The following is a 57,671-nucleotide window of genomic DNA, read 5'->3' as shown; positions in this document are numbered from 1 at the left end:
TATGAACAACATCAGAAACACAAACATGGGATGGAAAAAAGTTGCCTTATTCTAAGGTAAATGATAAAAAAGTATAATGAAATTATTTGCAATATAAGGAGAGAAAATTGCGGTTTATTCAAGATGGGCCACTTATTCCTGATGAATTATTACTTGCCCGTGATCAAGGGCGCGTGGTTTTCTTTTGTGGCGCAGGGATATCTCTTGCTAAAGCTAAGCTTCCTAGTTTTTTTCAATTGGCACAGAAAGTTATTGATTTACTCGGAACGACTAATGATAGCCAAGCTCGTCAACTTTATGATTTTTTGGATAAAGGGTTAAAAGATAAGGAAGGAAATGAAGTTGAATTACCTTCTTATGCATCAACCCTTATTTCAACAGATCGGATATTTAGCTTATTAGAACAAGAGTTCGAAACGAATTTAATTGAAAAAACTGTAGCTCAAGTACTGAAACCATCGGACATAGTTGACACATCTGCACATAAATTATTGTTAGACCTTGCCACTACATCCGAAGGTCGAGTGCAATTAATTACAACTAACTTTGATCGCTTATTCAATGATTGTTCCTTGACAGAGATTCCGTGTTTTCTACCTCCAAATTTACCAGATTTATCCAAAAATGAATTAATTGATGGACTGGTATATCTTCATGGAAGATCTAATTCCGATTACATTGGTGCAGAAGGCAATGGTTTTGTTTTATCAGGTTCAGAGTTTGGAAGAGCCTATCTTTCTGATGGTTGGGCCACGAACTTTATTCGAGAGATTTTTTCTAAATATATAGTTGTATTTATTGGCTATTCTGCAAGTGATCCCCCAATGCAATATTTGCTCGAAGGACTTAATAAAAACCTGATAAAAGCAAAAAATGTATATGCATTTCAATCTGGAACCATAGAAGAAGCAAGAAAACTATGGGAACATAAGGGTGTTCAAGCAATTGCTTACAGTCCTGAAGATAAACATACCGCTCTTTGGGAGACATTAGATGCTTGGGCGAAAAGAGCGAAGAACGTAGAGCAATGGTATAGCGAAACTATAAAGATGGCTCGACGTGGCCCAACCAATCTCTTCCCCCACGAACGTGGACAAGTTGCTCATATTGTATCTACTTCAAAAGGTATGGAGAAGTTTGCACTTGTCGATAATCCACCTTCCGCAGAATGGTTATGTGTTTTTGATCCTCGTATACGACTTGCTACACACTCTAACAGCTGGCCTTTGAGATGTAATACTTCCCCTGAACCTCTCACTTTATACGGTTTAGACTTTGATAAAACACCTGATATTTATCAAAAGAATAATGACGATATAGATAGAGAAATAGCTAAAAAGGTATGGGATGCGTTTCAACCACATCATGATGATGTTAAAGAGTTAAGCGAGAAACATTTTGCTTCATTCAGAACAACATCTGAATATGGAAACTCAAAGTTATCTAGTAGACAATGGTATCTTGGTGCCTGGCTTGCAAAAGTAGCTCATCAGCCGACAGCCATATGGTGGGCAACGAAACAAAATTATCTTGAACCAGCTATCCAACATTACATTTTACAGAAACTTAAAGAGAATAAAATAGATAGTGAAATTCGCAAAATCTGGCAATATCTGATCGAGTCTTGGCAATATGAGTATAAAAATAAAGATTTTGATCGCCATTGGTATGGCCTATCACACGAAATTAATACGTATGGTTGGAATGAGGTGATGTTCCGTCAATATGTAAAACTGACACGTCCATATTTAGCTGTATCTAGCAAAATAGATAGCCTCCTTCCTCCAATTAATACGATAACTGAGCTTCGTGAATTTCTGGAATTAGATGTACGGTATATAGAAAAACACCATTTTGATGCAATTAATATTCCAAATTCTTTACTAATTAAAGTGATTCCAGAACTGAGAAAAAATATTGAATACGCTTATTCGTTAGAATCAGAGAAAAGGACACCTCACTCAGTGCGTTTGTTATCACCAATTAGAGAGGATAGCAGTATAGAACTAGGTTTAAGTATAAGAGATGTCAGACTGGAAGGATACGTATTGCGATACGTACATTTGTATGAAAGGTTAATTCAACTAGACCTGTATGAAGCAAGAAACGAATTCTTGAGTTGGCCCAGAAATAATCCTATATTTTCACAACTTCGTATATGGATTGCATGTAAGCCTGAGATCGTCCCCTCTTCCGATTTTTACCCACTTATCAATGCATTAAGCGATGATGAATTTTGGAATGAACATAATCAAAGAGACCTAATGCTAACACTTGCAGATAGATGGGATGAATTAAGAGAGAATGAGTGCATTGAAATTGTTAAGCGCCTATCAAGTTCTGCATGGACAAATAAAGATCAAATTGATAAATACCAAGCTTATAATAGACTAAATCGAATATTCTGGCTTGAAAATAAAGGTTGTAATTTTTATATTGATATAAAAGAGCGAGTTAGAGAACTTCAAAATATATATCCTGAATGGAAGATTGGGCTAGCAGATAATGCCATTACCTCTATGGAGCCCAAAGGCGGATATATAAGTATTGAATCTAACTGCAATGAATTATTGTATATTCCTATAAGGGATATTATTCCGCAAGCCTTAGAATTTAATTCTGTTGAACAGATCGTTTCAGAGAGGAACGACCCTTTTAAAGGATTATCAAAGCAATATCCATTAAGGGCTTTTTCTGCACTAAGACATTGGGCTAAAGAGAAAAAAGAGTATCCTAAAGAAATATGGAAAAAGTTCCTGTCGTCTGAATCGCGAAAAGATGATAAAACAAAGTTCATTTGTTTTATTGCAAGACAAATGATGTCTTATTCTAACGAAGATTTAGTCTCAATTATTGATCCTGCTTTATGTTGGATTTCGTCTATAAACGAAAAATTAGCTTCTATAGATATTGATATCTATGATGTATTATTAAAGCATCTTATTGATACTATAGGGATAATGCCAACTCCTATTACTACCATCGAAATTAAAAGAGAACGGCGCGATTGGATTCCAGAAGCTGATAACTCTCCCATATCATCAATCGCACATATATTGTTTAAAGACTCTCGTCTAAAAAATTTCCATTTAGAAGACAAATTATCTCAACAATGGCTTTCTAATATTGAACGTTTGAATGCTTTATCAGGTGATTCCAAGAAATATGCTTTAGTATATTTAGCCAAACAACTAATTTGGTTACATCACCATATTCCAGCATGGACTAATAATAATTTGTTACATGTTATCGAAAATGGTGAGCCAGACGAGAAGGAAGCATTTTGGAATGGCTATTTCTGGGGAGGAACCCTCCCCGAAAGCTCTCAGTTGTATGATATTTTGAAACCATTTTTACTAGGCTTTTTACGTAATAGCGTGTCTTTTCACCCTGAGTTTCAAACAAATTCAATAGCAAATTTTTTATTATTTGGTTGGGCTAGTGAATTGTATGAGAAATCAAAGCAATTTATTTCCGATTCTGAACTTAGAGATGCTCTTGTTTATGGTGATGAGAAGTTACGCCATAAAATCCTATGGTTGCTATGGAGGCTTTCTTCAAAAGATGAACCTGATAATAAATTCTTTTTACAATGGCGAGTTTTAATAATTCAATTTTTTACCCATGTTTGGCCTCGTCAAAAGGCAATAAAATCACCAAAAACAACAGAAAATATTTCCCGTCTTTTATTTTCTCAAGAAACTATGTTTCCAGAGTTAGTAGATATTGTTATGCCTTTCTTAACATGCACGAACAATGGTGAATCCTTGATGTATTATATTAAAAACGAAGAAATAGTTAAAAAATTCCCTAAAGAAACAATAGCGGTTTTATCCAATACTTTACCTGAGGATGTAAAGAAATGGCCTTATGATTTTGAGAAATGGCTTGAAAAAATGGAAAAAGCTGATGCCAGCTTAGGTTCTGATAGCAAATTCGTTGAGCTTAAATATAAGTGGGAGTTTCGTTAGACACTAATAAACAGTTTTTCTGAATCTATAGCTTTGCATATGGCGTTAACTGAAAGGAATGAGCCTGAACTTTAACCGGTATTAGTTCACTCCTTTCAATTTTCCCTTTTCTCCCCAACAAACCTGCAAACAACACGTTATTCATTACTTACCTATGTCAATATTATTCCTCTATTACATGTGGAGTTTCAAACCTAATGCTTTAACGACTTTTAAAATAGTGCCAAACTCCGGGTTTCTCACACCGGATAACGCCCGGTATAAACTTTTACGAGACAGACCAGTATCCTTTGCTATCTGAGTCATAGCACGTGCACGTGCTATTGTGCCTAATGCACGCACAATAAAGGCAACGCTTCTTTCAATACAGGCATTCAAATACATAGCCATGCCAGCTTCAGTTTTCAGGTATTCTGCTGAATCCCAACGGGTAAACTATTCATTCATCATGTTGTTCTTTCCAACTGCAAACTAATTATAAAATCAGTTTAATGCCTTAATTTTATGTGCTTTTATTACCGCCATAAAGACCTCAAACCTGAGTTTTTTGATAATTCAACTAAATGAAGTTTTTTTCTTATTTTGGATATTTTTGCAAATGAGAGATATTCTATCTTAGGATTTTTTATTAAGGTAAAACGAATGAGCTCGATTTACTCAGAGGAATATCAGCATGTTATCCGATTATTACGCGAAACACGCTTGGAAAAAGGCATTACACAGGAAAAACTGGCACAAGAATTTGGCCGCCCTCAATCATTCATAGCCAAAGTTGAAAATGGTGAAAGAAAACTAGATGTCGTGGAATTTGTGCGCATGGCCCATTTGTTGTCACTAAACCCAGCCCAGATCCTAGACAAAATAAAGCTGAAAAAACCAAGCCTTAACAGTAAGCTAAAATGAATATCAAGTTTACTCTTTATATTCTTCAATCAACTTGTTAACCAGCTCCGTAACAGTTGTTTTCTCCGTTTAACACATTCAGCTTTGTTAATGGGCCGCTATGACAACGTTGCTCATGAGTTAAAGCCTCTTCAATCCAATCTCAATTATATTCAACAAGCAAATACAGTTCAGTGCATACCATAAATAAAAACACCAAAAAACGCTTTAGTTTTATTGGTGTTTTTAGTTTAAGCTTCAACCGATATCTATAAACTCTGAGAACTTATTCCCACTCAATAGTCGCAGGTGGTTTACCGCTGACATCATAGACAACTCTCGATATCCCACTGACTTCATTGATGATCCGGTTAGAAACCCGGCCCAGGAAATCATATGGCAAATGCGCCCAATGTGCGGTCATAAAATCAATCGTTTCTACTGCCCGTAACGAAACAACCCAGTCATATTTACGGCCATCTCCCATCACGCCCACGGAGCGAACTGGCAAGAATACTGTAAACGCCTGGCTGACTTTATTGTACAAATCAGCCTTGTGCAGCTCTTCAATGAAAATAGCATCTGCACAACGCAGCAAATCGCAGTACTCTTTCTTCACTTCACCCAATACACGAACACCCAAACCTGGGCCTGGGAATGGATGGCGGTTCAACATGTCGTAAGGCAATCCCAATTCCAAACCTATCTTACGTACTTCATCTTTGAACAACTCTTTCAGCGGTTCCACCAGACCCAATTTCATCTCTTCCGGCAAGCCACCGACGTTATGATGAGATTTGATAACGTGTGCTTTGCCTGTCGCAGATGCCGCTGATTCGATGACGTCTGGATAAATCGTGCCTTGTGCCAGCCATTTAACCTGAGCCTGCTTACTTGCCTCTTCATCAAAGACTTCAACAAATACACGACCAATCGTTTTGCGTTTCTCTTCCGGATCATTGATGCCAGCCAGTGCAGTAAGGAAACGATCTTCCGCAGGAACATGAACAATGTTCAACCCAAATTTTCCGGCAAACATTTCCATCACCTGATCAGCTTCATTCAAACGCAACAAACCGTTATCAACAAATACACAGGTCAGGCGGTTACCAATTGCGCGATGCAATAACAATGCGGTGACAGATGAATCAACACCACCGGACAGTCCCAAAATAACGTGATCCTCACCAACCTGTTCACGCAGGCGTTCAACGGTATCTTCGATAATAGAAGCAGGTGTCCACAGTGCTTTACATTGGCATACATCCAGAACAAAACGTTCCAATATACGCTGCCCCTGATGGGTATGGGTGACTTCCGGGTGGAATTGCACACCATAAAAACGTTTTTCTTCATTTGCTATGATGGCAAATGGACAGGTATCAGTGCCGGCGATAGTGATAAAATCCTCAGGAATTGCAGTGACTTTATCACCATGACTCATCCATACATCTAATAATGGTTTACCTTGCGCATTTAATGAATCCTGAATCCCACGGAACAATGCACTTTCCGCTTTAATCTCAACCTGAGCATAACCAAATTCACGCTCAGTAGAATCTTCTACCTTACCACCGAACTGTACCGACATTGTTTGCATGCCATAGCAAACACCCAGAACCGGAACGCCAGCGTTAAAAACATATTCAGGTGCACGTGGACTTCCTTGTGCTGTGGTACTTTCCGGGCCACCGGAAAGAATAATGCCGCTTGGGTTGAATTCGCGGATTTGCTCTTCTGTGACATCCCATGCCCAAAGTTCACAATAAACCCCGATTTCACGGATACGGCGAGCAATCAATTGAGTATATTGCGAACCAAAATCAAGGATAAGAATGCGGTGTTGATGGATATTAGTTGTCATGTGCGGTGAATTCCAAAAAAACAAGTAACAAATAAAGATAAGTAGCCCTTATACGGGCCACAATAAATATGGATTACAAACCTAACCGGTAGTTTGGAGACTCTTTGATAATGGTGACATCGTGAACGTGGCTTTCCTGAATACCAGCATTACTAATGCGAACAAATTCTGCTTTGGTTCTCAATTCATCAATAGTTGCACAGCCAGTCAGCCCCATACAGGAACGCAAGCCTCCCATTTGCTGATGAACAATGTTTTTCAGCAAACCTTTATAGGCAACACGGCCTTCAATGCCTTCCGGTACCAGCTTGTCGGCAGCATTATCAGTTTGGAAATATCGATCAGAAGAGCCTTTAGACATCGCTCCTAATGATCCCATGCCACGATAAGATTTAAATGAACGTCCTTGGTACAGCTCAATTTCTCCCGGTGACTCTTCTGTCCCTGCCAGCATGGAGCCCACCATGACACACGACGCTCCCGCAGCGATGGCTTTGGCAATATCGCCAGAGAAACGAATACCACCATCAGCAATAACTGGAATACCGGTGCCTTCCAACGCTTCAACGGCATCAGAGATAGCGGTAATTTGTGGCACCCCTACACCGGTAACAATACGGGTAGTACAGATAGAACCGGGACCAATACCGACTTTAACCGCATTGACGCCAGCCGCTACCAGCGCTTTTGCGCCTTCCCCAGTCGCCACGTTACCACCAATAATTTGTAGATTTGGGTACTTAGCACGGGTTTCACGAATACGTTGCAGTACCCCTTCAGAATGACCATGCGATGAATCAATAAGCAGAACATCAATACCAGCAGCAACTAATGCATCAATACGCGCTTCATTGCCGGCACCAGCACCAACCGCAGCACCAACACGTAAACGACCATGTTCATCCTTACAGGCGTTCGGTTTACGTTCTGCTTTCTGGAAATCTTTAACCGTGATCATGCCGAGCAGATGAAAGTTTTCATCAACTACCAGCGCTTTCTCAACACGTTTTTCATGCATTTTCTGCAACACAATTTCACGGGCTTCACCTTCTTTTACTGTCACCAGACGCTCTTTAGGCGTCATTACCGCAGTAACAGGCTGATCCAAATCAGTAACGAAACGTACATCACGGCCAGTAATAATACCAACCAACTCATTTCCTTCAGTGACAACCGGGTAACCCGCAAAACCATTACGTTCTGTCAATTCTTTAACTTCACGCAGCGTTGTTTCAGATACCACAGTGACTGGATCTGTCACAACACCACTCTCATGTTTTTTAACTCGGCTAACTTCTTCTGCCTGACGCTCAATAGACATATTTTTATGGATAAAACCCATGCCACCTTCCTGAGCCAATGCAATAGCCAAACCGGATTCAGTAACGGTATCCATAGCGGCAGACAACATAGGAACTTTTAGGCGAATGGTAGAGGTCAGTTGAGTAGACAGGTCAACAGTGTTAGGTAAAACGGTAGAATGAGCAGGAATTAACAGAACATCATCAAAGGTTAAAGCTTCTTTTTTAACTCGTAACATAAGCAATATCTCACCAGGCTGCGAAAAACTTAAGGAATAAAATATTGCCGTGGCATTATACAGAACGTAATCGGTTGCCTCCAGCATTTTATTAAAAAATTTCTTGCTTACTTCATAACGCACGTTAGTATCAATATATTAAGTTCTTGTTTTGAAATTTGATCTTTCTCACATGTCACTACCTTTTAACACTGGAATTTTTTCTGTCAGTCGTCTTAATCAGACGGTTCGACAACTGCTCGAAATGGAAATGGGCAGAATTTGGCTAAGCGCTGAAATATCCAATTTTTCTCAGCCCTCCTCCGGGCATTGGTATTTCACGCTGAAAGATGAGCGTGCCCAAGTGCGGGCGGCAATGTTTCGCAGTAGTAATCAACGGGTGACATTCAAGCCACAAAATGGTCAGCAAGTTTTGGTTCGCGCGGCAATCACACTTTATGAACCAAGAGGGGACTATCAGCTTATTGTTGAAAGTATGCAACCCGCCGGTGATGGGCTGTTACAGCAACAGTTTGAACTATTGAAACAAAAACTCGATGCCGAAGGATTATTTGACCAAAGCCACAAAAAACCGCTGCCATCTCCTGCTCAACAGCTTGGTGTAATTACTTCAACCAGTGGCGCTGCCCTGCATGATGTTTTGAATATTTTAAAGCGCCGTGATCCATCATTGCCCATCATCATTTATCCGACAGCGGTTCAGGGCACAGAAGCACCATTACAGATTATTCGAGCTATTGAATTAGCGAATGAGCGGCAGGAGTGTGATGTATTGATTGTTGGGCGTGGTGGTGGCTCGCTGGAAGATTTATGGAGTTTCAACGACGAACGAGTCGCCAGAGCCATTTTCCACAGTGATATTCCGATAGTCAGTGCAGTCGGTCATGAAACAGATGTCACCATTGCTGACTTTGTAGCAGATTTGCGCGCCCCGACACCATCAGCGGCCGCTGAGTTAGTCAGCCGTAATCAACTCGAATTGCTACGTCAAATTCAGTCGCAACAACAACGACTGGAAATGGCAATGGATTACTTCTTTGCCCAGAAACAGCGTATTTTCAGTCTGTTATCTCATCGTTTACAGCAACAACATCCTCATTTACGTCTGGCTCGTCAACAAAACTTGCTGGTCAGTTTACGCCAGCGACTCACTGACAGCTTGCAACGGCACTTAAAGCAAAACAGCTTGGCTTATGAGAAATTACAGCAACGGCTCTGGTACGCTGAACCTAGCCAGCAGATCCACCAATATAGCCAACAGATTCAGCAACAAGATTTTCGGTTAAGACAAGTGATTGAAAGGCAAATCAGCCGTTCCAGAGAAAAATTTGCCATTTCCTGTTCGCGGATGGAAGCCGTTAGCCCTCTGGCAACACTGGCCCGTGGTTACAGCATCAGTCAAACATCGGATGGAAAATTACTGAAACAAACCAAACAGGTACATGTTGGTGATGTCCTGAATACCCGTTTACAAGATGGCTGGATTGAAAGTGAAGTGTTGAAAATCAAGAAAGAACGGAAAAAACGATCTGCAAATCTGAAATAGTGGCACTCCTTTGCCACTTATTTTTCCTATATACCCTATAGATTTCAAGATGCATCGCGACGGCAAGGGAGCGAATCCCCGGGAGCATAGATAACTATGTGACCGGGGTGAGTGAGTACAGCCAACAAAGAGGCAACTTGAAAGATAACAGGTATAATCAGAAACGGATTTCTGCGCCGACAATATAGGTCCGGCCCCGAGCAGTTTGCATAGCCGAAGTAGATTTATCCATTAATGCAGCCGTATTACTCATACGATTAAGTGCTTCAGAGTAGTTTCTGTTTGTCAGATTCTGTACTGAAAATTTAAACAGCACATTTTTATTTATTTTATAATCACCGTAAAAATCGACCACAATGGGAATTTTTCTCTCCTTTTCCATCACCGTTCGCCCATCACTGTCCTGATTATAAGGATCTGAATCTAGCTTATAGGAATTACCGGTATATTTAATTATTGTTCCAATCCGTAGTTTTTCGCCCAATAGACGACCTCCTGTATCCAAAGTCAAAAAACTTTCAGGTAATTCTGATGTAGGATCTGCACCAAAAATCGATGTAGAAATAGAAGTCGGTTGGCTTGTTTTTTGTCGGCTATAAGCCAATTTACTATAAAATACACCGGCATCATAATCAGCAGAGACTTCATAGCCGCGCATTATCACCGGGGTTATGCTATTGCTATAAATATACATACCGAAATTTGCATCAACATGCTTCCAATCTTCTTCTGATAATTTAGAATACTGGCATATCCTGCCATCTTTGCACAGAGTATATGAATCACTACTGATGTAATTCTTTATCTTAGTATGATACCAAGCTGCTTTCAGACGGAAAGTATCTCCTTTTACAATCATGTCTGGACGGTAACTATTAAAACCAATTTGATAAGTATCCGATTTTTCTCCTTTCAAAAATGGATTTATCGATGCGCCACCTTCATTGCCATAGAAAACTTCCTGCGCATTCGGTGCTCTCATAGAGTGGGTATAACTCACGAAAGGCTGAAATTCAGGAATAATTTCCGCTGACAGCAAAATACTTGGATTAAATCCACGCTCTTTCAAATTTAGTTTACTTTCACCTTGAGGGAAACAATTAACGCGTAACTCACAGGCTGGTTTATGGCCCTTTACACTATAATCCATATAATTAAGATTAATATTAACTTGGTAAATATCACGATTAATTTTTAACCCGCTATAAATACTGGCAATATCTTGTTTACCACTTGGGGCAAAACTATTATTTTCTTTTGCTTCACTATCTGTCTTTTCATATTTTTTCTTTTTTTCTTCATCTTCTATATCAGAGTAAACGCTATCAGTTGTCTTACTATATTCAGTTTTCATCAATTTACCACCGAATATCAACTCAAAATCGGTATCGCCGTAATTAAAACGGCTGATGTTATTAAGATTAATAGCGTTTGATTTATTTTTAGTTTTGCTGTTTGTCAATGCATTAAGTGCAGAATTATAGATTTGATCACTTCCGCTGGTACTAACCAACAATTTCATATCAACCAACTCACTGAATGGCTTATAGTTGTATTTCAGATAAAAATCCTCACTATCAATATGACGCTGAGTAAATTTATTGTGATACAAACGGCCACTCAGCTCCATATCATGAAATTCATTTGGCTTAATATTTAACTTCATTAATTGAGAATTGGGTTTCTGTTTAAAAGATTTATCGGTACCAAATTCATCACTTGATATTCCGTCAGCATTTTTATAATTAGCATCAATTGAATGCCCACTGACAGCCAGCATAGCGCCAATTGATCCTTCAGAACTAAAAGCCTGTGTTTTACCAGCGACGGCAATCATGCCATTATGACCAATGCCATTATCGCCATAGAGCATTTTTGTCCGTATTCCCAATGTATTGCCACTGAATATCACATCATCAACACCAATTGTGCGGAAATTAGCACTACCCGCTAATGCGTTGACACTATCAGAACCATCAGATTGTCCTCGACTAATATCCACACCAACAATAAAATTAGGATCAATTAATGAGCCAAACTGGCTCTGAAGACTATTACTATGTGTTATGCTGGTGGGTGATGTACCATAAAAGCTCTGGCTAACACCATCAACCATCATATTCACCCGACCAAATCCACTTAATCCACGAATATTAACCGTCACCGTTCCCTGCCCCGGATCAATTTGCGTATAAGTTCCTGGCATGCTGCGCAATATACTATCCGTTGATTGAAGTTTAGTATCTTCACCTTTAGAACTGTAAGAACCGGGCTTTTCCATTGCTCGTATTTCAGCATCATCCTGTGAACCTGAAACTTTCAATCTGCTGAATTTTAAAACTTTTTCTTGCTTTTCCTCACCATAAGCAAACCCTTGCAACCCAATTAAAACCACACCGGCCCCTGCTATCTTTGTCATTATTTTCATTTCAATTATCCCAAATGCATACAAATCAATATTTGCTCACATACCCGTCTTTAGAAAATAAAATGTTTAGCACTGATAAATTATTATCAGTGCTAAAAATAACAAATTTATATTATTTATAATTTATTTCAGTTATCTTTTAATTGTGGAAAATATTTATTGGCATTATCCAGCATCAAAATAAAACTGTAATCCAGTGCAGTATCTTTTAATCGATTAAATCGACCTGATTTACCACCATGGCCGGCACTCATATTGGTTTCTAATAATAAAATAGAGTCACCTTTCTTCATATCCCGTAATTTTGCTACCCATTTAGTCGGTTCCCAATATTGTACTTGGGAATCATAAAATCCACTCGTAACCAATAAGTTTGGATAACGTTGATGTTTTATATTGTCATACGGGCTATATGATTTAATTCGGAAATAATCTTCTTTATTTTCGGGATTACCCCACTCTTCATATTCACCTACTGTCAGCGGAATAGAAGGATCGAGCATGGTTGTCACGGCATCAACAAAGGGAACTTGGGCAACCACCCCGCGATATAATTCCGGTGCCTGATTAATTACAGCGCCCATCAGCAAACCACCGGCACTACCTCCCATTGCATAAACCCGTTTGCTGTCACCATATTTCTGAGCAATCAGTGCCTTGGTCACATCGATAAAGTCATTAAAACTATTCATTTTATTTTCGACTTTACCTTGTAGATACCATTTTTTACCCAGTTCACCGCCACCACGCACATGTACCAAGGCGTAAACAAAGCCTCGATCTAATAAACTCAATCGCGGTGAGCTAAATGCAGGATCCATGCTCATACCATAAGCCCCATATCCATAAATCAATATCGGGTTATGGCCTTTTTTAAACAGTGATTTACGATATACCAGAGATACCGGAATTTCTACACCATCACGAGCCTTCACCCAAATACGCTGGCTCTCATAATGATGTTTATCGAAACCTTTTACTTCCTGCTGCTTAAGTAATTCCCGCTCACCTGTTTTCATATTCCACTGGAATGTTGAGCTGGGTGTCGTCATGGATGAATAACCATAACGTACAAAATCAGTATCGGGTTCAGGGTTGTAATCAATCCATGCCATGTAACTTGGATCATCAAACTTAATCTGTTTTTCTTGCTGTGTTTGCCAATTAATCTGACGAATTGTCGGTAACCCTTTTGTTCGCTCCTGTACGACCAACCAGTCATTAAACAAATCAAAAGCTTCAAGATCACTATCCTGCTGCGGAGCAATGACTATTTTCCACGGCGTGTTGATTGCATCAGTCTGATAAAGACCATAAGTTTCATTCTCATGATTTGACCGGATGTAGAAATGATCGCGGAAATGGTCAATATAATACTCCCGGCCTTCCTGACGAGGCGAAAATATTTGAAGTTCAGCTTGTGGCTTATTTGCATCAATCAGCAAATATTCAGAAGTCGACGTACTGGTTATCGACAACATAATATAATCACGGGAAGTACTTTTAGACATGCTTAAATAAAAACGCTCATCTTCTTCCTGATATATTTTCTGATCTTCGCTGGTATTGCTACCATATTGGTGACGAAATACCTGATATGGCAATAAAGTTTGCGAATGTCTGCGCACATAAAACAACGTATTGTTGTCATTAGCCCAAACCATGTTGCCAGAAGTATTTTTTATTACATCATTATTCCACTGTTTGTCAGCGATATCTTTAAAAGAGATCTGATAATTACGGCGTCCCTGCGTATCTTCAGCAATCGCAATACGTTTATTATCCAGAGAAACAGCAAAATTACTCAATTGGTAATATTCGTGCCCTTTAGCCCTTTCATTACCATCGACCAATACCTGCCAATCTGATGAGCCATCAACGGGTTTACGCTGATAAATCGGAAAATCTTTGCCAGTTTCATAGATTGTCCGATAAATATACCCATTATAACTATAGGGTACCGATTGATCATCCTGCTTCATCCTGCCAACCATTTCTTCGTATAACGTATCCCGTAGCTGTTCACCGGGTTTTAACATCTGTTCGGCATATTTATTTTCGGCGGCCAGATAATCAATGATCTTTTGATCTTTGCGATTATCATCCCGCATCCAGTAATAATCATCTATACGAGTATCATCGTGGGTAATTATATTGTGTGGTTGTTTCATTGCCTTTGGTGGCATAATTTCTTCCTCTGCGGCGGCAGGATTCAACCAGCCGCTCAATAAAAATATCAATAACAGCCCTTTAGTTTTCAGGGCAAACCGCGCTTGCTGCCTTAACATATCTGCTGTCCTTAAGTCGATCAAAAGTATTAATTAGCTAAACTAAAATCAATCGGAAGTTCTATCGTAATTTCATTACCGTTTAAAACGGTATCGGGGGGAGCTGGCAACGGCTGCGCCCTTGCCAGAACTTGCTTTGCTTCCCTGTCTAAAGAATGGGTTCCAGAACGACGAACTAAATCGCGGTTAGTAACATAGCCCTGTTTATCAATAGTGAATCTGACTGTAGGCCGACCGGTGCGATTTCTCCTCTGTGCATCTTCTGGATAGCGTTTATAGCGGTTCAAATGCCCGATAACCTCAGCCCGCCATAGCGCATCTGCATCCGCAACCGCCTTTGAATCACTGTCATAAGCAGCAGCAACCCGCGAAGTAACATTCGTAGATGTAGCCGTACTGCTCACCATAGCGGCACTACTTTGAGATTTTTCACTCTCTTGTTCTTCTACCTGCTGACGTTTCACTGGCGGTGTTTTTTTAATCTCTTCGTGGTGCTTTTTCTGTTTTTTAGGTTTATGCACCAGAATCTGCGCCTGTTCATCTTTAATAAGCTCAGGCGTCTTAATCTCATTAATCTCGCTTTCCTGCTGCCGACTGGCAACAGAAAGTTGTTGTTCAATACCAATAGGTTGCTTTTGTACCTGATGTGTCGCTTCTGTCAACAATGAAAGCTCCATCATCACTGCCGGCGGTGGCATCAGTTCATCAATAGCAATTTCTTCTGGCTGGTAGATAATCCAGCCAACCAAAATGAAGTGAGCAGCAATAGCAGAAATGAGCCCTTTTTTAAAATGACTCGTTTGAAAGGCCAGGTGTGTCAGCATCAACATGAATGATAGCGCATAGTTTTAATTATCATTTAGTAATGATAATTAATTTCATATGCTAATGAAAATTATTTTTATCTGTATCGTTAACTTGAGCACATCCCTGTGCCAAAGCCCCTTATATACAGGGAAAAGATCGCCATTTGTTTAAAATATCTACGGTTTTTTTACGGGTGTATACCAAACATAATCAGCATATTGGCTATCCAGTACATTGCTTTTCTCAGCCAGAATCACCACAACAAGGTCCTCTTGGGGCGATAAGTCTTTAACATGCAGAGGAACACCCATTACTTTCGTTGCATGATATCCACCCGCAATCAGTGTGGCAGGAACTGGCGCTTTAAGTAACTGCTCCGCCATTCTGCGATCCCGCATTTGCTGAATAGTGGTCATGGCAGATAACTGTTGTTCCGTTATTTCACCACCGTGAACATCTTTAATCACCGCTTTAATCTGCGCTTTGACATTTTCAGCAACAGAAATATTCCCCTGGAGAACTGGCGGATTACTGTAAGCGGCTTTAATTTCACTGCGATCCAAGTTTGCAGACAACAACGGATAAGGCTGATATATAAGCTCCATGACCAATCCACCATACAACCCCCACCGCCATCCATCTTGCCATGCAAGAAGCTCTTTTATGCGGCTTTCACGTACGATAGGCTTAGTTTGCAACCAACTCTTAACTTTATTCACTTTTTGCTGCTGATCAGGATTAATCATCTCTAACAGAACCGAACCCTGTTCTCTTTTGAGCGGGAGTTGCTGAACCAACCAAAGCTCTATCTGATGATGATATGGATTATCATGTTTTTCACCCACAACAACCCGCTGATGTGATGCCAGCCGATTGATCAATTCATCAGGGGTCAAAGCGTGACCTGTTTTAAGATCGATAATAGCCCCTTGTTGAGTCAGTTCCGGTGAAAGCGCTTGGGGAGCCGGTTTTTGTTGTCCAGATACACATCCAGATAAGATCAGTAAACCACAGATAATCAGAAAAGATTTTATTGCCATGAAGAATTTCATAATATCCGCTATCTATATTAATGTTTCGCGCATCATATAGATAATAAGAATCGTTTACAACAAACAGCCCCTGCCTACAGGAAACAGGGGCGATTGGTATTACAGCGGATGAGTTTGCGCTTCAACTGCCGCCAGAGCGACCATATTAACGATGCGGCGTACAGAAGAAATTGGTGTCAGAATATGTACCGGTTTGGAAACCCCCATCAGAACTGGGCCAACGGTCACTCCTTCAGAACTGGTGACACGTAGCAAGTTATAACTGATACGGGCAGATTCCATATTCGGCATAATTAACAGATTAGCCGCCCCTTTCAATGGGCTATCTGGCATGATGTCACGGCGAATACTTTCAACCAATGCGGCATCACCATGCATTTCACCATCAATTTCAAGTGAAGGTGACATTTTATTCACCAATTCCAACGTCTGGCGCATCTTCTGTGCTGAGGGGCAATCTGTGGAGCCAAAACTTGAATGAGAAAGCAGCGCAACTTTTGGTTCAATACCGAAGCGGCGGATAGTCTCTGCGGCCATAAGGGTAATCTCTGCCAATTGTTCAGGCGTTGGATCATTATTGACATAAGTATCCGCAATAAAAGTATTACCACTTGGCAACATCAGTGCATTCATTGCACCAGCAGTATGAACCCCATCACGGAAACCAAAGACATTTCTCACAACATCGTAATGTTCACTGTAACTGCCAACGGTACCACAAATCAGGCCATCAGCTTCACCACGCAGTACCATAATCGCCCCAATCAGGGTGGGATTACCGATAACTGCCCGTCGAGCTTGTTCAGCAGAAACACCTCGACGTTTCATAATGTGATGATATTCCTGCCAGTATTTTTTGAAACGCGGATCATTCTCATTATTGACTACTTCAAAATCTTTACCCGCTTCAATATGCAATCCCAGTTTCTGGATACGCATTTCGATAACACTGGGGCGACCAATTAGAATCGGATAAGCCAGCCCAAGGGAGATCAACTCCTGAGTCGCATGCAATACACGGACTTCTTCCCCTTCGGCCAAAACGATACGCTTTTTCGCTTTTTTAGCCTGAGAAAAAATAGGTTTCATAAACAAGTTTGTTTTATAGACAAACTCATTCAACTTCTCGATATACGCGCCAAAGTCTTTAATCGGGCGGGTTGCTACGCCGGAATCCATTGCTGCTTTGGCAACTGCCGGGGCAATTTTCACAATCAGACGCGGATCAAATGGTTTAGGAATAATATACTCCGGGCCAAAAAACAGATCCTGATCATCATAAGCCGAAGCCACCTCTTCACTCTGTTCCGCCAGCGCCAAATCAGCAATCGCATGAACACAGGCGAGCTTCATCTCTTCGTTAATGGTTGTTGCACCAACATCCAGCGCGCCACGGAAAATAAACGGGAAACAGAGCACATTATTAACCTGATTCGGATAATCAGAACGACCAGTACAAATGATTGCATCAGGGCGAACTTGTTTTGCCAATGGCGGCAAAATTTCTGGTTCAGGGTTTGCCAATGCCATGATGAGTGGATCTTTAGCCATCGTTTTCACCATGTCTTGAGTCAACACGCCAGGGCCGGAACATCCGAGGAAAATATCTGCTCCAGGGATAACATCACCTAATGTGCGGCTGCCATTGTCTTCAATCGCATAGGCAGCTTTAGTCTCTTCCATATCTTTATCGCGACCACGATAAATCACCCCTTTAGAATCGCATACCACAATATTTTTGCGTTGCAACCCAAGCGCAACCAGCAAGTTCATACAGGCAATTGAGGCAGCACCGGCACCAGAAACAACTAAGCGAACCGCTGAAATCTCTTTTTTCATAATCCGCAAGCCATTCAAAACAGCAGCCGTACAAATTATCGCTGTGCCATGCTGGTCATCATGGAATACCGGAATGTTCATTTTTTCCCGCAGTTTTTTCTCAATATAGAAACATTCCGGTGCTTTGATATCTTCGAGGTTAATCCCTCCAAACGTCGGCTCCAGTGCCGCAATGATATCAATCAATTTGTCAGGATCGGACTCATCGACTTCAATATCAAATACATCAATACCTGAGAACTTTTTAAACAGTACACCTTTTCCTTCCATCACTGGCTTACCTGCCAGTGCACCAATATTCCCCAATCCTAAGACCGCACTACCATTAGATATCACTGCCACAAGATTGCCACGCGCAGTATATTTGTAAGCCGCTAATGGATCTTTTGCAATTTCCAGACAAGGCGCAGCAACACCTGGTGAATAAGCTAAGGCCAAATCTCGCTGAGTTGTCAGAGGTTTAGTGGGAGTAACCGTGATTTTCCCTGGTTGTGGAAACTGGTGAAAATCCAATGCACTCTGTTTTAATTTTTCATCCATCGTCGGATCCTTTTATATACAATCTGGAGTAAGAGCAGAAGCAGTATAATAGGTACTGTGTGTCAAATCATAACATTGACAGCATCTTATCAATAAAGTAGCACTTTTTTGCTCATAAAAAATACTAACCAATTTCTCCACTAATACCACTACTTAATATAGGAAAATAAAGAAAGAAACATTATCATTCATACAATATCATTAAAGTTATAGTAACTATATTAACTATAACATAGAAAAACTCTCAATATAAATTCAATTAAAATAAATTTTATAAAAGAAAACAAATCTAATAATAACTAATTTAACATATTGATTTTTAACATCATTAAAAGAAGAGAAGTTATGTGTTTTTTGTGAAAATTACTCATCTTCTTTTTTTACTTATCAAACTAATTTGCGCTATTTATATTTTTATATCAGGATGTGCTTTCTGGACTTACAGAGCTATCAATTCTGTAAATCAATCGGTTTTGATAAAATTTTTTCATAGCAATTTAATTTAGGGCAGACTCATTCATTACTGCCTTTTAATCAAATTCAAAGTCTGCATTTCGTGGCTTTACTTATTTAAGGGAGAAGGAAAATGTATAACCATTCAGTGATGATAGTTGATGACCACCCTCTCATTCGCCATGGCTTGAAACAGATTGTAGAGCTCGATCGAGCGCTTACCGTGACAGCAGAAGCTGACAATGGTGAAGAAGCAATAAATATTGCATGCAAGCTGAAACCTGATGTCATTATGATAGATCTCAATATGAATGGTCTTTCAGGCGTGGACACGATTAAATCTATCCGTAGAAAAGGGATCAATTCCTATGTACTGGTATTATCCGTTTCAGATGATCGAAATGATGTTTACGCAGCCATTGACGCAGGAGCTAATGGCTACTTACTTAAAGATAGCGACTTAGATTCGTTATTAAGCAGCATTCGCCATGCTGCTCGTGGACAAACTGTATTTAGTGAAAAAATATACCAACATCTGGCTAACCGTCATAAACATGTTGATCCTTTATCTGAATTGACCAAACGTGAGTTAGATGTATTAAAAGAAGTGTCTAGTGGCATGACCAATAAGGAAGTTGCTGATGTCCTATTTATTTCTGAAGAGACAGTGAAGGTACACATCAGAAACTTGTTAAAAAAACTGAATGTACGTTCCCGCCTGGCTGCAACAATCATGTATTTGCAACATAGGAAAAATGGAGTAGCCTAATACTTCTTCCGAGCCGTTCCTTGGGCTTATTACCGAGGGTCGGCTCTTATCGTTGTTATATAGCAAATACCCCTTATGAGAACAAGCCAATAAAATTGAGTCTCCTGCTTTAGTATCTCCGATAATAAAAATCAGGATATCATCTGGATAAAACAGGCATTTTCCAGCATTATGTTTAGGTATTTAAATTTTTTTTTAAGGATCTGTTAAATGATGTTGGATAAATCTTCTCGACCCGCTTTTACTCTCTATGGGATCAAGAATTGTGACACAATAAAAAAAGCCCGTCGTTGGCTGGAAGAACAGGAAATTACTTACCTGTTTCATGATTATCGTGTTGATGGACTCAATGCCGCACTTTTGCAGTCATTTATTGACAAACTTGGTTGGGAATCATTGATTAATACCCGCGGTACAACTTGGCGTAAACTGACCGATCAACAACGAGCGACAATTAATAATGCTGACACAGCAAAAACGTTGATGTTGGAACAACCCGCTATTATCAAACGCCCACTATTAATTTCTGCAAAAGGTGATTGCCTATTAGGTTATAAGGTGGATGAATATCAGCAATTTTTTGCTGAGGCACTCTGAAATGACTTGCCCTGTCATTGAACTTGCACAACAACTTATCAGGCAACCCTCTATCAGCCCGGACGATAAAGGTTGCCAAGATATTATGATCGCTCATTTGCAAGCAATTGGCTTCACCATTGAACGGATGCCCTTTGGCGATACAAACAATTTTTGGGCCTATCGCGGCATAGGCCCGACGTTAGCCTTTGCCGGACACACTGATGTCGTCCCCGCAGGCGATGAATCTCAGTGGGAATATCCCCCATTTGAGCCAACTATCCGTAATGGTATGTTATATGGCCGGGGTGCGGCAGATATGAAAGGCTCATTAGCCGCCATGATTGTCGCGGCTGAACGTTTCGTTGCCACCCATCCTAACCATAATGGACGTCTGGCCTTTCTTATTACTTCAGACGAGGAAGCGAAAGCCACCCACGGCACCGTTAAAGTGGTTGAAGCCTTGATGTCCCGTAATGAACGATTGGATTATTGCCTGATCGGTGAACCTTCTAGCCAGCATCGTCTTGGCGATATGGTGAAAAATGGCCGTCGAGGTTCCCTTACTGCAAATCTCACTGTTCACGGTATTCAAGGCCACGTTGCCTATCCGCATTTAGCTGATAACCCAATCCACCGTGCCCTTCCTGCTTTACAGACACTGGTCAATACACATTGGGATAACGGGAATGAATTTTTCCCGGCAACCAGTATGCAAATTGCCAATATCCACGCGGGAACAGGCAGCCATAATGTGATCCCTGGGAATGTGCAAGTTCAATTCAATTTCCGTTTCAGTACAGAGCTGACTGACAGCCAAATCCGTGAACGGGTTGAAACTATCCTCAAAAATCACAATCTGAATTACACGATTGAGTGGATACTAGCAGGTCAGCCTTTCCTGACAGCCAAAGGTGAGTTAGTCAATGCAGTTATACAGGCAATAGACCAATATTGTGGCTATCAACCTGAATTATCTACCAGCGGTGGTACATCCGATGGACGATTTATCGCTCAGATGGGCGCTCAAGTTGTCGAACTGGGGCCACTAAACTCAACAATTCATAAAGTTAATGAGTCCGTCAGCGCCGCCGACCTGCAACAACTTAGCCGGATTTATCAACGTGTTATGGAGCAGTTAATCCAGTGATCACAGCAAATATGTTAACCGGCCTGGCTGCTGGTCACTTGATTTCTCTCTTTGGCAATCACCGATTACAACCAGAAGCCGTCAATGCTTTTCTTTCCATGCAACAAGCTGCTGAAAAGGCCGGAATTAATCTGCAACCTGCCAGCACGTTTCGTGATTTTCAACGTCAGCAAGCTATCTGGAATGGAAAATTCCGTGGTGAACGCCCTGTGTTGGATGAAAACAGCCAACCCATGGATATCACCCAGTTATCAGAAGGAGAACGCTGTAAAGCAATTCTTCGGTGGTCCGCCCTGCCCGGCGCCAGCCGTCATCATTGGGGAACAGATTTGGATATCTATGATCCAACGATGCTACCGGATAACCAGAAGTTATTACTCGAACCTTGGGAATATGAAAATGGGGGTTATTTCGAACCATTAACTCATTGGTTGACCGAGAATATGGCTCATTTCGGTTTTTACCGTCCTTTTATCAGTCACAATATCGGAGTCGCTTATGAACCGTGGCATATCAGCTACCAACCATTAGCCAAGCAATTAGAAAAATTGCTGACTCAGCAAATGTTACTGGATGTATGGCAGCAGCATGACATCGCAGGCATTGACTGGTTATCTGCTAACTTACCTTATATATTTGAAAATTACCTCCATGTTGCGCAGGAGACAACCTAATGCAATGGTTAGCTGATTACTGGTGGATTATTTTAGTTTTATTGGTTGGCGTTCTTCTCAATGCAATTAAAGAGTTACGCCGCCTTGATGTTAAAAAATTTTTGGACAATAAACCGGAACTGCCTCCTCATCGGGATCTTAATAGCAAGTGGGATGATGATGAGGATGATTGGCCACAGAAAAAGCCGTAGTCCACCCTTGCCAGTCTTTGGCAAGTTTCCGATCAAGACTTGACAACGCCTGTGCGGTTTCTTGCCGCCAGAGTCGCATTAATGCCTTATATCCACTCAACTTCAATACGGTGATGCATTGCTCAACACTCATTTCCTGCTGGAGATGATTTCTCAGCGCAATCAACGGCAAATCACTGTTCAGCAACAATCGTTGCAAGGCCGGTAATGAAGCAGAAAATGGCCGGTGAGCAAATGCAAAACCTGACAGCTCCTGCCAATCATACTGATTGAGATGATGGTCAGTTTGGTAATCAACAGGCAAGCTAAACCCAATCTGGGATTCTAGCCAACGTGCATCACGGGCGAACTGTTGCTGAGCTTGAATCCTCAGAACAATTCCCTGTTCACTCAATGGAAGAATCGCCATTGCCGTATAACAACCACTGCTGGCTTCCAAATGAGTTCCCATTCGCACTAATTGGAAGCCACATTTCTGCCACAATGCCCAGAGCTGCGCGGTATAACCAAAGCTAACAGAAATAAAATCCACGCCCTGTTTTTCTGCCCTTTCCCGTTGATACGCGATCATTCCCTGAGCAATACCTTGCCTGCGATTATTAGCCTGTACAGCAACCCGGCTGATCCGTTGAGATTTCAAAACCGCCGCCTGTGGTAAACCGCTATGGGCAGCTAACGATTGAGCAACCAAATTTCCTCTTGGACGACGCCTGCCTGCCCATATTTCATGGGCTAACTCAAGCGACAACCCGCCTTCTTCAACCATCCACAAAGCCCCCATCAAGACATTATTTCCAACAGCCGCAACAAATTGCATGCCTTTGGCATCAAGTAAACGCCGTAAATCCAAAGGTGAAGTTTTGTAATGAGCGCTGGTCAATATGCCATAAAACTGCCTCAACAATTCAGGTTGTTTAATCCATTGTTGCTGATAATAAACGTGATGACTGATAGCCTTATCAGAATTGTTGACAGGAATTGCATCCTCAAACAGTAAAGCGTTTTCCAACCAATTTTCCAGCGGATCATTTTCAGCCCAACGCACAGGGGCCGTCAGGCTCAGAATATGACTATTAGGGATTCCAACACAAAATTTAAGTAAAAATCCGCGCCCTGTACCTTCATATCCCTGCACAGTTGTGGTCAACAATATTCGGGGAAAATAGTTGATCAACTCAGATAATTGGGGCATTGGAATAGCAGCGGCTTCATCGATAAGCAACCAATCAATATCTGACACGCTATTTTGTCTACAATATTTCAGCAAATTATCTACGGCCCAGAATTTTCCCTTTTCCCCCGCATAACACCTGATAACCTCGGTTGTCGCTTTTGCCGGTGCAGTTAACCAGCAATTTCCTTGCCATTGCTGCATTAACATACCGGCAAGTGTCGATTTCCCTCGCCCTCTTGGCGCAGTAATGACCCATACCCCCTGATTTGCCCGCAAAAGTCGCGTCAAAATGGCATGCTGGCTGGCAGTTGGGCTGCCATCAGGCAGTTGCCACGCACGATACTGTGAAAATTCAGGTACGTATAAGGGATCATTTTGCCGCCATAGCAAAACTTGGGGATCGCTAATAATCTGCTGCTGAATATGCTGAACAAAATGCGGTGTTGGAATAGCATCTAACTGCTCGTTCCAACGTGCGCTGTCCTTATCTGGTTGATAATGCCATTGGTTCCAAGATGGAACCATCATCACCAACCAACTTCCTGCTTTCAATGTGCCTGCCAATATCGCCAGTGCTTCCGCATTAAAACCTTCGGTAGCATCAAATATTCCATGCAGATATTCCTGACCTAATAAACTGGCCGCCTTTTCGGGCAACACGGCGTTCTGTTTACGATAAGAGATGCATAACCAATCACCAGTAAATTTCTGCTGTAACTCATGAGCCTGTAAATAGCACCAATGATCATCGCCACTCAACACCAGCAAACGACGTAACCCTTGCCGCTGCATTTCCGTCTGTATCACACTCAGTTCCGGCAACATAACGGCTATGATTTACCAATCAACAATGACAAAATCCCCGCAGCAATCAGCGGCCCCACAGGAACACCTTTAAACAGGGCAACACCCAAGACCGTCCCCACCAGCAAACCAGCAACTGTCGATGGTTGATTAGACATCAGTGAAACACCCCGGCTACCCAACCATGACACTAAAACACCTATCACTATCGCAAGTAACGATTTCCAATTCATAAACGAGTTAAGGACAGCTTGTACCGTAATTTTTCCACTGGCGATAGGCGCCATGACGCCCACGGTCAAAATAAGTACACCGATAGTCAACCCATATTTTTCCACCCACGGGAAAAAATGATTCAGTGGCGTTATACGGATAACCAGCAAGAGCAGCATTGCAAGCGTGACAGTCATGTTGTGGCTGATGATACCCAGTGCTGCCAACACTAGCAGCACCAGTAAAGTAGGATCGAGATGGCTCATAGATTTGATTTCAATACCCTACAACAGCCTAATCCTATTAGGCTAGGGCAATTTTTCCTTATGTTACAGAAATGACGGGTATTTTCGTATCAATTCAAACTATTAACAAGCTAACGTCGCACCACCATCAACCACAATATCCTGTAGCGTTATATGGCTTGCCAAATCAGAAGACAAGAAAAGTACGGTATGTGAAATTTCATTAACATTTGCAATCTTACCGAGGGGAATACCTAATTTATATTGCTCAGGATACCCGTTAATTGTATTTTTTTCATCATCATCGGTTTTCCACATGGAACGCTGCATAGGGGTATCCGTCGAACCAGGCGATACAACATTACAACGGACACCAAACGGCGCGAGTTCTAACCCAACACAATGCGTTAAACTTGTCAGTGCTGATTTTGATGCACAATAAGCCGCCATGTGCATACGGGGAACACGTGCTGCATTAGAGCTGACGCTGATAATCGTGCCACTGCGCTGACGTTTAAAATGGGGAATCACTGTACGAAATAGATAAAAAGCCCCAGAAGCATTAACATTAATACAACGATGCCAGTCACTCATATTTAGCTCATCAATATTTCCCAATTGCAATATACCGGCAGCATTAACCAAAATATCTAATTTGGCTGAAATAGACAGTTGTTGGGAACAAATCATTTCGACCTTTTCTGGATCACTGATATCGAGTTGTATACATTTATAAGGCAAATTATCTTGCTCAAATACGCGATCGAAACCTATTACGTTAGCGCCAAGCGCGGTAAAATCACGGGCAATTTGTTCGCCAATGCCACGTGCCGCCCCAGTTACCCAGATGGTTTTATGGCTAAAATCCATTTGTAAATTTTGTTTATTTTTCATTTCATTTCTTCTTTAATAGCGATTTATTATGCACTTGTTATAAATTCGATTTATCGAAATTTACTGATGAAATTATTTCTTTAGTACTCACAACCATTCCTGATTTTTCAGCAACATATTTTAAAGCCATGAAGTGATCTTCTAGCGTAAAATCAGCTATCGCATCACCCACTAAAAAAGGCTTTATATCTCTCATGAATGCGTCAACCGCAGTAATCATGCAACCAATATGTCCATACACTCCGCAAATAATTAATTGATCCCGCCCTAATTCTTTTATATTTTTTTCTAACGAAGAACGTTGAAATGCACTATAACGCCACTTAACTATCACAATATCATCGTTATCAGGGGCCAAAGCATGGCTGATATTCTGTAAATGAGGTGATCTATTCAAGCCTGCTCCCCATATATCATTAAGTAATGCGCGCTCTTCATCACTTTGTACTTTAGGTTGTGCTGTATATATAATGGGAATCTCTTTTTCTTTACAAAATACTTTCAATAAATGAATATTTTCAATTAATTTATTAACTAAAGGGCTATTATTACCGAAAAATTGCAGGAAATAGTCCTGCATGTCATGAATAAGCAAAATTGCCCTATGGGGTTCGAATAACCAGGATGCTTTATTGCCTGGAAAATCTTTCGGCTGAGGTAGCATATAATTTTTCAATGATGGAATGGTCATTTCAACACCTTCATGTCATTAATTAATTTTCTAATTTATCTCGAATGAGTTGTCTTAATAATCGTTTATTAATCTTTCCAACCGGTGTAACAGGCATAACATCAATAATCTCGACACGATCAGGCAATTTATATTCAGCGATTCCTAGCCCCCTTAAATATTTCCGCAATTGCAATGCGTTTATATTCGGATCAGCCACCACAACAAAAGCACAGCTTTTTTCTCCCATCAAAGGATCAGGCATCGAAACTAAAGCGCTATGGATAACACCTTCATGTTTGAGTAGCAAAGATTCAATTTCTTCCGAAGCAATTTTTTCACCCCCGCGATTAATTTGATCTTTCTCACGTCCGACAATACACACATAACCCTCTTTAGTCATATAGGCTAAATCACCGCAATAATAAAAACCTTCGTTATCGAATACCTTCGAATTGTGCTCTGGGCTTTTATAATATCCCCGGAATGTATATGGCCCACGAATGATTAACATCCCCGCCGAACCTGCCGCTTGTATATCGCCTTTACTATCAACGATACGCAGCTCATCATCTTCACTCATTGGGCGCCCCTGAGTGGTAAATATACGTTCATCATCGTCATTAAGCCGGGTATAACATACTAACCCTTCGGCCATCCCAAAAATCTGTTGCAACTTACATGAAAAAAGTTTCGGGATCACTCGCGCCACACTTTCACTTAACTTTGCTCCACCGACTTGTAATAACCGAAGACTTTCCAGTGAATATTCGTATTTCCTCATCGTCTGAATCCATAACGCGACAGCCGATGGCACCAGTGAGGTCATTGTTACCTTATGTTCACGTATTAGTGGAAAACACGTCGTAGGCCCAGGATCTGTTGCTAATATGACACAACCGCCAGCGTAAAATACGCCAAGCGCCCCCGGAGAACTCAATGGGTAATTATGTTGCGCCGGCAAAGCACAAAGATAACGGGTCTGTTGTGTCAATTCACAAATTTCCACACTGCGTCTAACGCTATAATAGTAATCGTCATGCGTCCTTGGAATTAATTTAGGTGTCCCAGTACTCCCACCTGAAAGTTGAAAAAAAGCGACTTCATCTGAACGTGTCGTCTCAAAATTCAAAGGTAAATTTGTTGACTCTAACCACGATTTTAATTCATGGGTATGTTGTATTTTGCGACCATCAACGACGATATTCCTTAGCCGTGGACAATGTGTTTTTAATTGCTCCAGGAAATCATTATTCTGCAAAAGTGAATGCTCTGACGAAAGTACAATCAGACTTGGATCAATTTGTTGGGCATAAGCAAGTAACTCTAATTTATTATGGCTAAATAATGCATTAATAGGTACTACTCCCATTTTCAGTAGCGCAAAAAATGTAATATAAAATTCAGCTATATTCGGCAATTGTACGATAGCAGTATCACCTCTCTTTATTCCCGCTAAAGTTAAATTTGCGGCTAATGCAGATGATTGTTGATCAAGTTGATGATAACTAAATTTACGGTCACCACAGATAATAGCTATTGCTTCAGGTTGTATCTGACATTGTTTATAAAGTATGTCAGTTAAGGGTTTACCAAGCCAATAACCCTTTTCACGATAACGTTCTGCTAATTCAACCGGCCAGCGTGTAAATTCAATAGACATGATTTCATTCCTTACAATAATATTTAATACCTTGAACAATCGTCGATGACTGTTTATACCTATTTACTTTATCTTCCATCAGAAATATTTCGATCCTTATTTTGTGAGCCACTTCTAAATAAATACATTTCGTCACAAGTCATACTTCGTGCCAGCGCTCAAAATACAAATTTAATTACCTAATATATTGCAAAATAAAATCATATTGCTAATAGTTAGTAACGTATATACCTAATAGATTTCGAGTTGCAGCGCGGCGGCAAGTGAACGAATCCCCAGGAACATAGATAACGATGTGACTGGGGTGAGTGAAAGCCGCCAACAAAGCAGCAGCTTGAAAGATGAAGGGTATAACCTTTAATCCAACAGGGGTAAATTATGTCATGCTTTCCTCCTGGATATTGGGAAAAATATCCGAACACCGCCACCGTGATCACAACATATACTTGCAATGCTGCTTGCAAAGAATGTTGTTTTGAATGTAACCCCTCGGTAAAAGCGCGTTTAAGCCTGGATGAAATTAAACAATTTATTGCACACTCAAAAGCTAACTTTCCAGGGTTAAAGTTAGTCGTCTTCAGTGGCGGGGAATGTTTCCTGCTAGGTAAAGATCTGATTGAAGCCATTCGCTTTGCCTCAGATCACGGCTTATTAACTCGTTGCGTGACTAACGGTTATTGGGGAAAAAATAGAGAAAAGGCGCAAAAAATCGCCCAAGACTTAATAAATGCTGGCATCACAGAGATAAACATCAGCACAGGGAAAGATCACAGTGAATGGATTCCTCTTGATAGCGTAGTCGCAGCGGCAGAAGCATTGGCGGAACAAAACATTACAACACTGATTACAGTAGAACAGGATACCGTTGATTCTGCCATTGCAACGCAAATCACCCAGAACCCGATCATTAAACGCCTGAAAGAACAAAACAAAATTAATTTACAACGAAATACCTGGATGCCATTCTATGACACCAGCGAAGAACGAAAAGATGTTCCAAACCGGGATCAGCAACTGGCAAAAGGGTGCGATCAGGTGTTTGAAAATATTGTACTGACACCACACGGTGAAATTTCCGCTTGCTGTGGGCTGACATTAGAGCATATCCCCGAAATGAAACTTGGCCGTTTGCAAGGAGGCGATGTATCTCAGCTTTTTAAAGGTCAGGAAGAAGACTTTATGAAAGTGTGGTTAAGGACAGAAGGGCCGTACAAGATCCTGAAAAAATATCGCCCGCAGGATAGTAACATTAATCTGGAAAAAATCGTTCATCCCTGCCAGGCTTGTGCTCATTTGCATAAAGACGAAGAGACACGCCGGAATCTGCTAAACAATTACCATAAAGAAATCATTCCGGTAATGAAGAAATTTAACGCTAAAGAAAGACTGGATCTCATCTACTATTCAGCAGAAAAAAATGCCGTTAACTTAACTGAGGAATGAAAAATACGACAGGATCGAATCCAAATTTTAACGTTACTACTAACGAATATCACCAAAAAAAGTATTTATCGGCTAGAAAATTTTTATTTAATGAAGTGGTAATCAAGGAAAGGAAATACTTTATTCTTCTTTAGGAATATTTTCACTTACTATTTTGTGATCGAAATCTAGATAAGGACATTTTGTCGCGAAATATATTTAGTCTAAACGCTAAAAATATAAATTTAATCAACTAACCTATTGCAAAATGTCACCATCCAGCTAATAGTTAGTATCGTCTAACCTTTAATCGAACGGAGGGTAAATTATTCTATGTTTTCCCATTGAGTACTCAATGCGATACCCAAATACTATTATGATAATCATAATATATACTTACAATGAATATCGCAGGTAAGAAATATCAATTAGATAATTATTTCATGAAATTATCTCAGTAATGAAGAAACTTAACAAAGAAAGGTTACATATTATCTTAATAAAAAAAGAATTCCGTTAACTTATAAAGGAACGAATTATGAAAAGACGTACATTTATTGGCGTGGCTGCTGGTGCAGCTATTGGCAGTGTCATACCCACCGTCAACGCTCGCACTGATAGTAACCGCCTGTTTGGCGTGCCACGTTCATTACTCTCTCCAGGGGAAGTTGAAGAAAATAAGCTAAGGCTGTCAATGTCAAACGCCAAACTCCCGGTTGAAGTTTGGGAAGAGATCATCACCTATAACCGATTCTGGGAAACCCTACAACAACAGCCCAATTTAGCGTTAGAATACCGGGAATCACCGGAAAAAGTGTTGGCTGAATTTGGCATAAACAAAGATATCGTTAGTCCCGGTTCCGCAGAGGAATTACTGCTATTCATCACTTATGACAAAGATTTAATGAATGCGGTAAAAACCAACGACTATGAGGCGCTCTTTTCCCACTTAAAAACCTATGGTTTAAACGAAAGGGGCTCAAGTCTGAGAAGCCGAATCAATCACCATCTCAATCAAGATGCCAGCCTTGTCGCACATTTTAAAGAACACATCGAATCCTATCAGCTCCAAGATACCGACAGTCCTCCTCTTATCCGGCTGAAAGAAATTCTGGAACCCTTAAACAGTGAAGATGATACCAGTATTGAGATTGCTCGCTTGGTGGTAGGAGCAAATGTCGTTGCTGCGGTTAACGTGGCTGTCGGCACCCGAGTTGTCGCGGCAGTGAATGCGGCGGCGGCAGTTAACGTAGCAGCCTACTTGAGCCTGGCGGTACAAGTAGCGGTCACTGTATGTATGGTAAATTATTTACCCAAAATTGATCATAGCGACCTTTCAACCGGTACGGCTTCTCTTCATCTTGCCAGACTCTATAACAACCAAGAAATGGTCGATACACTGGTCAAAGAAGCTATCAGAAGGGAAATCACCGCTTGCCTGTTTGCGGCGCAAAAGTGTGGTTATATCAATCTGCCCGCAACACGCGAAGAACGCAAAGAAGTGATTCATCTCTTTACCGAATTATCTTTAGGAATGGCAGCAGCATGAATAATATCGTGGGATTAAATCCAGACTTCAAAGTCATATTAATGAATGTCGCTATGCTCGTCCTGATCGCTTTAGTTTTTCTGCCTGTACCATACTGGCTCAGTCACAGCAATCCCAATAAGCTGGCGACAAGTATTGCGACAACTCTCTTTGTCATCATTGCCTTATTTGTAGGCTATCAACTGTTATCAAATAAAGCCGTGGTCAAGGAAGGAAAATTATTGATGAAGTCCGGGGTATATTCACACGAATGGGTTATTTCCTCATTACACCAGGAAGAAAGCGTTTCCTTGGAAGATTTTAGTCGAAGTAATGGTATACATATTATCCATTATTCGTCTGGATACTATCACAAGGGACAAAACAAATATTTCATTCTGCGTGTAAGCAAACGCCCTCTGATCTGCTTTAGCTCAGAAGGTAATATTGGGTTATGCATAGATGAATCTATTGTCGAAAAAATAAAGGGCGAGTTGCAAAGTAAAATATAGTGTGGAGCCGCAAGATAATGGAATATAGTGACAATTATTGGCCGTTGAATTATACCCAGCTCCGCTTAGCGATTGCTAACACTGTTGCTGACGATAAATCTGTCTTCAATGTCGGTGAATTCGTCAGCTTCAGTGATAATATTAATCTGGCAAGATTGAAGCAGGCCATTATAACCATTCATCACTTCAATGATGGTTTTTCCTTACGTTACCGTATTGCTGAACACAATATTTTTCAGGAGAAAGGATCTACACCGGTCGAAGTTATACCAATAAAACTGTCGGATCCCGCAGTAGAACAAGCGGCAAAAGCTGATTTTGCGAAGAGAACAGCTCAACCGCTAGCGCCTGAAAAAGGGGTAACGATAAGGCATTATCTTTATTTTAATGACGTTGGGTGCTGTTTTTGGGGGATCATTGCTCACCATATCGCCACAGATTATTGGGGCATAGGTCAGTTAATTCATGATGTTTTGTCTTGCTATGAACAACAAGCATTCTACTCAACATCAGCGCCTATTTTTAGCTATCAGGCTTACCTTGACGATGTTAAATATAAAGCAAACGTGCATTATGCCAGCAACAAAGAGTATTGGAATAACTACCTCAACCAACTGCCCAAATTAGAGGATTATGCCCGTAAACGCCTATTTCCCTCAAAAGCAATTAAAGTCAGCCGGCCGCTCACCGCAAACAACGGTGGTTTTACCTTTAATGATAAATTAATGATGATATTGGCGCTATGTCTGCAAATGACCAAACGAGGTCGCTTATCAACAAGTATCATCAATTTACCTTTCTCTAATCGACGTGATAAAGGAGAATACCGCTATTATCGCCCGGCAATGAACACCTTGCCTCTTATGGTTTCTTTAGCTCCGCAGGCAACAATAAAACAGATCCTCGTAGCCATGCAGTCGCAAATTAGCTTACATAGCAAGCATAGCCGTATTGATATAAATGATTTAAATGATGAAGCAATCAGTCGAGCAGATCAATTCACTGCCGCTCCCTATGTTAATCTGCTACATGAGCTTGAACATGATCTTATGAAAGATAATCGCGCCATTCGCGGTTGTATGACTTCCGGCGCAGTCAACAATTATGGGATTAACATCCGGTTTTCTCCTGATGGGAAATCAGCATTAGTTGAATTGGATGTGGGGAGCCGCCTATATAGTTATTTTGCCGCCCATACTCTGATCGACGATTATTTACGTATTTATAGCACCATTGCAGAAAACATTAATGAAACGGTTGAGATATATTGGGAAAAATATAAAAAAATTGAACCAATGGATAATATTACATCTAGCCTGGATAACCCCGAAAATATTGTCGCTAATCACCCTATCAAAGAGAATATTATTGCCAGAATAGCACAAGTCGTTGCAGTATCGCCGGACAAAAAATCAGTCATTTATGGGAATCAAGCAGAAATAAACGCTGTGCATTGCCTTAATTACCATGAACTTTACCACAAATTATTAACTTTCAGTCAATTGATATTATCCTGCCCACTACAAAACCGAAGGGTAGCAGTGTTATTACCCAGAGGAGTGGATTCTTTATTATCTATATTATCAATCCATACTGCGGGATTATGTTTTATCCCAATCAATATGACATTTGGGCAAGAAGAAATTAATAACATATTAAATAGCCTGAATATTTCCTTATTAATTACTGCCCGTCGCTATCATGAAAAAATAAACGTTATTAATAATACGCATCTTCTCTTTATTGAAGATATAGAAACTCGCCCTTCCGAGATATTCCTAGGGAATGATATAAAACGTCCCGCAACTCCAGAGGACGAAGCCTATATCTTTTTTACATCAGGCACCACGGGTGTACCGAAAGCAGTACCGATAACGTTTAAGGGGCTTTATGCCTATTTGGCTGCAATGACAGAGCAGTATGATATTAAACAAGATGACGTTATTCTCAATTTCAGCACACCCGTTTTCGATGCTTATATTGAAGAGGTGTTTGGCTGTTTTTATCAAAGCGCCACATTGGCGATTGCCAATGATCACATGATCGTTGAGCTTAATACACTGTTTTCATTTTGCCATGCACAATCGGTTACTATAGTTAACTTTCCTACTAATTATTGGCATCAAATTGTCTTTTTCCTACATGCAACCATTAAAGAATTAGCGCCTTCGATTAGAATAACAATTATCGGTGGCGATCTGGCAATGGATAAAGCCATTCATCATTGGTTGGAAAAAGTAGGATGTGGCATTTCTCTGATTAACTCTTATGGTCCAACAGAATGTTGCGTTGTGGCTAGCAGTCACAAAATAGATGATAAATTTCAACCCGGCAATATCATTGGCAAAGCGCTAACAAATACCACTATCGTTATTCGGGAATATGGAACTGACAAGATCATCAATGGCAGTAATGGAGAAATATGTATCCGTGGTGATTCTATCTGTGCCGGATATATTAATGATAATCAATCAACTTCACATAAATTCTTACAGTTGAACGATGGAGAAATCTATTATTTAACCGGAGACCGTGGATTTTGCGATGCCCAAGGGAATTTAAATTTCATTGGCCGCCTGGATAAAGAGCATAAAATTGACGGGAAACGTGTCGATCTGGATGAAATGCAAAAATTACTTACAACGGGGATTAATATTGATGACATTCATTTAACGATAAAAGAAAATGAAACGGGGTACCAATATATTAATATATTTATACCTGATGGATCATGCTCAATTACACGTCACGAAATCGTTTCATTCTTGCGTGGATGTTATCCAAAATTACAGGTGCCTTTTATTGTCGAATTAGCCTCATCCAACGATTCTGCTCCAGTGTCAGAGTTGAATAAAGAAGATAATATTTCTCAAATTAAAAGGGAAAAACGAGAAATATTTTTTACTCTATGGCGAGAAGTTTTTGGCGATAGCGATAGCGATAGCGTTATTAATGAAGAGACTAATTTCTTTGACGCAGGTGGTACTTCGCTTAAAGCATTATTGTTAATTAATAAGATCCAGCAACATTTTAATTGTTCTATTCACCTGGAAGATTTCTATCACGCCCCTAGATTAGGTTATCTATTACAATCTGTCATTCAACAAGGGAAAATACCGGTTTTAATCGATAAAAATAGCACTTGCCTGACAGAACAACACGACCAGTATTATTGGATCATTGATACTATCTCTAATCGTTCAGGCGCTCATAATATCCCGCTGTATTATCATCTGACCGGTGATATTGATTTAAAGAAATTACGTTATGCGTTGCTGTATACCATGCAATATTTCCCTGCCCTCTGCCAAAGAGTCACCATAACAGATGGGCAACTCTCTTTAACCTTCTCACCCGCTATCGAAGAGAACCTACCTTTCGAATATATCGATTTAACTCATGCTACCGGCATCAATATTGAAATTTCATTACGCAAAATCTTAAATAAGATGGCATTTAATCCGATAGCGTTACAGGATAATCCACCGGTATATTTTAAATTATTAAAAACAGCAGAACATGAGCACTACCTTTTATTAAATTTCCATCATGCATTTTGTGACGGGATGTCGATTGCTCATGTGTTGCAAAAATTATCTTCCGCTTACGCAGATAATGTACCAAAGATTGCAGCCGCGACGGAAACAGGCATTAATATCATTAATCAGCGCATGTCAGACGAAACATTAAATTTTTGGACAGAAAAATTGTTCAATGCACTTTCAGTTGCCGGACAGCATAATGATACATCAGAAGCTCATCAGAGGACCCGGGGCCGACGTTATTCAATGCCGTTGTCTCCTCAATTAATTGCCGCACTATCCAGCACACAGAAAAAATATGCGGTGACTCTGGAACATATTGTGATTGGCGCATTTCTGATGACCATTAATTCATTACTCAATAAAGATGAGATTATCGTAGGTATTCCTTGCGCCAACCGCGTTCCTCCCATACCGTTTGACAGTGTTGGTAGCTTCGCAACAACACTACTGCTGCCCTACGTTACGGCGGAAACTTCGCTGATTAACGTATCCAGATATGTCCGCGATTTTCTGGCAGACACGAATAGGCATTCCAATATCTCACTGGCCTATTTAAAACAACATCTTCATCACCACCACGGTATGCAATTACCGGAAATCACCTATTATTTTTCTTCTCAAATAGGATTTGAAACTGGTTTATATCTTGGTGAAACCCATTGCACCAAGGAAAAAATCAAGGGGCTTAAGCCTAAAGGAGATATTGCGCTCGAACTGATCAATTCGCCAACTGGGATAGGTCTGGAATGGCTCTACGATGATGATATTTTCTCTGAAGATATCATCAGCGACATGGGGCTGTTTTTGATTGATTTATTGGATTGCATAGGCATTCAGCATGACCTGATGCCTGGCGATACAGAACGATAACAAATAGTAAAATGGATGCTGATTGTGCTGGTCAAACAAAAGAAATGGGTGGTTATCACCATCACCATGATCGTTTTTCTTACCGTGCTTTATAACAACTTTAGCCAAAAAGAGACATCTACGGTTATGACAGAACAAATCGTCACTGGAACGTTAGGTGATGTTATTACTACGGTAAATGCTGCCGGTGTTATACAACCAACCAGTCAGGTCAATGTTGGTAGCCAAATCTCAGGCCAGTTAACCAAGTTATATGTTGAAGTCGGGGATATCGTCGAAACAGGTAAGCTGGTCGCCAGCATTGATGATACTTTTTATCGTACTAAAGTTGAGGCAAGCCGAGCGCGACTAGAAAAATTGCGAGCCATGTTGCAGGAGGAACAATACGCTTATCAACTTCTGGTCATCACGGAAAAGCGCCAAAGAGAGCTTAACTTGCGCTCCGCAACCAGCCAGCAATTGCTGGATGAGGCTGCTTTCGGCGTCAAGAAAAGTCAGGCAAGAATTGAAAGCCTCAAAGCAGACATCAGGCAAAATGAACATATTTTGCATAGTGAAGAAGTCAGCCTCAGTTATACCCAAATCTATTCGCCTATTGCCGGCGTAGTAACTGCAATCCATGTTGACCCTGGGCAAACGCTGAATGTCAATCAACAGACACCGGTCCTCATGCAAATTGCCGACCTCAAAAATATGACTGTTTATGCAAAAGTTTCCGAAGCAGATATTAACCAAATCGTGACGGGGCAAAAAGCCTCTTTCAAGATCTATAGTGCAAATCAGCATATATGGCACGGTAATGTTAAGAAGATTATGTATAAGCCCGACCTCATTAATAATGCCGTTTATTATACGGTGCTATTCGATGTCCCCAATGATAATTTCCTGCTCAAGCCCGGTATGAGTGCAGATGTCACTATTGTGACCCACGAAAGCATCGGAGTAGTGACCATACCCAGTGACATACTGAATAATAAACGGCATCAACCTTTGAACGATGATCTAACTACCTATTTTTTACGTGAGATGAAAGAGGGAAATATCGTAGTAAGAAAATTGCTAATCGGTCATAACAATGGAAGACGTTCAGTCGTTGTCAGCGGATTACAGAATAACGAGCAGATCGTTGTACTTTCCAAACAAGATAATCTTGGGAAGAGTCAAAATGATAACGCTAAATAATATCTGCAAAACCTATGGTAATGAGGGTAAACAACATCTTGTCTTGAAAGATATTTGCTTAACCATAGACCAGAATGATTATGTTGCTATTCTTGGTCGCTCCGGTTCAGGGAAAAGTACCTTATTGAATATAATAGGGCTTTTGGATCTCGCCAGTGCGGGAGAATATCTTATTAACGATCTCACGGTGACTCAGCAAAAGATTCACTCATTAGCACTTTTACGGCGAAAATATTTTGGCTTTGTCTTTCAGAATTATAACCTGCTCGAAAACTACCGCATTGATGAAAATATCTTGATGCCCATGTACTACTTAAAAAGAAGCTTCGATTATGACAGAGAACATTTTCATTACTTAATCGATCGCCTCCAGCTTGACAATTTATTAGATAAATACCCGCGCCATCTGTCAGGGGGAGAACAACAACGCGTTGCTGTCGCTCGCGCTTTAATCAACAATCCAAAGTTTATTATTGCCGATGAACCTACCGGCGCGTTAGATACCACTAATGCGACCAATCTCATGCAGCTTTTTGCTGAATTACATCATAATGGATGCGGCATTATCCTAGTAACACATGATCAAGCTATCGCCAAATATGCCAAACACAAACTATATTTAGATAATGGTTGTCTGGTGACTCAATGAGTATGAGTAAAATAACCTTAAAATTCAATGTTTATTCGACGGTTATCCTGTTTAACCTCAAGATGGCGGTACGCTCTCTTACCGCTCATAAAACACGGGTCTTCCTGACTCTATTATGCATTGCTATCGGGGTAGCTTCGATTGTGATCATGCAAGCAATTGGTACAGAAACCAAGCATCATATTGTTAAGATGGTCTCCTCAATGGGAAGCAATATCATTTCAGTAAAATATAAGGGACAAGAAAACGGCGCTTTCGATTCCCATCATGATTATCTGACACCAGAGGATATAACGTCACTTTCAGGTAATCCCCATATTAGCCACAGCACCCTATTTTACGCTGCACCAGGAACGATAGTTTCTCCACAAGGCACTGCTGATGTTCAATTAATTGGCGCCAATGCAGATATCGCGATTATCCGTAATCTGGTAATTGATCGTGGACGTTTTTACACATTACAAGACGATGCTGCCCTGGCAAATGTCGTTGTTTTGGGGGCCTCTCTGGCCGAACGACTTTTTCCACAAAAAGAAACCGCATTCGAGCAAAGTATCAAGATCAACGACATCTCAATGCAAGTTATCGGTATCTTGACACAGAAAGGCGAAGGTATGGATGCAGGAGTAGATGATGCCGCCTTTTTGCCAAGCAACAGCTATCTGGTACGTCTGTTCGGCAATACGCCTCCTAGTGGCATGGCGTTGAAAGCTAAGGACGCCTCTCATATTGAATCAGTTAAATACGCTGTTGAACAACGATTGTCGCGGTTTCAACATCAACAAAGCTACGAGATACGTAATACCACGGAATTGTTGAAAACGTTGCATGAAACCCAGTCAAAAATTAATCTTTTCCTATTGTCAATATCGTCAGTAACCCTCTTTGTCGCGGGTGTCAGTGTCATGAATACCATTCTCATCAGTGTGAGAGAACGTAGAAGAGAGATTGGTATACGGCTTGCCGTAGGAGCAAGTTATTCTGATATTTTTTACCAGTTTCTTACCGAAGCATTTTTGATTTCATTATTGGGAACACTATTAGGACTGTTATTCTCATTTATCGGTTTCAGAATTTTATTACTATTTGATATCGCGGTTGGTTTCTCTTTCTATTCCTTTTTATTAGCTTCCCTTGCAGCCTGCTTCATTACCGTAGTGTTTGGTGTATATCCATCACATCGTGCAGCCGCATCGGCGCCAATCGAAGGGATAAGAGAATTGTAGCTTGTTTTATTTCATAACACTTTTTGGAGACACAATGAAAAATCAGCTTATCTATGAAATTTTACATCGAGAAATCAAAGCGCTTCATCCAGAAGCAGAGGCAATACCTGAGGATGAAAATCTTTTTGATATCGGTTTCGATTCGATAAAAATGCTGATGCTGGTTGATCGGCTAAATTATGCAGGGTATCCAATTAACTTTGCAGATTTAGCCCGCTGGCCAACAATCAACGATTGGGTCAAACTGCTCGCAAAAGATGAATAGCGTTGTCTATTTCATGATGAATGGTGGATGATCCATGCAGCCAAATCTGCAATTACCTGCACCGGGATCTGACCTGGTTGCAGATAATCCTCTCCACCATCACATCCTATTGTAGGCAATAAAATATGATTCAATCCAGTGTAGAGTTTGAACTCTGCCTGCTTATTATTTTGCAGTGCAGTTTGCCACATCGTGAAATCAACATTATGCAAAATCTGGAAATCCTGATCTCCCTGAGCAAAAAATAACGGCATTGCAGGCAAGCTGTTTAAGCAATCAAATGCATGATAATTCTCAATCTGTTTGAGATAACTATCCGGCACTGACAAAAAACTCTCAAGAGATACTGTATCTTGCTCTTTCCCACTGGGTAATTGGGATAAAATCACCCGGAGTAAATTACGGAAAGGCGCCGCCAACATCGCAATGCCCGTAACATTTAAGCCCGATTTTTGCTGTAAGTTCTTTGCAATTAATGGGCTGACATATCCGCCGAAACTGTGCCCAACCAAAAATACTGGCACATCGTGAAATTCAATATGTCCCATTAAACCAATCAGAATATTACAAGCATCGTCAACAATTTCCGTATTGAGATCGACAACCTCAGGGTCCATATTTCTCTGCCGGATACGGTAATAGCGTTTGTCAAAACGTACACTCACAATGCCATATTGACTTAATTCATGTGCCAACATACGAAACAGTGGATTAGGCCCAATATCATAATCCATCGAATGCGGACCAGAACCCGCAAGCAATAGTACAATTGCTTTGGCAGTATGGGGTGATGGCAAACATACCAAACCATCCGGGACATCTCTAAGACCAAACGTCTTTAACGTTTTTTCGATAAAAATACCCTGTTTTGCATACGCATCAGGTATTGGGCATTGAGATAATGTGAGAGAATGAATTTGCCGATCTTTAATCCCAATATAAAGATTGAGCTTTCCATTGAGAGTATTTAGCCGCAGGTGACAAGCACCTTGCTGCTGATAAATAATATCGATATCTGAGTTACACAAACTGTCTGCCAATACAGTTAAAGCTAAATCATCAGCCGCCATACGCAATGATTCATTCATTAATTCCCTGGCTGCTTCCCATTGCTCATTAAGCAATGTGGTTATTAATATCTGTATTTCACTTTCCAATGTGGCAATTAAGTTCTTAATAAGCATGTAATTACTCAACTTCCTACGGCCACAACCGCGATGTATGCACTAAAGCTAAAATCCAGACAGTTTCACTACTAATCTCATAAACCAGTCGATAGTGTTCGTGTGGAAAAAACTCCAAAGTATCAGAGATCTCTCCGGCATGACCGATATAAGGGAAATCTGCTAATCGATCAGCCGCTGACTCAAACAGTTCGTCCATTTTGAGTGCAGCGTCTGGATTTCTTACAATAAGGTTCCCATATTGCCTCGCTATCGCAAAGCGCCTGAGGTGTCCAAATTACGTTCACTTACGAGCCTTAACCTGTTCTCTTCGAGCCGCAAAAATCGCTTTTACGTCGCTATGTTCAACACCATTACCCTCTTTTACAGATTGGCGTGCGATATCAACCTTTTCCTGAAGGAAAGCACGATATTTATGACGCTGGACATATTCATGCATCAGTTCACGGACAACTTGAGAAGCTGGGCGGTGTTCTGCTGCCGTAGCAGCCATAAAGTGATCACGCAGAGCTGATTCAAGTTTCATAGTAAAAACAGCTTGTTTACCCATAGTCCCTCCTCGTTTGATATAAAAAAATATATACCATTTCATTATTGACATCCACTCCTACCGACTTAGCCAGGAGTGGATATCCAATGGATTATGGTGACTCTCTCCGCTGTTGAACGGTAACAATATGATCCGCTTTAGCGAGAAGATCGGCATTATGCGAGACAACGATCCACAGACCGGGCCAGCGCTCAGGTAAAACCGCCCATAAATGACGGGCTGTATCCATATCTAATGACGAATCGCAGTTATCAACAATATAAACATCAGCGGGACGACATAACATCCGAGCCAATGCCAAACGTTGACGCTGACCGCCAGATAATTGACCGGCACTGCCAGAGTTAATGACGGTATCGAGCCCTCCTGGCAATTCATATGAGCCGGGCGTTAAACCTACCGCCTCCAGCGCCCGTACCATGACATCATCATCAATATCCTTATCACCTAACGCAAGGTTTTGCCTTACGGTTCCACCAAAAAACCCCGCTTTCTGCCTGGCATATCCAATACGTGGATTCCTCCACCAGTTTTCATTTCCCAGAACTTCTCGGTTATTCCAAAGTACACTGCCGGAACTGGATTTTTCCAGACCAATCAAGTAACGCAAAAAGGTGGTTTTACCCGAACCAATATCACCAACAATGCCAATAACCTGATTAGCTGTTGCCTCAAATGAAACAGGGAGTTGAGTTTTTGAATATGCCAGATGATTAACGCTCAGCTTATGCAGAATTTCATCTTGCTCATACTCTTTGGTCTCTTTTTTATCTACTTTATTCGCCAGAAACTGCCTGATTCGTCCATAACACACATCAGCATTTTTATAATAGGCAACCGACCGGCCAAAGAAAAGTATCTGTTCACTGATCCAGCCGATATAGGTCAAAAATAGTGCCAGATTCCCTACAGTAAAACTGCCATCAACGATTCGTTTACTCACTATCAATAAGACAGCCGACGTCCCAAGTATGACAATATTTTTGAACAATCCAGAAAGAAGGTCAGTAAATACCTGATGTTTGGCTTGAATAGCTCGTCGATTGACAAATTTCTGCGATAACCGCTCAATCTGCCCCTCCATTTTGTTGCCAAGGCGCAGGTCGCGTATACCCGTTAAGACGTCAGTAATCTTGCCAGCAATATCCCCTTGCGATTGACGTTTACTCTTCTGTAAATTCCCTACCTTGCGTTTAAGTATCACCCCGACCCAGAGGCCCACAATCATAGGCATAAGAGCAAGTGTGGTTATTATGTCAGTGTTGATAAGCACAACTAATGCGATAATTAAAAGTAATGCACGGTAAATAAAATCAGAGGTCCAACTCAGAAATTCCGCAATTTCATCACTATCATCACGGATACGGTTCAGAATATCGCCTTGAGAAAAAGTCTGTCTCTGATTGCGGGAACAATGGCTCACTCCCCATAAAACCCGCTCTTTCAGGTAAGCACTGACTTTGAAAATTAACGTAAAGTCAAAGGTTAATCCTAGGAATAGAAACAATGATCGCAAAACCATTGTGGCAATCGCCGAGGCAAGTAACCACCAGACCACAGGGTTAGTCGGCTCATTCATCGCTCTATCGAGTAATTTACTGATTAAGTAACCAATCAACAGAGGAAAACCATGCATCAGTGTCCACACGAACATGGTAATGAAATAGAGAGGAGCAAACTTTTTTATCAGCTCAATCAAGGCTGGTAACATTTTAAGTTTAGTTGATACATTGGAGGATATAGTCATACCATAAGCCCATGATTACTCGTTAACATTGCGATTTCTGTTTCAGGGATTCGTTGTTGAATCCGCCCATCATCGATAATGATAATTTCATCAACCACCGAAAGCGTGTGGAGGCGATGTGCAACCATCACGACAGTGCGATTGTGGCTTAACTTTTCAAGTAATTTCAGCCAACTCTCTTCCGTTCGGGGATCAAGTTGAGAAGTTCCTTCATCAATAATGACCAACGAGCAATGCTGTAACATCACTCTGGCACCCGCTATCATTTGAATTTCTCCTGCTGATAGCATCAGACCATTAGTACCAACCGGTGTATCAAGACCATCAGGTAATGCCCTAACCCATTCAAGCGCATCTAATTCCTGGAGAACCTCCCAAATTTGATCGTCAGATATTTCATTGCTGAAAAGCGTTAAATTTTCCCGCAATGTTGCGGAAAACAGATGAGTACGCTGACTCAAGACAGCAATCTTTTTTGCAAACTCTTCCGGCTTAATCGTTGAGACATCGACATTACCCATTGTTACTCTGCCTGAATCGGGTCGCGCAAATCCACACATCAAATTAAGAAGGGTACTTTTCCCCGCCCCCGTTCTACCAATAATGCCAATTTTGCTCCCCGGAGCGACGTAAAAATTAACGCCATGCAAAACCTGAGTTTCTTCTCCGTTATAACTGAAATCAACATTATCGAAATGGATAGAGAGAGGACCATCAGGCAGTAAATTATCCGATGATTTACCTGGGGCGCCTTCATTTAACATTTTTGCCGAAAGTGACAAAGCAGCAAATAATTTCTGTATCAGCTCTATTTCTGATGACATATCCTCCACCGGCTCCCGAAGTTTATCAACGTAGAGATAAACCATCGTTAATGTACCGATGCTTAAGCTGTTCTCACCAAGTAATTGCAGCCCAAAACCAAAACCTATACCAAAACAGAGTGCAAAGAAGATCTGAGTAATTGGCCAAAAAGCCCTGCCACCAATATAAGCACTGCGTTCAAATTTGAGCAACATTGACAGCATTTTACGAAATGCAATGGCAGGCCAATGCGCCTGCGACAAGGGTTGTAAATCATCCATTGCATGTAATGAATCACCGACAAAACCAAAGATTCGGGCTTTTTCATTTCGCGCAATTAACCAACGACGAACAGAAAGTCTGGTTAACTGAATCAATACATACGCCACCAGTATGACGACGACTGCTATGGCAATACCTGCCTGAGGCATGACGCTGAATATAATGACCAATGTCCCTAATGTCAGCGCTAAATTAGCAATGGCCTTGAAACCTGCTTTAGAAATCGTTTTTCCTATAATATCAGCATTACCTTCAATATTTTCCAGCAATTCTCCCTGTGATCGCCGTTCTATTTCCAATACAGGTAAAACTGTCATCACATGGTGAAAGAGCTTATATCTAATGGTATCAGCAATACCCCAACCGGCTTTGGTGCTCATGTAACTGGTTACCAAACTACCGATAACACCAATCGATGCAATAAAAACATAAATGATTGCCAACACGATAAGTTGATCAACAGTCGTTCCTGATGTCGCCTTATCAACATAATTCCGGATAATATAAGGACCGCTTAGATCGCACGATAATGTAACGGTTAAGGCCAAAAACGCACATACAACTGTCCCCTTAAATGGTATGGCACTCTGTAGCAGTATCCGCCATACAGTTAAATTCTTTGACATGACGCTTTTCATCTTTAGGTTATGGCACCTCATTAAAATTAGCGATGTTATTTGCAACAATCAGTATATACCCGTTATCTTTCAAGCTGCCTCTTTGTTGGCTGCACTCACTCACCCCGGTCACATAGTTCTCTATGCTCCCGGGGATTCGCTCCCTTGCCGTCGCGATGCAACTCGAAATCTATTAGGTATATGCAGCCAACATCAAGGTTATTAATAACAGATCGATCATAACAGCAAGATCTGGTTCACATTTAGCAAAATGCAATTATCGCAAAATACCCGCATTTATCACGATCTGATTGAAATGTTTATAAACGCTATCACAAGAAAATAGCCGAAAAATAAAATTGAGACCTTATTCTACAATGTCAATACCTTTATCAGGTCATTTAATAACCTAATTGTCAGGTGCATTCTCAATATGAATAATGAACAATAAATAACTTATTCCAAACGATGAATCATAAATGGAGTAAAAAATAGCAATAATTCCAATGAATTATAATGATTTTTACAAATATATAGCGACTATATAAATGAATTCCTATTCAATATTAACTGCCTTAAATTGCGCGTAATTTAAACAATTCATTACTACAAAGCAGTAGCCTATTCTATATCGAATTAATTCATATTAACTATTCATATTGTCAGATAATATTTGATCATAAAAGGCCAATGAAAAAATCACAACCAGAATCACTTGTGCCAATAAAAGGGCCTTTCGGCCCAAGTAATCGTTTGCGCAATTAGTCCAAAATAACACCGATACGGCGCGCTACCTCTTCATACGCTTCAATCAGGCCACCAAGACTTTGGCGAAAACGATCTTTATCCATTTTGTTCAACGTCTCTTTGTCCCACAAACGGCTACCATCAGGAGAAAATTCATCCCCTAGAACTACCTGCCCTTTGAACAAACCAAATTCCAGTTTGAAGTCAACCAAAATCAAACCAGCATCATCAAACAATTTGCTCAATACCTCATTGGCCTTGTAGCTCAATTCTTTCATTTCAGCCAGATGTTCTTTGCTAACCCAATCAAAAGTTTCACAATAAGATTCATTCACCATTGGATCGTGCTTAGCATCATTTTTCAGAAACAGATCGAACAGAGGTGGATTCAATACCAGACCTTCCTCAACACCAAGACGTCTAACTAATGACCCCGCAGCCCGATTACGAACAACACATTCAACCGGCACCATATCCAGCTTTTTAACTAATACCTCAGTGTCCGATAACAGTCGTTCCATTTGCGTCGGAATCCCTGCTTCCGCCAATTTGCTCATAATGAAATGGTTAAATTTATTATTCACCATCCCTTTACGATCAAACTGTTCAATACGTTCGCCATCCAATGCTGATGTATCATTACGGAACTCCAACACTAACAAATCAGGATCATCCGTGGTGTACACCGTTTTTGCCTTTCCACGATACAACTCAGCTTTTTTTTGCATCTTATATACTCCAGAGATATTACTACTGTATAAATACCATAAATAAATAATAAAACAGATTGCTAACAAAATCCTGTCCAAAGGGTCGATTTTTTCCTATAGCTGTCGAATTAGTCTGAAAAACAGCCAAACTTTATGCTAAAAAACCATTTGCCTATCAGTTTCAAGGCAAGCCGATAACCGTAGAAAAACTTACCCCAAAGGCCATCTGGTAAATAAAGCTAGCAAAAGGATTAATCGATTCTGTATTTATCGGGAGTTAAAAACCCAAAATATCGTGAGAATTTTAAATATCGTTTCAAGAAGAAATGGTGTGGAGAGGGTATTCTTCACTCTGCGCTAATTTGTTTTTTTATCCGAGATTTTAGAGATCAAACACTGACTTAAAAAACAACGCCCTATCAATAAGCTGGCCTGCACACGCAGGCCCTTTTTCAGTGAATCCCATGCAAAGCATTTTCTGTCTTGACAGAAAGGGGGGAGAATTGACCCGCTCTCAGTTCTGTCAGCGCATAAAGGAGACGTCCCATCCTGCCATTACCGTCAGTGAAACCGTGAAAACCGACGACAGCAGCAAAGAGCTGTTTCCCAATCTGGGGATCTTCCTTATCCAATGTCTCCAAATGATGTGCCAGCATTGCTGCACCGCCTATACTAGAAGGAAGGCTCCCACCGCTGATTGCTGGACCACGATAATCACGCTCTATGTTTGGAACCAGTCTATGATGAAGCTCCTTGAGGACTTGGCTATCAGTGAGATCTTTTCCATTATGGGTATACTCCTTGAGTAGCGCTGTGAAGTTACTCCATTCGTTCCCCCCCGAAGTAGATGCCTTAAGTATCCAGGCGGTAGCACGGTCAGCATTATCCGTTAACTTACTTGGGTTATAAAACTCTTCAGAAAGGGTTTCTGCATAAATGCCCTGGCTAAGATCTTGGCTTCTTATTGCTTCTTGATGATGTTGAGCTGCCAGCAAGTTCTTCTCTTCCATCATCAAAACTGGCTCAAGACTGTCAACAGCTTTAGCAGCCGAAGGTTGCTTATGCAATTGTTCAAGGCTGACAAACTCTTGCTTAGGAGCCGCCAATTTATTGGTCAATTGAGCGGTTGCCTGGTGCCCTATCAGATCCTGTAATTTTTTACCGGTCTCTGTATTTTGTAGCGACTCTGACATAGTACGTTGTAGCAAAAGTGCATGTTCAGACAACATGGCTTCTGTCATTTTATGTGTATCTACTGTCCTTAATTTCTCGAGTACTTGTTCTGGTGTCCGCAAACTGCCATCCTTAAACAACATACGAGCATGGCTAACCGAATCTGTGCTCTGTAGACGCTGCTGTTGCGCCCCTTCGGTAGAAAAGAGGGTTTTAGTCACCTCTTTAGCCACTGAGGCACTACTGCCATGTAAGAAAAATTTACCTACCCCTTCAAAGAAACGGGCAAAGTGATTGCCTTTTGGATGTGTACGCAAAACCTGTTGCAGATCTGCATTAATATGATATGCATGCCCAGCAACTTGCAATTTACCTTCGTTACGAACCTGCTCTTGTATTTGTGATGAGGCATGTTGTAATGCGGTAAGATTCTTAAATTCGATCATAAATTATTCTCCTGTCGTAAGACGACGGCAAGGTATTTTTCTGTGATAGTGACGATGGAAATGCATTTGCCCAAGTAATAAATTCAGACAATTCATGCTCCAACTTATTGGCCGTTAGAGGTAGCAAGGGTAATATTCTATATGCAACGACCCCAAGCTCCTGATGCCAACCAACACCAGGTAACTGATTATTTAATGGATTAAGTGCTATATTGAGCAAATAACGAAGAGTGTCAGCATCAGCTGAATCTGGAAGTGCCATATCTATCTGGCCAATAATGACTAAATGTTCTTCCTGACGACGCAAAATAATAGGCATAGCGTTATCGATGAGTAAGAAGCAATTTCCCTCTTCATCAAAAGAGAGTCCACTCATACCCAATTTGGTTGCCAGTTCGGTCATTAATATATTAGTGAGATAATCATTCATAGTGGAGAAAGGAAACCCAAACATTTTGATGATAGGATTTTAAGCTTTCAGCAATATGATGACTGTCAAATCTAGTCTATCTTTTGTATATTGACAACCAATATTAGGCAGTTATAGATAACAGCTTTACCACAGATAAATTCAAAATTGACAATATAATCAATCATATAGACTAGATAATATTTAGGCTCCGACTTTTCAGTGATACCCTTTCCGGGGGAAATTGCGCTGGAAGAGACCGTCTTAACCTCGCGGCAAGACCATCTTTTGTACGAGACTTTAATGAAATCAAAGCGCTTACTTAAACAGCCAGCGCTTTGTCAATAATCCGAGGGGCTTTTCGCCCCTTTAATTAGACCTATAATCCTGTGGTCTGGCTGAAAGCAGCCTTCAACGCTGCAACCAATTCGTCATTTTGTGACTGGGTCAACGGCTTACCTTTATCACTGATAAACTGTAAGCTGCTCCGGTTATTCAAATCACCAACTTGTAATTTGTAATCACCTTCACTAATGGATGGCTCATTAACACCCATTGATTTCCAGCCAGATGAACTGAGGCTTTTATAAGTTACAGTAATAGAGCCCGTTGAACGGCTGCGGCTACCCACTTTCATACCGACCTTTTCCAGTGCTGCCGGTAATCTATCCCAAACAATATTATATGGCGCCCGAACAATCATCCGAGGTAATCCAGATGTATCACCGCCACTCTGTACATCCAATGAACCTAGATTACGCGCCACAGAGTCATCGCTAATGCGTTCACGCTGCTGGTTTACACCTTCAATTAATTCATTGAGCATCAGTGTGTTATAACGTTGGATTTCAAGAGGATCAGTTATCTGATGATCACCTTGTCTCAGCCCTTCATTAGTAACGGATAATTCAATCTGATAGCTCTGGCGTGCAACACTAATACGATGACGAGTCTGATATGGAACATTTTCATCCGCACGCGGCCAATCGATCCAATCGGTTGTCAATGTCTGGCTAGCATCATCGCGTTGGCTAACTTGGTAACCTTTTTTCAATAGCACATTGTTAATCTGTGACCACAGATGACTATTCTCAGGAGTGCTTTCAAATAGCAACTTACTGCTCTTTGCACTGTTTTCAGTACGGGAACCACTCAATAGGGCTAGTGCCTGAGATGGCGGGCGAATATCAAGCGCTTTCCCAACCTGCCCTTTAGAGGCTATTGCTGGAATATCATATTCACCATTCTGCAATGGCAATACCATACCCGCAGGAACTTTCAACGCCTTCAGGGAAGGTGTTTCAAGATATGTCTCATCATCATTGACTTGGCGCTTATAGCTCTGGTCGTTGGAACAGGCTGCCAATAACATGACAAGTGACATACCAGCAACCTTCATCACCTTCGATTTTTGCAACAATATTGCCATTAAAATTCCCTAAATTTTACAATAATCCGGCCGTTTTCAAGGCTTTTTCAACTGAGACTTTTCCTGCATCCGTCAATGGCGTCATCGGCAGACGCACGGTGTCATCAGCAATCAAACCCAATTTGTGACATCCCCATTTAACTGGAATCGGGTTAGGTTCAACAAAGAGCTGACGGTGTAAATCCATCAGGCGGTTATTTATCTGACGCGCCTCTGCAAACTGGCCGTTTAATGCCAACTCACAAAACTTAGCAACTTCAGGCGCCGCAATGTTTGCAGTAACAGAAATAACCCCTTTGCCACCAAGCTGGATAAAATCCAACCCACTTGCATCATCACCACTCAATAAGATGAAACTATCATCATTAACCAATTCTTGGATTTGACTAACACGATTTAAGTTCCCTGTAGCTTCTTTAATTGCGACAATATTTTTAATCTTCGCCAAACGCGCTACAGTTGACGGCAGTAGATCACACCCGGTACGAGAAGGCACATTATACAAAATTTGTGGTAAATCCGTATTTTCAGCAATCGTTTTAAAATGCTGATATAAACCTTCCTGCGACGGCTTATTATAATAAGGCGTTACCGTTAGGCAACCAACAACGCCACTGTTTTCAAAACGTTTCGTTAGGGATATTGCCTCAGCAGTCGCATTTGCACCTGTTCCGGCAATAACCGGAATACGCCCATCAGCCAATTCTACGGTTGTCAAAACAACATCACCGTGCTCATCATGACTCAATGTGGCAGATTCTCCAGTTGTCCCTACCGAGACTATCGCTGATGTCCCACTAGCAACATGGTAATCGATTAACGTTTTCAAACTGGCCTTATCAACCTGACCACTCGCATCCATTGGTGTTACCAGCGCAACAATGCTACCTGTAAATCCAAATCTCCCGCTAGACATTACATAACCCCCTATACAAACAAGAGCTCTATGGTACTTTTTAGTCATTCAGAAGGAAACTATTTAACACAGGATTTCGATGAATTTTGTTAATACCAGATAACCTCTGTTAAAAAGAAGTGATAACCAAAGTCATTTGTTGAAATTCAATGATAGGGAATGGGAACACAATAGAGCAACCTTGATGCAATTGACCTTGGCAGTATGGCCTTTTTATGTTTACCTTAACGAAAACACAGCAGAGAAGGAAAAGTGACTTTGCCACAATCAGAACAACATTTTCTCGTTATAACCGCTTTAGGCGCTGACCGCTCTGGTATCGTCAACACCATTACTCGTCTTGTGAGTGAGTGTGGTTGCAACATTGAAGACAGCCGCTTAGCCATGTTTGGCGAGGAATTCACCTTCATTATGCTACTTTCCGGTAGCTGGAACGCTATCACAATGATTGAATCCTCACTGCCACAGAAAGGGGCCGAGCTCGATCTTCTTATCGTAATGAAACGCACAAAGTGCGATGTCCACACAACATTTCCTTCCACGGTTTCCGTTAAGGTTGATGTTGATGATTCAGCCGGCATTGTTGAACAGTTTACCAATCTGTTTACTACACAGGATTTTAATATTGCTGAACTGGTATCAAAAACACAACCACCAGAAGGCGATATCCCTGCTCGGTTGCAGATCCAGATTACCGCCCACAGTCTATTAGAGGATGACGGCATAATTATTAAGCAGGCGTTTAATAAGCTATGTACAGATCTAAATGCACAAGGCAGTATTAGTATTCTTGAACCACTTTAGTTGAAAGATTAAACGGAGAATACAGGATGAACCCATTGAAAGCCGGTGATAAGGCCCCTCAGTTCAGCCTTCCTGACCAAGATGGAGAAACAATCAATTTATCTGATTTCGAAGGCCAGCGTGTTTTAGTCTATTTTTACCCTAAAGCAATGACTCCTGGTTGTACTGTACAAGCCTGTGGTCTGCGCGATGAAATGGATACATTAAAGGAATCAGGTGTTGAAGTGCTAGGCATTAGCACAGATAACCCAAGTAAATTGTCACGCTTTGTGGAGAAAGAAATGCTGAACTTCACATTGTTGTCCGATGAGGATCATCAAGTTGCTGAACAGTTTGGTGTCTGGGGCAAGAAACAATTTATGGGAAAAACCTATGATGGTATCCACCGTATCAGTTTCCTGATCGATACCAACGGTAATATTGAGTACGTTTTTGATAAATTCAAGACCAGTGATCACCACCAAATAGTGGTGGATTATCTGAAACTGCACCCTTAAATAGAAATTTAATCACGCTTATTTAACCACTCAAGATGCTAGGGACAAGTACGGGAGGGATATCACCACCCCGTGCTTCCCCTAATAACGGGTACCAACATCATTAAAAATAGATTTACTCTTTTATTTCATCGTTTTCTGTTATAACTATCTCTTCCGGCCAGGCTTGGATCACCGCTTTAATCAGCGTCGCCAGCGGAATAGCAAAAAATACGCCCCAGAATCCCCACAAACCACCGAAAGTAATCACGGAAAGAATGATTACCAACGGGTGCAAGTTTACGGCTTCAGAGAATAAAATCGGCACCAGCAAGTTACCATCCAGCCCTTGAACAACTAAATAGGCAATAATCAAAGTCCAGAAATCTGTCCCAACTCCCCATTGAAATAACGCAACCAGTACAACAGGAATCGTGACAATCAGCGCACCCACATAAGGAATTAACACTGACAGCCCAACCAAAACAGAAAGCAGCAATGAATAATCCAATCCAAGAAATGCAAACACCGCGTAGGTACAAATACCGACAATCACCATCTCGGTAACTTTACCCCGAATATAGTTAGTGATTTGCTGGTTCATCTCGCGCCATACCTGCCCAGCCAAAATGCGGTTACGTGGCAGGACCCGTTGCAATGCTTGCAACATCTGGTTTTTATCTTTTAGCAAGAAGAAGGCCATCAATGGCACAAGAATCAGATAGATAGCCAGCGTTAACAAACCAATCAATGAAGCCACCGAAAATTTCACCACAGACTCTCCGGCAGTTGAAATCTTACTGCGCAAATTTTCGGCCATCATATCAATGATGCCAGCATCAACCAAAGCCGGATAACGAGCTGGTAATGTCTGGGCATATTCATTAAACCGATTAAGCATATTAGGTATATCTGACAACAGATTAATTCCCTGCTGCCATACAGTTGGCGCCACAATCAAGATGACCAACAAACTAATACCGGAAAAAATAATCAGCACAATACAAACAGCCACTGTGCGCGAACACCCTAGTTTTTCAAGTTTAGCCGTTGGCCATTCCAACAAATAGGCAAGAACAATCGCCACCAGCAAAGGTGTCAAAATGCCATGTAAGAAATAAATAATGCAAAACCCTGCCAACAAGATGACAAATAACGCAATAACTTGCGGATCAGTAAACCGACGGCGATACCACTGTATAATCATATCCAGCATTGACCAGGCTCCTTGATAGCAATATTCATATTTCTATTTTTCTTAAAAATTGTACTAATTGATTAATTTTAAGGTACCCTTGTTTATCATACACTCATTATCTAAAACGATGGTCAAATGAGAGCATTTTTGTTTTATGAAAATAATGTCTAATCAATCTCTGACAGCAATATTAATCAGTACATTATTGCTAACAAGCTCCCCTGTTCTCAGCGCCTCCATTGAAGATTCATTACCGGATATCGGTACCACGGCAGGTTCAATCCTGAGCATCAATCAGGAACTGGCAATGGGAGATTTCTACGTTCGCCAGATGCGTGACAACGCTCCGCTGATTTATGACCCATTATTAACACAATACATCAATGCCCTTGGACAAAGGCTAGTGGCCCATGCGGACTCAGTTAAAACACCTTTCCATTTCTATCTGATTGATAACCCGAATATCAACGCTTATGCTTTCTTTGGCGGTAATGTGGTACTCCATGCCGCACTTTTTCGTTATAGCCGTAATGAAAGCGAGCTTGCTTCGGTAATGGCTCACGAAATTTCCCACGTCACTCAACGCCACTTGGCACGAATGATGGAAGATCAGCAACGTACAGCACCGCTAGCCTGGGCAGGTATGTTGGGTTCTATTCTTTTACTAATGGCTAGTCCACAAGCAGGGATGGCAGCCCTCAGCGGCACTATTGCCGGCGTACAACAAGGCATGATCAGTTTTACTCAATCCAATGAACAGGAAGCTGATCGTATTGGCATGCAGACATTACGTAAAGCTGGCTTTGATCCTCAAGGTATGCCAGATTTTATGCAAATCATGGTAGATCAAACCCGTTACAGTTCTAAGCCACCAGAAATGTTACTCACTCACCCGTTACCTGACAGCCGCCTTGCTGATGCACGTAACCGCGCTAATCAATATCCGGCCCAGAACCTTCCACAATCTCAAGATTTTCTGTTCGCCAGAGTCCGTGTTATGGGCATGTACACCACAGAACAACGCGGCTACCTTGAACAGATTTTAGAAAATTACCGCAGAGGCACAGCTAAAGAACAACTTGCTGCCGCTTATGGCCGGGCAATCTTACTTTCCCAAGATAAAAAATACACTGAGGCACGAGCTATTCTGGAATCACTGTTAGCAAAACAACCGGATAATGTCTGGTTCATTGACACAATGACTGATATCGACATTGAACAGAACCGAATTGCTCAGGCTATTACCCGGTTACAGAACACTTTGCAGAAACAAAAGGACAATTTGGTATTACAGATCAAGCTCGCTAATGCGCTTATTCACGCCAAACAATATCAACAGGCTTTAAAACTGCTCCGCCGCTATACATTCAATAACCCAGATGATCCAAACGGTTGGCACCTGATAGCCGAAGCCGCTGCCAAACAAGGTAAACGCCATGAAGAATTATCAGCGCATGCTGAAGAAATGGCACTTCGAGGTCAGTTTGACAATGCCATCAAATACCTCAGTAGTGCCAGCGCACTCGTAAAATTAGGTAGTGACGATCAAGCACGTTATGATGCTCGTATCGATCAATTACGCCAGCTACAACAGCGTTACAGTCAATACAAACGTTAAGGAATTCTCATGCAACAGGTGACGATTTATCATAATCCCCGCTGCTCAAAAAGCCGTGAAACTTTGGCACTTATTGAAGAACGGGGAATTAAGCCACAGATTATTCTCTATCTGGAGGCTCCTCTCACTGTAGAACAATTATCCGTTCTGCTAGAACAGCTTGATTTTCATGATGCACGCCAATTGATGAGAACGAAAGAAGATCTATACAAGGAGTTGAATCTGGCTGATGAAAAATTCACTCAGCATGATTTACTGAAAGCGATAATTGCTCATCCTAAACTGATTGAACGCCCAATCGTCGTTTGCGGTGATAAAGCCAGACTTGGGCGCCCACCGGAAAAAGTAACAGAAATTCTTGATTGATAAGAATCGATGTGATGATGGTGACATCACCATCATCTTTAAAGGTACAAAATATCCTTCACAAATGGAATCGTCAGCTTGCGCTGGGCAACTATCGAAGCGTGATCTAACTGATTCAATGCCATAAACAGGGTCCGCATTTCTCTGTCTAATCTTTTCAGTAAAAAGCGCCCTACATCTTCCGGCAATTCAAAACCGCGTAACTTAGCTCGCAATTGCAAGGCTTGTAATTTCTCATCATCGGAAAGCGGTTGTAATTTATAAATTTGCCCCCAATCCAGACGAGAAGCCAAATCAGGTAATTTAAGATCTATCTGGCGAGGTGGACGATCACCGCTAATAAGCAAACAAGTACGACCAATCTCCAGAATGCGATTATAAAGATTGAAAATCGCCATTTCCCACTCTTCATCACCAGCAATACACTCAATATTATCAATACAAACCAGTGACAAGTGTTCCATGCCATCAAGCACCTCAGGGATAAAATAGGCACGTTTATCCAGCGGAACATAGCCCACAGCTTCATCTTGCAGGGACAACTCAGCACAGGCGGCATGCAACAAATGACTTCGGCCCCCACTATCACGGGACCAGAAATAAATATAGCTGCCATGCGGCTGATTAATGGCCAATTTGATTGCAGCTAACAAGGTGACATTTTCCCCCGGAAAGAAACTGGCAAAAGTTTCGTCATCGGGAAGATACAAAGGTAACGAAAGCTGCGATGGTGTGTTCAGAAGCACCTCAAACAGAGCTGGTAATAAACGCGAACAAGTTTATCACAGAAAATAGTTATAAATGAACTGTATAGGTAAATAATAAAAAAACTATTTTTAGGATTCAATAAGTTAAATCCGTTTCGGCCCCAGAAGCGCATAATATTTCGTCATAATACAGAACGGCCCGCAAGCACCTGTAAAATATTCCGCATGCAAAAACAGGAAAAATTTAAGTTTTTTAATTCTATATCATTTAAGAAAAAGTCGTCAGATAGCAAGTTTTATTCTTTCTTAAAGAGATCAATGCAATAGCTCTTTACTGATAACAAAGAGACGATGATAGTGGTAATCTTTGTCATAGCCCCAGCAATAATTAGCCCAGGTTACATAGAAGTCATCCCATGATGTAATTAGGTTCAGCGGACGCTCTTCTTTGGTACCATCAGAAACATACACGTGATACTCATTAATACTGATAGCCCAAGCAATCATACGTTCCCAAAACCTACGTCCATCTAATGTTTGCTCACTATCAGATACAATAATGGAGTATCTTTCTAGGAAAAATCTAAAAAACTCTTGTGGCAAACCTCTCACTGCTCCGTCATGTTGAGGAAGGACTGTACGCCACACAAGTATCTGTGTGCATGTTTTTTTTGATGGAACAACATGCTCCATAAATTCCAGCTTCACAGCATAAACCGTCTCAGGCATATCTGCATTAGTCACCAATCTATATTGATTGCCAGAAACAGATGTCAGTAAGCGGTAACCGTATGGAATAACAAATCCAGGCAAAGAAAAGTCTTTCACTCCACGTTCAATGAAAGCCTGCGTGTGTTCTACATTTTTCTCTGTCATGTTAAGTTTAATATTGAAATCTGCTTCAGGGATCAATATTGGCATTTTTTCTTTTACTCTATAATCATTCATTGTCTCCTCCAGCGGTTGTCGGAGTACTTCTGACAAAAAAACCGAAAATCTTTACTTCGACACTACCTTATCACTGGTTACCAATACTCACTGTATTAGCAAAATGGTAAATGATCAATGTCTAACCGAGGTATAAACAAGCACTCACCCTCATTTCATAAGTGAGAAATCTCACTGCAACGTCCTACATAACTTGACATTTTCACACTCTGTACAATCCAAATGAAGATCACATTCTATCGCTATTCTTTAAACTATTCTTGATTAATATGCGAACAAAATCGCAACATATTTAACATAAGTTGCTAGTCTTAATAAAAAGTGAAAGCTCTCATTAACCACTTATCCCATAAGAAACGATATAACAAACTGGAGACTGAGCAATGAAAAAAATCCTATTGTGTTGTGCGGCCGGTATGTCCACCAGCATGTTGGTACAACGTATGCAAGCAGAAGTGATAAAACGGGCATTGGACATTGAAATCAAGGCTGTCCCCACGGTTGAATTAGAACACCTGATAGCCGACGCTGACGTTGTTTTACTCGGCCCACAGGTGAGGTATCAATTGGCCCATTTTTCCGCTATCGCCAAACCACTCGGTAAACCAATAGACATTATTGACATGATGGATTATGGCACTCTTCGTGGTGATAAGGTTCTCGATAAGGCATTAAGCCTGCTGGAATAAGCAATTTCATCATCACGCGGAGTACCCCATGAGTCTCTATACCTCTTTTATGCGTGCCTTAGAAAACCACATTATCCCGTTTGCCGGGCGAATCGGTAACCAGCGGCATATTACAGCAATGCGTGACGGCTTTATCTCAGCCATGCCATTTTTGATCATCGGCAGCATGATGTTAATTGTGGCAAACCCACCCTTCGATTTACAGACCACATCCTCATTCGGCCAGGCTTGGTTGTCCTTTGCTAAAACGCACTGGGATACCATCACAATGCCTTACTTTATGACGATGGGATTAATGAGTATCTTTGTTTCGGTCGGCACCGCCTACAGTTTAGCTAAATCCTACGGTCTGGACGGGTTAACTTCTGCTTTACTGTCACTAATGGCGTTTTTGCTAGCAGCAGCACCACAGATAGAAA

The 57,671-nt window shown here is 41.0% G+C and carries 46 protein-coding genes and 2 pseudogenes (1 of these 48 running past the window's edge); 22 read left to right on the top strand and 26 right to left on the bottom strand.

Annotation, left to right across the window (positions count from 1 at the left end; translation table 11 throughout):
* Positions 1-107 precede the first annotated feature (107 nt).
* Positions 108-3,971, top strand: a complete 3,864-nt coding sequence (locus KZ793_RS02625; protein WP_225813245.1) for an SIR2 family NAD-dependent protein deacylase — start codon at positions 108-110, stop codon at positions 3,969-3,971.
* A 174-nt stretch (positions 3,972-4,145) separates the two neighbouring features.
* Here KZ793_RS02625 and KZ793_RS02620 read toward each other — a convergent pair.
* Positions 4,146-4,391 (bottom strand): annotated as a pseudogene (locus KZ793_RS02620) (addiction module antidote protein); the annotation flags it as partial.
* Positions 4,392-4,613: 222 nt separating this feature from the next.
* Between KZ793_RS02620 and KZ793_RS02615 the strand changes: the two are divergent.
* Entirely contained in the window at positions 4,614-4,874 is a 261-nt protein-coding gene (locus KZ793_RS02615) for a helix-turn-helix domain-containing protein (RefSeq protein WP_225813243.1), read from the top strand.
* A gap of 265 nt (positions 4,875-5,139) precedes the next feature.
* Here KZ793_RS02615 and guaA read toward each other — a convergent pair whose 3' ends face one another.
* Positions 5,140-6,717 (bottom strand): glutamine-hydrolyzing GMP synthase, encoded by a 1,578-nt coding sequence (gene guaA, locus KZ793_RS02610; protein ID WP_225813241.1) that lies wholly within the window; start codon positions 6,715-6,717, stop codon positions 5,140-5,142.
* A 73-nt stretch (positions 6,718-6,790) separates the two neighbouring features.
* The gene (guaB, locus tag KZ793_RS02605) at positions 6,791-8,257 is read right to left on the bottom strand and encodes an IMP dehydrogenase (RefSeq protein WP_225813240.1); all 1,467 of its coding nucleotides are present in this window, start codon (positions 8,255-8,257) and stop codon (positions 6,791-6,793) included.
* Between the two features lie 172 nt (positions 8,258-8,429).
* Between guaB and xseA the strand changes: the two genes are divergently transcribed.
* Positions 8,430-9,803, top strand: a complete 1,374-nt coding sequence (gene xseA / locus KZ793_RS02600; protein ID WP_225813235.1) for an exodeoxyribonuclease VII large subunit — start codon at positions 8,430-8,432, stop codon at positions 9,801-9,803.
* 157 nt (positions 9,804-9,960) lie between these two features.
* Here xseA and KZ793_RS02595 read toward each other — a convergent pair whose 3' ends face one another.
* The 5 genes from KZ793_RS02595 to maeB form a co-directional block, all read right to left on the bottom strand.
* Positions 9,961-12,231, bottom strand: coding sequence for a TonB-dependent receptor domain-containing protein (locus KZ793_RS02595; RefSeq protein WP_225813230.1), 2,271 nt, complete (start codon positions 12,229-12,231; stop codon positions 9,961-9,963).
* Positions 12,232-12,359: 128 nt separating this feature from the next.
* On the bottom strand, positions 12,360-14,417 hold the full coding sequence (locus KZ793_RS02590; RefSeq protein WP_225813402.1) for a S9 family peptidase: 2,058 nt from the start codon (positions 14,415-14,417) through the stop codon (positions 12,360-12,362).
* Between the two features lie 131 nt (positions 14,418-14,548).
* Positions 14,549-15,349 carry an energy transducer TonB gene (locus KZ793_RS02585; RefSeq protein WP_225813227.1) on the bottom strand — a complete coding sequence of 267 codons (801 nt, stop codon included), beginning with the start codon at positions 15,347-15,349 and terminating at the stop codon, positions 14,549-14,551.
* Between the two features lie 153 nt (positions 15,350-15,502).
* Complete coding sequence (locus KZ793_RS02580; RefSeq protein ID WP_225813225.1) at positions 15,503-16,366, bottom strand: ChaN family lipoprotein; 864 nt, start codon at positions 16,364-16,366, stop codon at positions 15,503-15,505.
* A gap of 111 nt (positions 16,367-16,477) precedes the next feature.
* Complete coding sequence (gene maeB, locus KZ793_RS02575) at positions 16,478-18,757, bottom strand: NADP-dependent oxaloacetate-decarboxylating malate dehydrogenase (protein ID WP_225813223.1); 2,280 nt, start codon at positions 18,755-18,757, stop codon at positions 16,478-16,480.
* A gap of 586 nt (positions 18,758-19,343) precedes the next feature.
* Here maeB and KZ793_RS02570 point away from each other — a divergent pair.
* The 5 genes from KZ793_RS02570 (at position 19,344) to KZ793_RS02550 (ending at position 22,570) form a co-directional block, all read left to right on the top strand.
* On the top strand, positions 19,344-19,979 hold the full coding sequence (locus tag KZ793_RS02570) for a response regulator (protein WP_011146941.1): 636 nt from the start codon (positions 19,344-19,346) through the stop codon (positions 19,977-19,979).
* Positions 19,980-20,192: 213 nt separating this feature from the next.
* Positions 20,193-20,576: an ArsC family reductase gene (locus tag KZ793_RS02565; RefSeq protein WP_225813400.1), complete on the top strand. Its 384-nt coding sequence runs from the start codon at positions 20,193-20,195 to the stop codon at positions 20,574-20,576.
* 1 nt (position 20,577) lies between these two features.
* Entirely contained in the window at positions 20,578-21,705 is a 1,128-nt protein-coding gene (dapE, locus tag KZ793_RS02560) for a succinyl-diaminopimelate desuccinylase (protein WP_225813221.1), read from the top strand.
* Positions 21,702-22,379 carry a M15 family metallopeptidase gene (locus KZ793_RS02555; protein WP_225813219.1) on the top strand — a complete coding sequence of 226 codons (678 nt, stop codon included), beginning with the start codon at positions 21,702-21,704 and terminating at the stop codon, positions 22,377-22,379. The genes dapE and KZ793_RS02555 overlap by 4 nt, the downstream gene beginning before the upstream one ends.
* Entirely contained in the window at positions 22,379-22,570 is a 192-nt protein-coding gene (locus KZ793_RS02550; protein ID WP_225813218.1) for a YpfN family protein, read from the top strand. Before KZ793_RS02555 ends, KZ793_RS02550 begins: the two co-directional genes overlap by 1 nt.
* On the opposite strand, the gene KZ793_RS02545 is transcribed toward KZ793_RS02550, so the two are convergent.
* The 5 genes and pseudogenes from KZ793_RS02545 to KZ793_RS02525 form a co-directional block, all read right to left on the bottom strand.
* Positions 22,518-24,569, bottom strand: coding sequence for a tRNA(Met) cytidine acetyltransferase TmcA (locus KZ793_RS02545; RefSeq protein WP_225813217.1), 2,052 nt, complete (start codon positions 24,567-24,569; stop codon positions 22,518-22,520). The genes KZ793_RS02550 and KZ793_RS02545 overlap by 53 nt on opposite strands.
* 5 nt (positions 24,570-24,574) lie before the next feature.
* Positions 24,575-25,027, bottom strand: a complete 453-nt coding sequence (locus KZ793_RS02540; RefSeq protein WP_011146947.1) for a DUF441 domain-containing protein — start codon at positions 25,025-25,027, stop codon at positions 24,575-24,577.
* 102 nt (positions 25,028-25,129) lie between these two features.
* A complete protein-coding gene (gene dhbA / locus KZ793_RS02535) occupies positions 25,130-25,900 on the bottom strand; it encodes a 2,3-dihydro-2,3-dihydroxybenzoate dehydrogenase (RefSeq protein ID WP_225813216.1) in 771 nt (256 codons plus the stop codon).
* A gap of 70 nt (positions 25,901-25,970) precedes the next feature.
* A pseudogene (locus KZ793_RS02530) lies at positions 25,971-26,591 on the bottom strand (isochorismatase family protein); the annotation flags it as partial.
* A gap of 22 nt (positions 26,592-26,613) precedes the next feature.
* Positions 26,614-28,233: a (2,3-dihydroxybenzoyl)adenylate synthase gene (locus KZ793_RS02525; RefSeq protein WP_225813215.1), complete on the bottom strand. Its 1,620-nt coding sequence runs from the start codon at positions 28,231-28,233 to the stop codon at positions 26,614-26,616.
* A gap of 378 nt (positions 28,234-28,611) precedes the next feature.
* Between KZ793_RS02525 and KZ793_RS02520 the strand changes: the two genes are divergently transcribed.
* From KZ793_RS02520 to KZ793_RS02485, 8 genes are all read left to right on the top strand, one after another.
* Positions 28,612-29,676, top strand: a complete 1,065-nt coding sequence (locus KZ793_RS02520; protein ID WP_225813214.1) for a radical SAM protein — start codon at positions 28,612-28,614, stop codon at positions 29,674-29,676.
* 517 nt (positions 29,677-30,193) lie between these two features.
* Positions 30,194-31,204 (top strand): hypothetical protein, encoded by a 1,011-nt coding sequence (locus KZ793_RS02515; protein ID WP_225813208.1) that lies wholly within the window; start codon positions 30,194-30,196, stop codon positions 31,202-31,204.
* Positions 31,201-31,695: a hypothetical protein gene (locus tag KZ793_RS02510; protein ID WP_225813206.1), complete on the top strand. Its 495-nt coding sequence runs from the start codon at positions 31,201-31,203 to the stop codon at positions 31,693-31,695. The genes KZ793_RS02515 and KZ793_RS02510 overlap by 4 nt, the downstream gene beginning before the upstream one ends.
* Before the next feature lie 17 nt (positions 31,696-31,712).
* Positions 31,713-36,110, top strand: a complete 4,398-nt coding sequence (locus KZ793_RS02505) for a condensation domain-containing protein (protein WP_225813204.1) — start codon at positions 31,713-31,715, stop codon at positions 36,108-36,110.
* Positions 36,111-36,134: 24 nt separating this feature from the next.
* Positions 36,135-37,292 carry an efflux RND transporter periplasmic adaptor subunit gene (locus tag KZ793_RS02500; protein ID WP_225813194.1) on the top strand — a complete coding sequence of 386 codons (1,158 nt, stop codon included), beginning with the start codon at positions 36,135-36,137 and terminating at the stop codon, positions 37,290-37,292.
* Positions 37,276-37,941: an ABC transporter ATP-binding protein gene (locus KZ793_RS02495; RefSeq protein ID WP_225813193.1), complete on the top strand. Its 666-nt coding sequence runs from the start codon at positions 37,276-37,278 to the stop codon at positions 37,939-37,941. Before KZ793_RS02500 ends, KZ793_RS02495 begins: the two co-directional genes overlap by 17 nt.
* Positions 37,942-37,943: 2 nt before the next feature.
* On the top strand, positions 37,944-39,167 hold the full coding sequence (locus KZ793_RS02490) for an ABC transporter permease (RefSeq protein ID WP_225813191.1): 1,224 nt from the start codon (positions 37,944-37,946) through the stop codon (positions 39,165-39,167).
* A 34-nt stretch (positions 39,168-39,201) separates the two neighbouring features.
* Entirely contained in the window at positions 39,202-39,432 is a 231-nt protein-coding gene (locus KZ793_RS02485) for a phosphopantetheine-binding protein (RefSeq protein WP_225813189.1), read from the top strand.
* Positions 39,433-39,443: 11 nt separating this feature from the next.
* On the opposite strand, the gene KZ793_RS02480 is transcribed toward KZ793_RS02485, so the two are convergent.
* From KZ793_RS02480 to dapA, 10 genes are all read right to left on the bottom strand, one after another.
* Complete coding sequence (locus tag KZ793_RS02480; RefSeq protein WP_225813187.1) at positions 39,444-40,616, bottom strand: alpha/beta hydrolase family protein; 1,173 nt, start codon at positions 40,614-40,616, stop codon at positions 39,444-39,446.
* Between the two features lie 16 nt (positions 40,617-40,632).
* Positions 40,633-40,815, bottom strand: coding sequence for a type II toxin-antitoxin system RelE/ParE family toxin (locus KZ793_RS02475; RefSeq protein ID WP_255619128.1), 183 nt, complete (start codon positions 40,813-40,815; stop codon positions 40,633-40,635).
* Between the two features lie 84 nt (positions 40,816-40,899).
* A complete protein-coding gene (locus KZ793_RS02470; RefSeq protein WP_225813186.1) occupies positions 40,900-41,166 on the bottom strand; it encodes an antitoxin of toxin-antitoxin stability system in 267 nt (88 codons plus the stop codon).
* A gap of 91 nt (positions 41,167-41,257) precedes the next feature.
* Positions 41,258-42,913 (bottom strand): ATP-binding cassette domain-containing protein, encoded by a 1,656-nt coding sequence (locus KZ793_RS02465; RefSeq protein ID WP_225813185.1) that lies wholly within the window; start codon positions 42,911-42,913, stop codon positions 41,258-41,260.
* Complete coding sequence (locus KZ793_RS02460; protein WP_225813184.1) at positions 42,910-44,625, bottom strand: ABC transporter ATP-binding protein; 1,716 nt, start codon at positions 44,623-44,625, stop codon at positions 42,910-42,912. The genes KZ793_RS02465 and KZ793_RS02460 overlap by 4 nt, the downstream gene beginning before the upstream one ends.
* 752 nt (positions 44,626-45,377) lie before the next feature.
* Positions 45,378-46,091, bottom strand: coding sequence for a phosphoribosylaminoimidazolesuccinocarboxamide synthase (gene purC, locus KZ793_RS02455; protein ID WP_225813183.1), 714 nt, complete (start codon positions 46,089-46,091; stop codon positions 45,378-45,380).
* 434 nt (positions 46,092-46,525) lie between these two features.
* Positions 46,526-47,692 (bottom strand): VopS family T3SS effector adenosine monophosphate-protein transferase, encoded by a 1,167-nt coding sequence (locus KZ793_RS02450; protein ID WP_225813182.1) that lies wholly within the window; start codon positions 47,690-47,692, stop codon positions 46,526-46,528.
* Entirely contained in the window at positions 47,679-48,122 is a 444-nt protein-coding gene (locus KZ793_RS02445) for a type III secretion system chaperone (protein ID WP_225813181.1), read from the bottom strand. The genes KZ793_RS02450 and KZ793_RS02445 overlap by 14 nt, the downstream gene beginning before the upstream one ends.
* A gap of 358 nt (positions 48,123-48,480) precedes the next feature.
* Complete coding sequence (gene bamC / locus KZ793_RS02440; RefSeq protein WP_225813180.1) at positions 48,481-49,530, bottom strand: outer membrane protein assembly factor BamC; 1,050 nt, start codon at positions 49,528-49,530, stop codon at positions 48,481-48,483.
* Between the two features lie 16 nt (positions 49,531-49,546).
* Entirely contained in the window at positions 49,547-50,446 is a 900-nt protein-coding gene (gene dapA / locus KZ793_RS02435; protein WP_225813179.1) for a 4-hydroxy-tetrahydrodipicolinate synthase, read from the bottom strand.
* Positions 50,447-50,704: 258 nt separating this feature from the next.
* Between dapA and KZ793_RS02430 the strand changes: the two genes are divergently transcribed.
* Positions 50,705-51,250 (top strand): glycine cleavage system transcriptional repressor, encoded by a 546-nt coding sequence (locus tag KZ793_RS02430; RefSeq protein ID WP_118986994.1) that lies wholly within the window; start codon positions 50,705-50,707, stop codon positions 51,248-51,250.
* Positions 51,251-51,276: 26 nt separating this feature from the next.
* The gene (bcp, locus tag KZ793_RS02425) at positions 51,277-51,747 is read left to right on the top strand and encodes a thioredoxin-dependent thiol peroxidase (protein WP_112877704.1); all 471 of its coding nucleotides are present in this window, start codon (positions 51,277-51,279) and stop codon (positions 51,745-51,747) included.
* A 115-nt stretch (positions 51,748-51,862) separates the two neighbouring features.
* On the opposite strand, the gene KZ793_RS02420 is transcribed toward bcp, so the two are convergent.
* Positions 51,863-52,942, bottom strand: coding sequence for an AI-2E family transporter (locus KZ793_RS02420; protein WP_225813178.1), 1,080 nt, complete (start codon positions 52,940-52,942; stop codon positions 51,863-51,865).
* Between the two features lie 136 nt (positions 52,943-53,078).
* On the opposite strand from KZ793_RS02420, the gene bepA reads away from it, so the two are divergent.
* Positions 53,079-54,542, top strand: coding sequence for a beta-barrel assembly-enhancing protease (gene bepA / locus KZ793_RS02415; protein ID WP_225813176.1), 1,464 nt, complete (start codon positions 53,079-53,081; stop codon positions 54,540-54,542).
* A gap of 9 nt (positions 54,543-54,551) precedes the next feature.
* Positions 54,552-54,908, top strand: a complete 357-nt coding sequence (gene arsC / locus KZ793_RS02410; protein WP_225813175.1) for an arsenate reductase (glutaredoxin) — start codon at positions 54,552-54,554, stop codon at positions 54,906-54,908.
* A 38-nt stretch (positions 54,909-54,946) separates the two neighbouring features.
* Here the strand turns inward: arsC and hda are convergent, their stop codons facing one another.
* Together hda and KZ793_RS02400 are read right to left on the bottom strand one after the other, a co-directional pair.
* Positions 54,947-55,654 carry a DnaA inactivator Hda gene (hda, locus tag KZ793_RS02405; protein ID WP_225813173.1) on the bottom strand — a complete coding sequence of 236 codons (708 nt, stop codon included), beginning with the start codon at positions 55,652-55,654 and terminating at the stop codon, positions 54,947-54,949.
* 276 nt (positions 55,655-55,930) lie between these two features.
* Complete coding sequence (locus tag KZ793_RS02400) at positions 55,931-56,563, bottom strand: hypothetical protein (protein ID WP_225813171.1); 633 nt, start codon at positions 56,561-56,563, stop codon at positions 55,931-55,933.
* A 383-nt stretch (positions 56,564-56,946) separates the two neighbouring features.
* Between KZ793_RS02400 and KZ793_RS02395 the strand changes: the two genes are divergently transcribed.
* Both KZ793_RS02395 and KZ793_RS02390 read left to right on the top strand, forming a co-directional pair.
* On the top strand, positions 56,947-57,252 hold the full coding sequence (locus KZ793_RS02395) for a PTS sugar transporter subunit IIB (RefSeq protein WP_118987000.1): 306 nt from the start codon (positions 56,947-56,949) through the stop codon (positions 57,250-57,252).
* Between the two features lie 28 nt (positions 57,253-57,280).
* Positions 57,281-57,671, top strand: partial view of a PTS sugar transporter subunit IIC gene (locus tag KZ793_RS02390; RefSeq protein WP_225813169.1) — the 5' portion only. It continues 938 nt past the right edge of the window; only the first 391 of its 1,329 coding nucleotides appear in the window; the start codon lies at positions 57,281-57,283; the stop codon falls past the right edge of the window.

Source organism: Photorhabdus antumapuensis (assembly GCF_020387775.1).
Taxonomy (GTDB): Bacteria; Pseudomonadota; Gammaproteobacteria; order Enterobacterales; family Enterobacteriaceae; genus Photorhabdus; species Photorhabdus antumapuensis.
Note: the sequence above shows the minus strand (reverse complement) of the source record. Positions and strands in the feature narration are given on the sequence as shown.

Excerpts from the sequence above, each read along its gene's own strand:
- KZ793_RS02470 (WP_225813186.1), bottom strand. The coding sequence starts at position 41,166 with ATGGGTAAACAAGCTGTTTTTACTATGAAACTTGAATCAGCTCTGCGT.
- bamC (WP_225813180.1), bottom strand. The coding sequence starts at position 49,530 with ATGGCAATATTGTTGCAAAAATCGAAGGTGATGAAGGTTGCTGGTATG.
- KZ793_RS02585 (WP_225813227.1), bottom strand. The coding sequence starts at position 15,349 with ATGTTGATGCTGACACACCTGGCCTTTCAAACGAGTCATTTTAAAAAA.
- KZ793_RS02495 (WP_225813193.1), top strand. The coding sequence starts at position 37,276 with ATGATAACGCTAAATAATATCTGCAAAACCTATGGTAATGAGGGTAAA.
- KZ793_RS02485 (WP_225813189.1), top strand. The coding sequence starts at position 39,202 with ATGAAAAATCAGCTTATCTATGAAATTTTACATCGAGAAATCAAAGCG.
- KZ793_RS02510 (WP_225813206.1), top strand. The coding sequence starts at position 31,201 with ATGAATAATATCGTGGGATTAAATCCAGACTTCAAAGTCATATTAATG.
- bepA (WP_225813176.1), top strand. The coding sequence starts at position 53,079 with ATGAAAATAATGTCTAATCAATCTCTGACAGCAATATTAATCAGTACA.
- purC (WP_225813183.1), bottom strand. The coding sequence starts at position 46,091 with ATGCAAAAAAAAGCTGAGTTGTATCGTGGAAAGGCAAAAACGGTGTAC.
- KZ793_RS02490 (WP_225813191.1), top strand. The coding sequence starts at position 37,944 with ATGAGTAAAATAACCTTAAAATTCAATGTTTATTCGACGGTTATCCTG.
- KZ793_RS02480 (WP_225813187.1), bottom strand. The coding sequence starts at position 40,616 with ATGCTTATTAAGAACTTAATTGCCACATTGGAAAGTGAAATACAGATA.
- KZ793_RS02400 (WP_225813171.1), bottom strand. The coding sequence starts at position 56,563 with ATGAATGATTATAGAGTAAAAGAAAAAATGCCAATATTGATCCCTGAA.
- KZ793_RS02450 (WP_225813182.1), bottom strand. The coding sequence starts at position 47,692 with ATGATCGAATTTAAGAATCTTACCGCATTACAACATGCCTCATCACAA.
- KZ793_RS02475 (WP_255619128.1), bottom strand. The coding sequence starts at position 40,815 with ATGGACGAACTGTTTGAGTCAGCGGCTGATCGATTAGCAGATTTCCCT.
- KZ793_RS02520 (WP_225813214.1), top strand. The coding sequence starts at position 28,612 with ATGTCATGCTTTCCTCCTGGATATTGGGAAAAATATCCGAACACCGCC.
- KZ793_RS02395 (WP_118987000.1), top strand. The coding sequence starts at position 56,947 with ATGAAAAAAATCCTATTGTGTTGTGCGGCCGGTATGTCCACCAGCATG.
- KZ793_RS02445 (WP_225813181.1), bottom strand. The coding sequence starts at position 48,122 with ATGAATGATTATCTCACTAATATATTAATGACCGAACTGGCAACCAAA.
- KZ793_RS02580 (WP_225813225.1), bottom strand. The coding sequence starts at position 16,366 with ATGGCAATAAAATCTTTTCTGATTATCTGTGGTTTACTGATCTTATCT.
- dapE (WP_225813221.1), top strand. The coding sequence starts at position 20,578 with ATGACTTGCCCTGTCATTGAACTTGCACAACAACTTATCAGGCAACCC.
- KZ793_RS02515 (WP_225813208.1), top strand. The coding sequence starts at position 30,194 with ATGAAAAGACGTACATTTATTGGCGTGGCTGCTGGTGCAGCTATTGGC.
- dhbA (WP_225813216.1), bottom strand. The coding sequence starts at position 25,900 with ATGAAAAATAAACAAAATTTACAAATGGATTTTAGCCATAAAACCATC.
- xseA (WP_225813235.1), top strand. The coding sequence starts at position 8,430 with ATGTCACTACCTTTTAACACTGGAATTTTTTCTGTCAGTCGTCTTAAT.
- KZ793_RS02465 (WP_225813185.1), bottom strand. The coding sequence starts at position 42,913 with ATGACTATATCCTCCAATGTATCAACTAAACTTAAAATGTTACCAGCC.
- maeB (WP_225813223.1), bottom strand. The coding sequence starts at position 18,757 with ATGGATGAAAAATTAAAACAGAGTGCATTGGATTTTCACCAGTTTCCA.
- KZ793_RS02590 (WP_225813402.1), bottom strand. The coding sequence starts at position 14,417 with ATGCCACCAAAGGCAATGAAACAACCACACAATATAATTACCCACGAT.
- KZ793_RS02545 (WP_225813217.1), bottom strand. The coding sequence starts at position 24,569 with ATGTTGCCGGAACTGAGTGTGATACAGACGGAAATGCAGCGGCAAGGG.
- guaB (WP_225813240.1), bottom strand. The coding sequence starts at position 8,257 with ATGTTACGAGTTAAAAAAGAAGCTTTAACCTTTGATGATGTTCTGTTA.
- KZ793_RS02565 (WP_225813400.1), top strand. The coding sequence starts at position 20,193 with ATGTTGGATAAATCTTCTCGACCCGCTTTTACTCTCTATGGGATCAAG.
- KZ793_RS02525 (WP_225813215.1), bottom strand. The coding sequence starts at position 28,233 with ATGTCTATTGAATTTACACGCTGGCCGGTTGAATTAGCAGAACGTTAT.
- KZ793_RS02595 (WP_225813230.1), bottom strand. The coding sequence starts at position 12,231 with ATGAAAATAATGACAAAGATAGCAGGGGCCGGTGTGGTTTTAATTGGG.
- KZ793_RS02615 (WP_225813243.1), top strand. The coding sequence starts at position 4,614 with ATGAGCTCGATTTACTCAGAGGAATATCAGCATGTTATCCGATTATTA.
- KZ793_RS02540 (WP_011146947.1), bottom strand. The coding sequence starts at position 25,027 with ATGAGCCATCTCGATCCTACTTTACTGGTGCTGCTAGTGTTGGCAGCA.
- KZ793_RS02505 (WP_225813204.1), top strand. The coding sequence starts at position 31,713 with ATGGAATATAGTGACAATTATTGGCCGTTGAATTATACCCAGCTCCGC.
- KZ793_RS02550 (WP_225813218.1), top strand. The coding sequence starts at position 22,379 with ATGCAATGGTTAGCTGATTACTGGTGGATTATTTTAGTTTTATTGGTT.
- KZ793_RS02460 (WP_225813184.1), bottom strand. The coding sequence starts at position 44,625 with ATGTCAAAGAATTTAACTGTATGGCGGATACTGCTACAGAGTGCCATA.
- KZ793_RS02570 (WP_011146941.1), top strand. The coding sequence starts at position 19,344 with ATGTATAACCATTCAGTGATGATAGTTGATGACCACCCTCTCATTCGC.
- bcp (WP_112877704.1), top strand. The coding sequence starts at position 51,277 with ATGAACCCATTGAAAGCCGGTGATAAGGCCCCTCAGTTCAGCCTTCCT.
- KZ793_RS02420 (WP_225813178.1), bottom strand. The coding sequence starts at position 52,942 with ATGCTGGATATGATTATACAGTGGTATCGCCGTCGGTTTACTGATCCG.
- guaA (WP_225813241.1), bottom strand. The coding sequence starts at position 6,717 with ATGACAACTAATATCCATCAACACCGCATTCTTATCCTTGATTTTGGT.
- dapA (WP_225813179.1), bottom strand. The coding sequence starts at position 50,446 with ATGTCTAGCGGGAGATTTGGATTTACAGGTAGCATTGTTGCGCTGGTA.
- arsC (WP_225813175.1), top strand. The coding sequence starts at position 54,552 with ATGCAACAGGTGACGATTTATCATAATCCCCGCTGCTCAAAAAGCCGT.